At 63.7% G+C, this 56,269-nt stretch carries 53 protein-coding genes (2 of these 53 running past the window's edge); 33 read left to right on the forward strand and 20 right to left on the reverse strand.

Annotation, left to right across the window (positions count from 1 at the left end):
• Window positions 1–1,757, reverse strand: partial view of an RNA polymerase-associated protein RapA gene (gene rapA, locus A9971_RS09045; protein ID WP_015634418.1) — the 5' portion only. The gene continues 1,093 nt to the left of window position 1, outside the view; only the first 1,757 of its 2,850 coding nucleotides appear in the window; it begins with the start codon at window positions 1,755–1,757; its stop codon lies beyond the left edge, outside the window.
• A 218-nt stretch (window positions 1,758–1,975) separates the two neighbouring features.
• On the opposite strand from rapA, the gene A9971_RS09050 reads away from it, so the two are divergent.
• Entirely contained in the window at window positions 1,976–2,317 is a 342-nt protein-coding gene (locus tag A9971_RS09050; protein ID WP_011059650.1) for a hypothetical protein, read from the forward strand.
• Here the strand turns inward: A9971_RS09050 and A9971_RS09055 are convergent.
• The 3 genes from A9971_RS09055 to gcvA all read right to left on the reverse strand — a co-directional run bounded on the left by A9971_RS09055 (window position 2,314) and on the right by gcvA (window position 4,944).
• Window positions 2,314–3,516: an aminotransferase class V-fold PLP-dependent enzyme gene (locus A9971_RS09055; protein ID WP_183001424.1), complete on the reverse strand. Its 1,203-nt coding sequence runs from the start codon at window positions 3,514–3,516 to the stop codon at window positions 2,314–2,316. The genes A9971_RS09050 and A9971_RS09055 overlap by 4 nt on opposite strands.
• A complete protein-coding gene (locus A9971_RS09060) occupies window positions 3,516–3,986 on the reverse strand; it encodes a RidA family protein (RefSeq protein ID WP_011059652.1) in 471 nt (156 codons plus the stop codon). The genes A9971_RS09055 and A9971_RS09060 overlap by 1 nt, the downstream gene beginning before the upstream one ends.
• 88 nt (window positions 3,987–4,074) lie before the next feature.
• A complete protein-coding gene (gene gcvA, locus A9971_RS09065; RefSeq protein WP_220803138.1) occupies window positions 4,075–4,944 on the reverse strand; it encodes a transcriptional regulator GcvA in 870 nt (289 codons plus the stop codon).
• A gap of 199 nt (window positions 4,945–5,143) precedes the next feature.
• On the opposite strand from gcvA, the gene A9971_RS09070 reads away from it, so the two are divergent.
• Both A9971_RS09070 and ccoM read left to right on the forward strand, forming a co-directional pair.
• Complete coding sequence (locus A9971_RS09070; RefSeq protein WP_015634422.1) at window positions 5,144–5,305, forward strand: hypothetical protein; 162 nt, start codon at window positions 5,144–5,146, stop codon at window positions 5,303–5,305.
• A gap of 144 nt (window positions 5,306–5,449) precedes the next feature.
• A complete protein-coding gene (ccoM, locus tag A9971_RS33025; RefSeq protein WP_015634423.1) occupies window positions 5,450–5,566 on the forward strand; it encodes a cytochrome c oxidase subunit CcoM in 117 nt (38 codons plus the stop codon).
• A 134-nt stretch (window positions 5,567–5,700) separates the two neighbouring features.
• On the opposite strand, the gene A9971_RS09075 is transcribed toward ccoM, so the two are convergent.
• Complete coding sequence (locus tag A9971_RS09075; protein ID WP_011059655.1) at window positions 5,701–7,176, reverse strand: inorganic phosphate transporter; 1,476 nt, start codon at window positions 7,174–7,176, stop codon at window positions 5,701–5,703.
• A gap of 377 nt (window positions 7,177–7,553) precedes the next feature.
• Complete coding sequence (locus tag A9971_RS09080; protein ID WP_011059656.1) at window positions 7,554–7,754, reverse strand: hypothetical protein; 201 nt, start codon at window positions 7,752–7,754, stop codon at window positions 7,554–7,556.
• A gap of 686 nt (window positions 7,755–8,440) precedes the next feature.
• Between A9971_RS09080 and pcaR the strand changes: the two genes are divergently transcribed.
• The 11 genes from pcaR to pcaC all read left to right on the forward strand — a co-directional run bounded on the left by pcaR (window position 8,441) and on the right by pcaC (window position 19,558).
• Window positions 8,441–9,283, forward strand: a complete 843-nt coding sequence (gene pcaR / locus A9971_RS09085) for a pca regulon transcriptional regulator PcaR (RefSeq protein WP_011059657.1) — start codon at window positions 8,441–8,443, stop codon at window positions 9,281–9,283.
• A gap of 287 nt (window positions 9,284–9,570) precedes the next feature.
• Window positions 9,571–10,917, forward strand: coding sequence for an MFS transporter (locus A9971_RS09090; protein ID WP_011059658.1), 1,347 nt, complete (start codon window positions 9,571–9,573; stop codon window positions 10,915–10,917).
• A 307-nt stretch (window positions 10,918–11,224) separates the two neighbouring features.
• Window positions 11,225–12,082, forward strand: coding sequence for a CoA transferase subunit A (locus A9971_RS09095; RefSeq protein ID WP_011059659.1), 858 nt, complete (start codon window positions 11,225–11,227; stop codon window positions 12,080–12,082).
• Window positions 12,082–12,861, forward strand: a complete 780-nt coding sequence (locus A9971_RS09100; RefSeq protein WP_011059660.1) for a CoA-transferase subunit beta — start codon at window positions 12,082–12,084, stop codon at window positions 12,859–12,861. The genes A9971_RS09095 and A9971_RS09100 overlap by 1 nt, the downstream gene beginning before the upstream one ends.
• The gene (gene pcaF, locus A9971_RS09105) at window positions 12,858–14,063 is read left to right on the forward strand and encodes a 3-oxoadipyl-CoA thiolase (RefSeq protein WP_170866331.1); all 1,206 of its coding nucleotides are present in this window, start codon (window positions 12,858–12,860) and stop codon (window positions 14,061–14,063) included. Before A9971_RS09100 ends, pcaF begins: the two co-directional genes overlap by 4 nt.
• A gap of 37 nt (window positions 14,064–14,100) precedes the next feature.
• Window positions 14,101–14,805, forward strand: coding sequence for a protocatechuate 3,4-dioxygenase subunit beta (gene pcaH, locus A9971_RS09110; RefSeq protein ID WP_041116326.1), 705 nt, complete (start codon window positions 14,101–14,103; stop codon window positions 14,803–14,805).
• A gap of 1 nt (window position 14,806) precedes the next feature.
• Complete coding sequence (pcaG, locus tag A9971_RS09115; RefSeq protein WP_047335869.1) at window positions 14,807–15,373, forward strand: protocatechuate 3,4-dioxygenase subunit alpha; 567 nt, start codon at window positions 14,807–14,809, stop codon at window positions 15,371–15,373.
• A gap of 246 nt (window positions 15,374–15,619) precedes the next feature.
• Window positions 15,620–16,930 (forward strand): MFS family transporter, encoded by a 1,311-nt coding sequence (locus A9971_RS09120; RefSeq protein ID WP_258611541.1) that lies wholly within the window; start codon window positions 15,620–15,622, stop codon window positions 16,928–16,930.
• Window positions 16,931–16,978: 48 nt separating this feature from the next.
• Window positions 16,979–18,343: a 3-carboxy-cis,cis-muconate cycloisomerase gene (locus tag A9971_RS09125; protein ID WP_183001417.1), complete on the forward strand. Its 1,365-nt coding sequence runs from the start codon at window positions 16,979–16,981 to the stop codon at window positions 18,341–18,343.
• Window positions 18,344–18,354: 11 nt separating this feature from the next.
• Window positions 18,355–19,143, forward strand: a complete 789-nt coding sequence (pcaD, locus tag A9971_RS09130; RefSeq protein WP_161467144.1) for a 3-oxoadipate enol-lactonase — start codon at window positions 18,355–18,357, stop codon at window positions 19,141–19,143.
• A 22-nt stretch (window positions 19,144–19,165) separates the two neighbouring features.
• Window positions 19,166–19,558 (forward strand): 4-carboxymuconolactone decarboxylase, encoded by a 393-nt coding sequence (gene pcaC, locus A9971_RS09135; RefSeq protein WP_011059667.1) that lies wholly within the window; start codon window positions 19,166–19,168, stop codon window positions 19,556–19,558.
• Between the two features lie 25 nt (window positions 19,559–19,583).
• On the opposite strand, the gene A9971_RS09140 is transcribed toward pcaC, so the two are convergent.
• The 7 genes from A9971_RS09140 to emhA all read right to left on the reverse strand — a co-directional run bounded on the left by A9971_RS09140 (window position 19,584) and on the right by emhA (window position 29,598).
• Window positions 19,584–20,408, reverse strand: coding sequence for a methyltransferase domain-containing protein (locus tag A9971_RS09140; protein ID WP_015634429.1), 825 nt, complete (start codon window positions 20,406–20,408; stop codon window positions 19,584–19,586).
• A 13-nt stretch (window positions 20,409–20,421) separates the two neighbouring features.
• On the reverse strand, window positions 20,422–20,811 hold the full coding sequence (locus tag A9971_RS09145; RefSeq protein ID WP_041116334.1) for a DUF1641 domain-containing protein: 390 nt from the start codon (window positions 20,809–20,811) through the stop codon (window positions 20,422–20,424).
• A gap of 25 nt (window positions 20,812–20,836) precedes the next feature.
• A complete protein-coding gene (locus A9971_RS09150) occupies window positions 20,837–22,027 on the reverse strand; it encodes an FAD/NAD(P)-binding oxidoreductase (protein WP_053156689.1) in 1,191 nt (396 codons plus the stop codon).
• A 244-nt stretch (window positions 22,028–22,271) separates the two neighbouring features.
• Window positions 22,272–23,534 (reverse strand): OprD family porin, encoded by a 1,263-nt coding sequence (locus tag A9971_RS09155; RefSeq protein WP_041116337.1) that lies wholly within the window; start codon window positions 23,532–23,534, stop codon window positions 22,272–22,274.
• Window positions 23,535–23,833: 299 nt separating this feature from the next.
• On the reverse strand, window positions 23,834–25,294 hold the full coding sequence (gene adeC / locus A9971_RS09160; protein ID WP_077933460.1) for an AdeC/AdeK/OprM family multidrug efflux complex outer membrane factor: 1,461 nt from the start codon (window positions 25,292–25,294) through the stop codon (window positions 23,834–23,836).
• Window positions 25,291–28,437: an efflux RND transporter permease subunit gene (locus tag A9971_RS09165; protein WP_041751993.1), complete on the reverse strand. Its 3,147-nt coding sequence runs from the start codon at window positions 28,435–28,437 to the stop codon at window positions 25,291–25,293. Before A9971_RS09165 ends, adeC begins: the two co-directional genes overlap by 4 nt.
• Before the next feature lie 3 nt (window positions 28,438–28,440).
• Window positions 28,441–29,598 (reverse strand): efflux RND transporter periplasmic adaptor subunit EmhA, encoded by a 1,158-nt coding sequence (gene emhA, locus A9971_RS09170; protein ID WP_183001418.1) that lies wholly within the window; start codon window positions 29,596–29,598, stop codon window positions 28,441–28,443.
• A gap of 265 nt (window positions 29,599–29,863) precedes the next feature.
• Here emhA and emhR point away from each other — a divergent pair, with 265 nt between their 5' ends.
• Together emhR and A9971_RS09180 are read left to right on the forward strand one after the other, a co-directional pair.
• Window positions 29,864–30,496 carry an efflux system transcriptional repressor EmhR gene (gene emhR / locus A9971_RS09175; RefSeq protein WP_011059675.1) on the forward strand — a complete coding sequence of 211 codons (633 nt, stop codon included), beginning with the start codon at window positions 29,864–29,866 and terminating at the stop codon, window positions 30,494–30,496.
• A gap of 161 nt (window positions 30,497–30,657) precedes the next feature.
• Window positions 30,658–31,542 carry a DMT family transporter gene (locus tag A9971_RS09180; protein ID WP_011059676.1) on the forward strand — a complete coding sequence of 295 codons (885 nt, stop codon included), beginning with the start codon at window positions 30,658–30,660 and terminating at the stop codon, window positions 31,540–31,542.
• 193 nt (window positions 31,543–31,735) lie between these two features.
• On the opposite strand, the gene A9971_RS09185 is transcribed toward A9971_RS09180, so the two are convergent.
• Genes A9971_RS09185 through A9971_RS09195 form a run of 3 tightly spaced genes read right to left on the reverse strand, consistent with a single transcriptional unit; the run spans window position 31,736 to window position 34,307 of the window.
• Entirely contained in the window at window positions 31,736–32,785 is a 1,050-nt protein-coding gene (locus tag A9971_RS09185; RefSeq protein WP_011059677.1) for an alkene reductase, read from the reverse strand.
• 34 nt (window positions 32,786–32,819) lie between these two features.
• Window positions 32,820–33,986, reverse strand: coding sequence for an MFS transporter (locus tag A9971_RS09190; protein WP_015634436.1), 1,167 nt, complete (start codon window positions 33,984–33,986; stop codon window positions 32,820–32,822).
• Between the two features lie 18 nt (window positions 33,987–34,004).
• Complete coding sequence (locus tag A9971_RS09195; protein WP_011059679.1) at window positions 34,005–34,307, reverse strand: helix-turn-helix transcriptional regulator; 303 nt, start codon at window positions 34,305–34,307, stop codon at window positions 34,005–34,007.
• 153 nt (window positions 34,308–34,460) lie between these two features.
• Here A9971_RS09195 and A9971_RS09200 point away from each other — a divergent pair, with 153 nt between their 5' ends.
• Window positions 34,461–35,042, forward strand: coding sequence for an ACP phosphodiesterase (locus A9971_RS09200; protein WP_053156698.1), 582 nt, complete (start codon window positions 34,461–34,463; stop codon window positions 35,040–35,042).
• 105 nt (window positions 35,043–35,147) lie between these two features.
• On the opposite strand, the gene A9971_RS09205 is transcribed toward A9971_RS09200, so the two are convergent.
• Complete coding sequence (locus A9971_RS09205) at window positions 35,148–35,942, reverse strand: lysophospholipid acyltransferase family protein (RefSeq protein WP_011059681.1); 795 nt, start codon at window positions 35,940–35,942, stop codon at window positions 35,148–35,150.
• A complete protein-coding gene (gene olsB, locus A9971_RS09210; RefSeq protein ID WP_011059682.1) occupies window positions 35,942–36,697 on the reverse strand; it encodes an L-ornithine N(alpha)-acyltransferase in 756 nt (251 codons plus the stop codon). The genes A9971_RS09205 and olsB overlap by 1 nt, the downstream gene beginning before the upstream one ends.
• Window positions 36,698–36,837: 140 nt before the next feature.
• Between olsB and A9971_RS09215 the strand changes: the two genes are divergently transcribed.
• From A9971_RS09215 to A9971_RS09260, 10 genes are all read left to right on the forward strand, one after another.
• Window positions 36,838–37,716 (forward strand): acyl-CoA dehydrogenase, encoded by an 879-nt coding sequence (locus A9971_RS09215; RefSeq protein WP_053156700.1) that lies wholly within the window; start codon window positions 36,838–36,840, stop codon window positions 37,714–37,716.
• 195 nt (window positions 37,717–37,911) lie between these two features.
• Complete coding sequence (locus A9971_RS09220) at window positions 37,912–39,009, forward strand: serine hydrolase (RefSeq protein WP_183001419.1); 1,098 nt, start codon at window positions 37,912–37,914, stop codon at window positions 39,007–39,009.
• Window positions 39,006–39,335, forward strand: coding sequence for a hypothetical protein (locus tag A9971_RS09225; RefSeq protein WP_011059685.1), 330 nt, complete (start codon window positions 39,006–39,008; stop codon window positions 39,333–39,335). Before A9971_RS09220 ends, A9971_RS09225 begins: the two co-directional genes overlap by 4 nt.
• Before the next feature lie 171 nt (window positions 39,336–39,506).
• Window positions 39,507–40,682 carry a M20 aminoacylase family protein gene (locus tag A9971_RS09230; RefSeq protein WP_011059686.1) on the forward strand — a complete coding sequence of 392 codons (1,176 nt, stop codon included), beginning with the start codon at window positions 39,507–39,509 and terminating at the stop codon, window positions 40,680–40,682.
• 101 nt (window positions 40,683–40,783) lie between these two features.
• Complete coding sequence (locus A9971_RS09235) at window positions 40,784–42,094, forward strand: MFS transporter (RefSeq protein WP_011059687.1); 1,311 nt, start codon at window positions 40,784–40,786, stop codon at window positions 42,092–42,094.
• On the forward strand, window positions 42,091–43,554 hold the full coding sequence (locus A9971_RS09240) for an amidase (RefSeq protein WP_053149446.1): 1,464 nt from the start codon (window positions 42,091–42,093) through the stop codon (window positions 43,552–43,554). Before A9971_RS09235 ends, A9971_RS09240 begins: the two co-directional genes overlap by 4 nt.
• Window positions 43,555–43,634: 80 nt before the next feature.
• Window positions 43,635–44,402: an IclR family transcriptional regulator gene (locus A9971_RS09245; RefSeq protein ID WP_053149449.1), complete on the forward strand. Its 768-nt coding sequence runs from the start codon at window positions 43,635–43,637 to the stop codon at window positions 44,400–44,402.
• A gap of 183 nt (window positions 44,403–44,585) precedes the next feature.
• Window positions 44,586–45,893, forward strand: a complete 1,308-nt coding sequence (locus tag A9971_RS09250) for an OprD family outer membrane porin (RefSeq protein WP_183001420.1) — start codon at window positions 44,586–44,588, stop codon at window positions 45,891–45,893.
• Between the two features lie 81 nt (window positions 45,894–45,974).
• Window positions 45,975–46,556, forward strand: a complete 582-nt coding sequence (locus A9971_RS09255) for a YceI family protein (protein WP_011059691.1) — start codon at window positions 45,975–45,977, stop codon at window positions 46,554–46,556.
• A gap of 1 nt (window position 46,557) precedes the next feature.
• Window positions 46,558–47,715: a phosphatidylserine/phosphatidylglycerophosphate/cardiolipin synthase family protein gene (locus tag A9971_RS09260; protein WP_015634449.1), complete on the forward strand. Its 1,158-nt coding sequence runs from the start codon at window positions 46,558–46,560 to the stop codon at window positions 47,713–47,715.
• Window positions 47,716–47,945: 230 nt separating this feature from the next.
• Here A9971_RS09260 and bglX read toward each other — a convergent pair whose 3' ends face one another.
• Entirely contained in the window at window positions 47,946–50,237 is a 2,292-nt protein-coding gene (bglX, locus tag A9971_RS09265) for a beta-glucosidase BglX (protein WP_183001421.1), read from the reverse strand.
• Window positions 50,238–50,619: 382 nt separating this feature from the next.
• Between bglX and A9971_RS09270 the strand changes: the two genes are divergently transcribed.
• From A9971_RS09270 to A9971_RS09290, 5 genes are all read left to right on the forward strand, one after another.
• Window positions 50,620–51,228, forward strand: a complete 609-nt coding sequence (locus tag A9971_RS09270; RefSeq protein ID WP_011059694.1) for a LemA family protein — start codon at window positions 50,620–50,622, stop codon at window positions 51,226–51,228.
• Window positions 51,228–52,148 carry a YgcG family protein gene (locus A9971_RS33030; protein WP_123397661.1) on the forward strand — a complete coding sequence of 307 codons (921 nt, stop codon included), beginning with the start codon at window positions 51,228–51,230 and terminating at the stop codon, window positions 52,146–52,148. Before A9971_RS09270 ends, A9971_RS33030 begins: the two co-directional genes overlap by 1 nt.
• Window positions 52,149–52,181: 33 nt before the next feature.
• Window positions 52,182–52,940: a YgcG family protein gene (locus A9971_RS09280; RefSeq protein ID WP_183001970.1), complete on the forward strand. Its 759-nt coding sequence runs from the start codon at window positions 52,182–52,184 to the stop codon at window positions 52,938–52,940.
• A gap of 29 nt (window positions 52,941–52,969) precedes the next feature.
• Window positions 52,970–53,587 carry a TPM domain-containing protein gene (locus tag A9971_RS09285; protein WP_183000516.1) on the forward strand — a complete coding sequence of 206 codons (618 nt, stop codon included), beginning with the start codon at window positions 52,970–52,972 and terminating at the stop codon, window positions 53,585–53,587.
• A gap of 306 nt (window positions 53,588–53,893) precedes the next feature.
• The gene (locus A9971_RS09290) at window positions 53,894–55,111 is read left to right on the forward strand and encodes an SAM-dependent methyltransferase (RefSeq protein WP_183000517.1); all 1,218 of its coding nucleotides are present in this window, start codon (window positions 53,894–53,896) and stop codon (window positions 55,109–55,111) included.
• On the opposite strand, the gene A9971_RS09295 is transcribed toward A9971_RS09290, so the two are convergent.
• Window positions 55,099–56,013, reverse strand: a complete 915-nt coding sequence (locus A9971_RS09295) for a DMT family transporter (protein ID WP_072443213.1) — start codon at window positions 56,011–56,013, stop codon at window positions 55,099–55,101. The two genes, A9971_RS09290 and A9971_RS09295, sit on opposite strands and share 13 nt — an antisense overlap.
• 196 nt (window positions 56,014–56,209) lie before the next feature.
• Between A9971_RS09295 and A9971_RS09300 the strand changes: the two genes are divergently transcribed.
• Window positions 56,210–56,269 carry the 5' portion of a DJ-1/PfpI family protein gene (locus A9971_RS09300; RefSeq protein WP_011059700.1) on the forward strand. Its footprint extends 522 nt past the window's final position, so only the first 60 of its 582 coding nucleotides appear in the window; the start codon lies at window positions 56,210–56,212; the stop codon falls past the right edge of the window.

Genomic DNA, 56,269 nt, shown 5'->3' on the forward strand with positions numbered 1-56,269 from the left:
TGGCCGATCCGGTCGAGACGGCCGATCCGCTGCTCCAGCAGGTCCGGGTGCGACGGCAGGTCGAACAGCACCAGGTGGTGGGCGAACTGGAAGTTGCGGCCTTCACTGCCGATTTCCGAGCAGATCAGCACCTGGGCGCCGAACTCTTCATCGGCGAAGTAGGCGGCGGCACGGTCACGTTCGAGGATGTTCATGCCCTCGTGGAATACGGTGGCCGGGATGCCGGAGCGCACGCGCAGGGCGTCCTCCAGGTCCATGGCGGTTTCCGCGTGGGCGCAGATCACCAGCACCTTGGTGCGCTTGAGCATTTTCAGTTGGTCGATCAGCCACTCGACCCGCGGGTCGAACTTCCACCAGCGCTGTTCGTCATCGCTGACGTCGGGCTGGGCCTGGAAGCTGACTTCCGGGTACAGCTCGGCGTGTTCGCCCAGGGGCAGTTCCAGGTATTCGTCCGGGCATGGCAGCGGGTAGGCGTGCAGCTTGCGCTCGGGGAAACCCTGCACCGCGGCGCGGGTGTTGCGAAACAGCACGCGGCCGGTGCCGTGGCGGTCCAGCAGTTCACGCACCAGGCGTGCGCTGGCTTCGCTGTCGCCGTCGTTGACCGCGGCCAGCAGGGCTTCGCCTTCGTTGCCGAGGAAACCGTGGATGGTCTTGTGCGCCTCGGGAGACAGGCGGCCTTTATCCATCAGTTCCTGCACGGCTTCGGCCACCGGGCGGTAGTTCTCGCTCTCGGCGCGGAAGGCCGCGAGGTCGTGGAAACGGTTCGGGTCCAGCAGGCGCAGGCGGGCGAAGTGGCTGTCCTGGCCCAGTTGTTCCGGGGTTGCGGTCAACAGCAGCACGCCAGGAATGGTCTCTGCCAGCTGTTCCACCAGGGCGTATTCCGGGCTGACCTGGTCTTCGTGCCACACCAGGTGGTGGGCTTCGTCCACCACCATCAGGTCCCAGCCGGCGGCGAACAGCGCGTCCTGGGCCTTCTCGTCGTCCACCAGCCACTCCAGGGCCACCAGGGCCAGCTGGGTGTCTTCGAACGGGTTGCTGGCATCGCTTTCGATAAAGCGTTCTTCATCGAACAGTGCCACTTGCAGGTTGAAGCGCCGGCGCATCTCTACCAGCCACTGGTGCTGGAGGTTTTCCGGTACCAGGATCAGCACCCGGCTGGCGCGACCCGAGAGCAGTTGGCGATGGATCACCAGGCCGGCCTCGATGGTCTTGCCCAGGCCCACTTCGTCCGCCAGCAGGACCCGCGGCGCGATGCGGTCGGCGACTTCACGGGCAATGTGCAACTGGTGGGCGATGGGTTGGGCGCGCACGCCACCCAGGCCCCAGAGCGAGGACTGCAGCTGGCGGCTGGTGTGTTCCAGGGTGTGGTAGCGCAGGGAGAACCAGGCCAGCGGGTCGATCTGCCCGGCGAACAGACGGTCGCTGGCCAGACGGAACTGGATGAAGTTCGAGAGTTGGGTTTCCGGCAGGGTGACGGCTTCGTTCTGCCCGTTGAGGCCGTGGTAGACCAGCAGGCCGTCGACATCATCGACTTCCTGTACGGTCATTTTCCAGCCTTCGAAGTGGGTGATGCTGTCACCCGGAGAGAACCTCACGCGAGTGAGGGGCGCATTCCGTAGCGCATACTGGCGGGTGTCGCCAGTGGCCGGATAGAGCACGGTCAGCAAGCGACCGTCCTGTGCCAGAACGGTGCCTAAACCCAGCTCGGCTTCGCTGTCACTAATCCAGCGTTGCCCCGGTTGATACTGCTGCGCCATGCTGCCTGACTCCCGCTTTGAAAAAGCCGACTATCTTAACGGAACGACGCTTCCAGTCCAAAGAACTCTGATCAATCCCCTGGATTAAAAGGTAGCGTACGGCGTGTATTCGTCGGGTGGCGGGGCACTATCGGCTGACGACTGGGTCACAGTTTTGCGACCGATGGCTCAAGTCGCCCATGCCGCAGCCGACAGCCTGCCGACAGGAGACCAATAATATGCTGCCACCGATGCTCCCCTTGAGTGCCGTGCCGATCACCGCCCAGCAGGATCCGATCCGCCAGCGACCGGACATCCCGCCTGTGGTACCGGTGCAGGAAAGCTCCAACGAAAGCACCATCGACCTGCAAAAGCGCGACCCCGAGGAGTCCGCCCTGCTGCTGCGCGAGGAACAGCGGCGCCAGCAACAGAAGCAGCGCCGTGAGCGTGAGGCCGAGGACGACCCCGAAGAGCACCTGGCAGTGCCCGGCGATGAACTGAACGCCGACAACACCGTGCCGGTGGTGCCGTTGATCGAAGATGCTCCGCGCCAGGGCCTGTGGGTGGATGTCGAGGTCTAGGAGCGCTTGTTCCCCGCCAGTTCCCCGAGGGCCTGCAACAGGCGCTCGATTTCCTCTTGTGTATTGAAGTAACTCAAGGCGATCCGGGCAATGTTGCCCAGGCCTCGGGCCTGCATATCCAGTGGTGTGTAGTTGACGCCATTGGCGCCGATATTGATGCCGCGCCGCGCCAGTTCCTCCTTGAGTGCCAGCCCGTCCCAACCTTCGAGAGTGAAGGCGATCAGGCCCGATTGCTGCCCCGGGCTGCCCAGGTCCTGGAGTTGCAGGCCGGGCAAGCGCTGCAGCTTCTTGCGCAGCGGCTCGCTCAAGGCATTGATCCTTTGCGCAATGGCGGCCACGCCGATGCTTTCGAACTCCTGCAGGGCATTGGCCAGGCCAGCCAGCAGTACCATCGACACTTCACTGGTTTCAAAGCGCCGGGCATCGTTGCGCAGAGCGAAGCCCTGGCCGTCCCAGGGCGCCGACAGCACGTCCCGCGGCAGCGGATTCAACTGCTCGAGGAAGCCGGGCCTTATATAGAGCAGGGCCGTGCCTCGCGGGCCGCGCAGGTACTTGCGCCCCGCGCCCTTGAGCACATCGCAGTTGAGCGCCAGCACGTCGCAGGGCACCTGGCCCAGAGCCTGGCCGGCATCGATGAAGTAGGGGATGTGCCATTGGCGCGCCAGTTGGCCGATGGCTGCGGCCGGGTTGATCAGCCCGCCATTGGCCGGTAGCCAGGTCAAGGCGATGAGGCGCACCCGGGAGTCGAGCATGGACTCCAGCGCCGGGACTGAAACCGCACCGTGGCTGTCACAGGGAATGACTTCCAGCTGCGCGCCGGCGGCCACGGCCGGGGCCATGCAGGCCAGGTTGCCGGCCCATTCCTGGCGCCCCACCAGGATCCGGTCGCCCGGCTGCCAGGCGGGCAGGGCGTTGAAGGCCATGCCCCAGGCCGCCGAACCACTGCTGGTAAAGGCGATGGCTTGCGGGCAGGTGTTGAGCACTCGGGCGGCGGTCTGTCGCGCCTGCTCCTGCAACTGGGCGCCGGCGCCGGCCGCTTCCATCGGCCCGCTGTGGGCCTCCCGCTGCAGTTGCCCGGACATGGCGTCCAGGGTGCCCTGGCTGGGCAGGGACCCCCCGGCATGGTTGAAGTGACAGACCCGGGTGCAACCCGGTGTGGCCGCCCGCAGCCGGGCGATGTGGTCCGGGCTCAGGGGCATCACGGCTTGAGCTCGAAAATCCCGTCGACCTCCACGGCGACGCCGGCAGGCAGGCTGGCGACGCCCACCGAAGTGCGGGCATGCCGGCCTTTCTCGCCCAGGGCGTTGACCAGCAGGTTGGAGGCGCCATTGGCGACCTGGCCATGGCCCTTGAAGTCGGCGCTGGCGGCAATGAACACCCCCAGCCGGCTGATGCGTTGCAGCCTCGACAAGTCGTCCCCCAGGGCCGCCGAGAGTTGCGCCAGCAGGGCCAGGGCCGCCAGTTCCGCGGCCTGGGCACCCTGCTCGATGCTGAGGTTGTCACCGAGCCGGCCCAGCAGATGGGGATGCTGCTCTGCTTGCGGTGTTTGCCCGGAGATGAACAGCAGGTTCTGGCTCTGGGCATGGTTGACGTAGTTGGCGATCGGCTGGCCGGGGATCGGCAGTTCAAGACCCAGTTGTTGCACTCGTTGCTGCAGAGAGTCGCGCATGGCAAGTCCTCGAATGGAAGGCTTGCAGCATCGGTGTTCAGGCTGGGGGCGACAAACGGATAGATCTAATCCGACGTATCTGAATTTTTCATGGGTCGCACCCTTGCTCCAGCAGCCATTGGGCGAAGCACTGCGCCGCCGGATTCGCCGGACCTTCGGCGGTCACCAGCCAGTAGCCGATCTGATCGTTGTGCAGAGCCGGCAGGTCGAAGGCATCCACCAGGCTGCCCTGGGCAAGGTGGCGCCGGATCAACTGGCGGCGGCCCATGGCGATGCCCTGGCCGGCCACCGCCGCTTCCACCACGATGTTGTAGTCGTGGAGCATGACGCTGGGGTGAGGGCTGAGGTCGACGGTGTTCTGCCTGCTCCAGTCGTCCCATTCAAAGGGCCGGTGGGAGCGGGCCATCAGCAAGGTGCCGTTGGCCAGGGCCCCGGCCTTGAACGCGGGGCTGCACACCGGTGACAGTTGCTCGGCGAGAAAGCGCGTGGCCTGGACGTTGGGCCAGTGGCCCTTGCCATAGCGAATGGCCAGGTCGACCTCGGCACCGGCCACATCTGCGAGGTTGATGGCTGGTTGCAGCTCCAGCTGGATCTGAGGGTGGCGGCGGCTGAAGTCCGCCAGGCGCGGCGCCAGCCACAAGGTGGCGAAGGAGGCCAGCAGGCCAATGCGCAGAACCTGCGATGGCTCTGCTGCCAACAGCGTCCGGGTGGCTTCGGCGATCTGCTCCAGGGCCGGCTGGATCTGTTGGTAATAGCTGGCGCCGGCGGTGGTCAGATCGATGGCCCGGGTGCGTCGTACAAACAGCGGCTGGCCCAGGTGCTGTTCGAGTTTGTGCACTTGATGGCTGACCGCGCTCTGGCTGACGCACAGTTCCTGGGCCGCCTTGCTGAAACTCAGGTGCCTGGCCACGGCCTCGAAGGCGCGCAGGGCCAGCAGCGGGGGCAGGTGCTTGGGCATTTCCACATGCGGTTTCCTGTGGGGAGGGGCGGCCATTGTGCGGATAAAAAGTCTTCCCGGCAGCGACTTTATTGCAGTCGCCTTGGTCTGATCACTGGTCAGGTGCGGCGCCACGTCGCATTATTGGCACATTCGCCAGGGCCGCCCGCTGCTTCAAGGCGTGCGGCCGATATTGACCACGAGTGATGCAAGCCAAGCCATGAATCAAGACGACAAGCTGATCGACCTGAACGCCGAGCGTGCCAAGCGTGTGCATGATCTCAATGAAAAGCGCCTGAACGAAGTACGCCAGGCATTCGAACACGCCATGCCCTTGGGCAAGGCCAAGAAAAAACCGAAAAACAAACCGAAAAAGCGCTGATCAGGGCGCTTTCTGTTGATGCAAGTCACTTATTCCCCCTTCCTCGCGCCCAGTCATGGGCGACATTGACCCCGGTCAATTTCCCCCGCCTCCCGTTTGGTTAACTTAGCCCCATCGCAACAGGGCAAGAGCAGGAGGCCAGTCATGTTTTTCGACAATGTGGTGATCGCCGGAGTGCTGACTGTCGGCCTCATGGTTCTGTTTTTCGCAGGGTTTGGATTCTTTATCTGGAAAGACGCGAATAAGCGCAAGAAGCCTTAAGTCTTTCCAGGGCAACGAGCACGCAAGGCATTTTGGGCAACTTCGGTTGCCCTTTTTTTTGCCTGCAAGAAAGCTCAAGGCATAAAAAAAGGTGCGTCCCCAGGGACGCACCTTTTTTGTTGCCGGCTGGGGTATCAGGTACCCAGGATCTTGGAGGCTGCCCAGAACAGGCCGGCGGACAGGGCCACGGTCGCCGGCAGGGTCAGGACCCAGGCCAGGAGGATGGTCCGTACCGTTCCGCTCTGCAGGCCGCTCTTGTTGGCGACCATGGTCCCGGCCACGCCGGAGGAAAGTACGTGGGTGGTGGAAACCGGCAGGCTGAAGATGTTCGCCAGGCCGATCAGGCCGGCGGCGGTGATCTGTGCCGACATGCCCTGGGCGTAGGTCATGCCCTGCTTGCCGATCTTCTCGCCAATGGTCTGCACTACGCGCTTCCAGCCGATCATGGTGCCCAGGCCCAGAGCCAGGGCGACAGCCAGGATGACCCAGAACGGTGCGTATTCGGTGGTGGCGGTCAGGTCTTTGCGCAGCTTGTCCAGGTCGGCCTTTTCACGGGCCGAGATGCCTGGCAGCTTGCCGACCTTTTTCGCGGTGTCATCCAGGCAAAGCAGGTAGCGACGCACTTCGATGCGGCTTTCCGGCGACAACGAATGGTAGTCGGAAACGCCCTTGAGGCTGCTCAGGAGCGCGGCGATGGTCGGTTCGGTTTGCTGCGGATTGCAGCGGAACTTGCCCGGCAGGTCGTCTTTCACGCTTTTGCCCAGGGCCAGGAACTCACCCAGGGACTCGTGATTGCGCTCGTAGAACTGGCTCAGGTGCAGGGTGGCGTCGCGGGTGCGCTCGATCTGGTAGGTGGTGCTGTTGAGGTCCATCACGAACTGGGCAGGCACGATACCAATCAGTACCAGCATGATCAGCCCGATGCCTTTCTGGCCGTCGTTGGAGCCGTGCACGAAGCTCACGGCCATGGCCGAGATCACCAGTACCAGGCGGTTCCAGAACGGCGGGTGCTTCTTGTCATCGACCTTGCGGCGCTGTTCCGGAGTCTTGTGCATCTTCGAGATCGGCCGCCACCATTTCAGGCCGATCAGTACCAGCGCTGCAATAATGAAGCCCGCCATCGGCGAGAACACCAGGGAAGCGCCGATGTCGATTGCCTTCTGCCAGTTCACGCCATCCCCCAGGGGGATGTCGCTGAGCAGGGCATTGGCCAGGCCGACACCGAGGATGGAGCCGATCAGGGTATGGGAACTGGAGGCCGGAATGCCGAAATACCAGGTGCCCAGGTTCCAGGTAATGGCCGCGGCGAGCAACGAGAAGACCATGGCCAGGCCGTGGCCGGTGTTGACGTTGATCAGCAGCTCGACCGGCAGCAGGTGGACGATGGCATAGGCCACGCCAACCCCGCCTAGCAGCACACCGAGGAAATTGAACACACCGGAGAAGAACACGGCCAGGTGCGGCGGCATGGCCTTGGTGTAGATAACAGTGGCAACCGCATTTGCGGTGTCATGAAAGCCGTTGATGAACTCGTAGGCGAGGACAAAAGCCAGGGCGAGCAAGAGGCTCACAAGCACCCAAGCATCCAGTCCGCTGAATAAATCGATCATGAAGGTTTTCTGACCCGGTCATAAGGGGGCGCGATTATGCCAGAAAACCCCGCTAATCAATGCACAAGGTGCTCGCCGGTAACATTCTTCAACGAAAAAACTGACCGGGAGCAGAGTTTTCGCACATACCCCTCAAGCACGGCAAGCCATTGAGTTTATTGGGCACGAGCGGTCAATCCGATGGCCTGGGCGCGGAAATCAGAGGGTTAAAACGCGTGTATGAAATTTCAACCAAAGGGCTTGCCCGGTAGCCTCTCTCGCTGTGGATGGGCGAGATGGCCATGGGCCCGGGGTAACGAGCATCAATGGTCTGCCTGGCCGCCGGGATGATCGGGCGGGCAAGTAGAGCAAGCCCTGAATGAGTCAGGCTGCCAGCATTACGGCTGTTCGGCCTTGAGCTCTTTTTCCATCTTTTGCAGTTCTTGGGTGAAGGCCTGATCGAGAATACTGGCGCGTTTGCGCCAAGGTTTGCGTTCAGGTTCCGGCTGGGCGGCATAACGGGTGATCTCGCCGCCGTAAACTTCCTTGTAACGTTGCTCCTGGCGCTCAAGTTCCGCGCGCAGTTCATCTTTCGTCACAGTGTTACCTAATTGAGTGAAGGTCCAGTCCGGTGCGACGCATTGCTTGCGGGCATCTACGCGGAGCTGAAGTCAGTGCCAGTCTGGCCTTGACTTCGAGTCTCTCAAGCGTGCCGTTAATTGCATGCGGCCACGTCACCGGATGAAAACAACTGTCGTAGCAACAGTGTTGTTGGTTGCAAGCGGGCTGGCCGAATCTGGTTAGGGGTCAAGCGCTTGCGGCAGGTGACCGATTACCGTCTCAAGTCACCCGAGAGAGGAGCATGGGGCAACTGACTCCACATTCCTCACTCCGGCAGTATAGCTTCGGCGAAGAATAACTCTATGGGTGGCAAGTTTAAAATGACCAACTTTATTGTGAGCGTTTTGTGACACAAAAGTTCTAATCATTTCCTACAGGAGGAAAGCCTGATTCTTACTCCGCTGGTACAAGTCTATATGGGGAGTCTGCATCTTGATGCAAGTGGTCGGTTGCAAAAGACTCGGGATAACCGGGTATTCCACTGGTGATTATTACTATGGTTTTTTGCAATAAACCCACGGGCTCACTGCCGCGGATGCCAGGTTTGGTGGATTGCGATTATCGGTCGATGGTTCGATAATCGCCCAATGTTGCCGGCCCCAGCTTGTGCTTCTTCGCCAATACGGCTTGTAATACCGAAGAATTTCGTCGCAGAGAGCCTGAAATGAACGATCAGATGCGTAATTCCTTTACCTCAGTGGCCCCGCCGATCGTGGCGTCTGCGGCAAAGAGGATTCAGGCGTTGACCGGTGACCCGGATTTCATGACCTCTCTGGCCCGGGGCCTGGCGGTGGTGCAGGCGTTCCAGGAGCGCAAGCGGCACTTGACCATCGCCCAGATCAGCCATCGCACGGAAATCCCCCGGGCTGCGGTGCGCCGTTGCCTGCACACCCTGATCAAGCTGGGTTACGCCACCACCGACGGGCGTACCTATTCGTTGCTGCCCAAGGTGCTGACCCTGGGCCACGCCTATCTTTCGTCGACGCCTCTGGCGGTCTCCGCCCAGCCCTACCTGGACCGCATGAGCGAGCAACTGCACGAGGCGTGCAATATGGCCACCCTGGAAGGCGACGACATTCTCTACATCGCCCGTTCCGCCACGACCCAGCGGCTGATCTCGGTCGACCTGTCTGTCGGCGGCCGCTTGCCAGCCTATTGCACCTCCATGGGGCGCATCCTACTCGCGGCCCTGGACGATTCGTCGCTGCACGAATACCTCGACCATGCGGACCTGCAAGCCAAGACCAGCCGCACCCTGCACACCCCGGAAGCCTTGCTGGAGTGCCTGCAGCAAGTGCGCCAGCAGGGCTGGTGCATCGTTGATCAGGAACTGGAGCAGGGCCTGCGCTCCATTGCGGTACCGGTGTATGACGCTTCCGGCCAGGTGCTGGCGGCGCTGAACGTCAGTACCCACGCCGGGCGGGTCAGCCGTGCCGAGCTGGAGCAGCGCTTTCTCCCCGGTTTGCTGAGCGCCAGCCGCGATCTGAGCGCGCAGTTGTTTGCTTAAGCTGTTCGATAAACGCACAGATACGCCTTTGGCGAATTGACGCTGTTTCCCCTGGCTCATTAATGTCGCGGCAGCGTCATCGGCGGCAAGCTGGCATCTTCGCCCGCCGCTGGTGGCCCGCCCAATAATAAAGAAGAGGCCAACACTCATGAGCACGCTTTCCCTGCGTCGTTGCCGCGACCGTTCCTGCCGTCCCGCTCGCATCGCCTGATATCGCCACCCCTTTAGTGACCTGATCAGCCCTGGCGGCCTGTGCTCGCCTGCGTTTTAGCGTGGAAATAACAACAATGAACCAACCCCAATCCGCTGTAGGGAACTGCCTTGATGTGCAGTCCTTCATCAATGCCCAGCCGCTGTCCCGTTACCAGTGGCGCGTGGTGATCCTGTGTTTCCTGATTGTCTTCCTCGATGGCCTGGACACCGCGGCCATGGGCTTCATCGCCCCGGCGCTGTCCCAGGACTGGGGCATCGACCGCGCCAGCCTCGGCCCGGTCATGAGCGCTGCATTGATCGGCATGGTCTTCGGCGCCCTGGGCTCCGGCCCCCTGGCCGACCGTTTCGGCCGCAAGGTGGTGCTGGTGGGGGCGGTGTTGCTGTTTGGTGCCTTCAGCCTGGCTTCGGCCTACAGCACCAACGTCGACCAGTTGCTGGTCCTGCGTTTCCTTACTGGCCTGGGCCTGGGGGCGGGCATGCCCAACGCCACTACGCTGCTTTCGGAATACACCCCCGAACGCCACAAGTCGTTGCTGGTGACCAGCATGTTCTGCGGTTTCAACCTGGGCATGGCCGGCGGCGGTTTCATTTCCGCCAAGCTGATCCCGGCCTTCGGCTGGCACAGCCTGCTGCTGATCGGCGGGGTCCTGCCGCTGATCCTGGCCCTGGTGCTGGTGCTCTGGCTGCCGGAGTCCGCGCGTTACCTGGTGGTGCGCAATCGTGGCACCGACAAGGTGCGCAAGACGCTGGCGCCGATTGCCCCGGCCATAGTCGGCGAGGCTGGCAGCTTCAGCGTGCCGGAACAGAAGACCGTGAAGGCGCGCAACGTGTTCGCGGTGATCTTCTCCGGCACCTATAGCGTCGGCACCCTGTTGCTGTGGCTGACCTATTTCATGGGGCTGGTGATTGTCTACCTGCTCACCAGCTGGCTGCCGACCCTGATGCGCGACAGCGGGGCGAGCATGGAACAGGCGGCCTTTATCGGCGCCCTGTTCCAGTTTGGCGGCGTCCTTAGCGCGGTGGCCGTGGGCTGGGCCATGGACCGTTTCAACCCGCACAAGGTGATCGGCTGTTTCTACCTGCTGGCTGGGGTCTTTGCCTACGCCGTCGGGCAGAGCCTGGGCAACATCACCCTGTTGGCCACCCTGGTGCTGATCGCCGGCATGTGCGTCAACGGTGCGCAATCGGCAATGCCGTCGTTGGCCGCGCGCTTCTACCCGACCCAGGGGCGTGCCACCGGGGTCTCCTGGATGCTTGGCATTGGCCGTTTCGGCGCCATTCTCGGCGCGTGGATGGGGGCGACCCTGCTGGGCCTGGGCTGGAACTTCGAACAAGTGCTGACTGCCCTGGTGATTCCGGCGGCCCTGGCCACCACCGCGGTGGTGATCAAGGGCATGGTCAGTCACGCAGACGCGACCTGAGCGCGGACTACCCTGTAGCCGCTGCCGCAGGCTGCGACCGGGCTCGAAGGGCCCGCTGCTCCTGAAGGGCGCAGAGGGTTCTTCGAACGTTATCCTCGCCCGCGGCAGCGGCCCCAGAAGGCCGGCAGGGCTGTTGTGGGGTTGAAGAGAAGCAATCGATAGCCCTGCAACAATCTGTTCGATAATCGAACGCTCAGTCGATTATCGGATTGTTTGGGGTTTGGCCCCGGCTTAATCTTCAGTCACTGCGGCGCGCCCAGAGCGCCTTTTTCTCCAGTCGCTGAATAACAATCGGGAGACCCCATCCATGGCTGAAATCCTTTCGCTGCACGACGCGGTGAAGCAATTCGTCAACGACGGCGACACCGTCGCGCTCGAAGGCTTCACCCACCTGATTCCTACGGCCGCAGGTCATGAAATCATCCGCCAGGGCAAGAAAGACCTGACCCTGGTGCGCATGACCCCTGACCTGATCTACGACCAGTTGATCGGTGCCGGTTGCGCTCGCAAGCTGATTTTCTCCTGGGGGGGCAACCCGGGCGTGGGCTCCCTGCACCGCCTGCGCGACGCCGTGGAAAAGCAATGGCCACAGCCCCTGGAGATCGAGGAACACAGCCACGCCGACCTGGCCAACGCCTATGTCGCCGGCGCCTCGGGCCTGCCCTTTGCCGTCCTGCGGGCCTACGCTGGTTCCGACCTGCCCAAGGTCAACCCCCTGATCAAGACCGTGACCTGCCCGTTTACCGGTGAAGTGCTGGCGGCGGTGCCTTCGGTGCGCCCGGACGTCACGGTAATCCACGCGCAGAAGGCCGACCGCAAGGGCAACGTGCTGCTGTGGGGCATTCTCGGGGTACAGAAAGAGGCCGCCCTGGCCGCCAAGCGCTGCATCGTCACCGTCGAGGAAATCGTCGACGACCTGAACGCGCCGATGAACGCCTGCGTACTGCCGACCTGGGCGCTGAGCGCGGTCTGCCATGTGCCTGGTGGCGCCCATCCGTCCTACGCCCACGGCTACTCCGAGCGCGACAACCGCTTCTACCAGGCCTGGGACCCGATCGCCCGCGACCGTGAGGCGTTCACCGCCTGGATCAACGAATACATCCACGGCAGTGCCGATTTCAGCGAATTCCAGGCCAAGCTGGCCGCAGCTTCGGAGGCCCAGTAATGACCTACTCCACCAATGAAATGATGACCGTGGCCGCGGCCCGTCGCCTGCAGAACGGCTCGGTGTGCTTCGTCGGCATCGGCCTGCCGTCCAAGGCCGCCAACCTGGCACGCCTGACCTCATCACCGGACGTGGTGCTGATCTACGAGTCCGGCCCGATCGGCGCCAAGCCCAGCGTCCTGCCACTCTCTATCGGTGACGGCGAGCTGGCGGAAACCGCCGACACCGTGGTGCCTACCGGCGAGATCTTCCGCTACTGGCTGCAGGGCGGGCGCATCGACGTGGGTTTCCTCGGCGCGGCCCAGGTCGACCGTTTCGGCAATATCAACACCACCGTGGTCGGCGACTACCACCGGCCCAAGGTGCGCCTGCCGGGCGCCGGCGGTGCTCCGGAGATCGCCGGTTCGGCCAAGAGCGTGCTGATCATCCTCAAGCAATCCTCGCGCTCCTTCGTCGACAAGCTCGACTTCGTGACTTCGGTCGGCCACGGCGAAGGCGGCGATTCGCGCAAGCGCCTGGGCCTGCCAGGGGCGGGGCCGGTGGGGATCATCACCGACCTGTGCATCATGGAGCCGGAAGCCGGTACCCACGAATTCATCGTCACTTCGCTGCACCCGGGCGTGACCCGCGAGCAGGTGGTGGCCGCCACTGGCTGGGCGATCCGCTTCGCCGACCAGGTGGCCGAGACCGCAGCACCCACCGAGGTTGAACTGACCGCCCTGCGTGACCTGGAAGCGCGCACCGCCGCGGCCCATGGCCAAGCCCCTGGAGAAGCCTGATGCGCGACGTATTCATCTGCGATGCCATTCGCACCCCCATCGGCCGTTTTGGTGGCGGCCTCTCGACAGTGCGCGCTGACGACCTGGCGGCGCTGCCGATCAAGGCCTTGATGGAGCGCAACCCCAGCGTGGACTGGAGCTCCGTGGACGAGGTGTTCCTCGGCTGCGCCAACCAGGCCGGCGAGGACAACCGCAACGTGGCGCGCATGGCTCTGCTGCTGGCCGGCCTGCCGGACAGCGTGCCCGGCGTCACCCTCAACCGTCTCTGCGCCTCGGGCATGGACGCCATCGGCACGGCCTTCCGCGCCATTGCCAGCGGCGAGATGGAGCTGGCGATTGCCGGTGGCGTCGAGTCCATGTCCCGCGCGCCCTTTGTCATGGGCAAGGCCGATACCGCCTTTTCGCGCAACATGAAGCTGGAAGACACCACCATCGGCTGGCGTTTCATCAACCCGCTGATGAAGGCCCAGTACGGTGTGGATGCCATGCCGCAGACCGCCGACAACGTGGCGGATGACTACAAAGTGTCCCGCGCTGACCAGGACGCCTTCGCCCTGCGCAGCCAGCAGCGTGCCGCGGCGGCCCAGGCCGCCGGTTTCTTCGCTGAGGAAATCGTTGCGGTGCGCATCGCCCACAAGAAGGGCGAGACAGTGGTGGAGCAGGACGAGCATCCCCGTGCCGACACCACCCTGGAAGCCTTGGCCAAGCTCAAGCCGGTCAACGGCCCGGACAAGACCGTCACCGCCGGCAATGCCTCCGGGGTCAACGACGGTGCGGCGGCGCTGATCCTGGCCTCGGCCGAAGCCGTCAAGAAACACGGCCTGACCCCACGTGCGCGAGTACTGGGCATGGCCAGCGCCGGGGTTGCGCCGCGGGTCATGGGCATCGGCCCGGTGCCGGCAGTGCGCAAGCTGATCGAGCGCCTGGGCGTGGCGGTCAGCGACTTCGACGTGATCGAACTCAACGAAGCCTTCGCCAGCCAGGGCCTGGCGGTGCTGCGCGAGCTGGGCCTGGCGGACGATGCGCCCCAGGTCAATCCCAACGGCGGCGCGATTGCCCTGGGCCATCCCCTGGGCATGAGCGGCGCGCGGTTGGTGCTGACGGCTTTGCATCAGCTGGAAAAGAGCGGCGGTAAAAAAGGCCTGGCGACCATGTGCGTCGGCGTCGGCCAAGGGCTGGCGCTGGCTATCGAGCGCGTTTGACTGCCTGCCTTATATAAGAAGAGAACGAGGAACCACCATGAGTGACAAGCCCGGTTACCGGCGCCCGCAAGCGGGCACTCAGCCTGATTACCTGCACCCGGCCTACCAGTCGACCAACACCCGCTCGCCGTCCAAGCCGCTGGTGTTCATTCCCCACTCGCTCTCGGAAATCACCGGCCCGAGCATCGGCGCCGAGTCGATCCAGGAACGGGACAACGACCTGACGGCCCAGCACGAAGGGCAGCCCCAGGGCGAGCGCATCATCATCCACGGCCGGGTTCTGGACGAGAACGGCCTGCCGGTGCCGGGCATCCTGGTGGAGATCTGGCAGGCCAACGCGGCCGGTCGCTACAACCACGACCGCGACTTGCACGATGCGCCCCTGGACCCGAACTTCACCGGCACCGGGCGCACCGTTACCGACGCCGACGGCTGGTACCAGTTCCAGACCATCAAGCCCGGGGCCTACCCCTGGGGCAACCACCACAATGCCTGGCGCCCGGCGCATATCCATTTTTCGCTGTTCGGGCCGAGCATTCTTACCCGCCTGGTGACCCAGATGTATTTCCCTGGCGACCCGCTGCTGGCTTATGACCCGATCTACAACTGCGTGCCGGACACCCGCGCCAAGGAACGACTGATCGCCAGCTTCGACCTGGAGAAAACCATTCCTTCCTACGCCCTCGGTTACCGTTGGGACATTGTCCTGCGCGGCCGCGACGCCACGCCGATGGAGAAATAACGTGACCCTGACCGCGACTACATCCCACACCGTCGGCCCCTACTACCACATCGGCCTGACCTGGCTGAACCGCGAAGACCTGACCGAGGAAGGCACCCTGGGCGAGCGGGTGGCGATCACCGGCCAGGTGGTGGACGGCAACGGCAACGTCGTCAACGACGCGATGCTGGAAGTCTGGCAAGCCAACGCCGCCGGCAAGTACCGCCACCCTGAAGACGATCAGGCCAAACCCCTGGACCCGAACTTCCAGGGGTTTGGCCGGGTGCCGGTGGACGCCGAAGGGCGCTTTCGCTTCACCACCATCAAGCCGGGCACGGTGCCGGGCCTGAAAGGCACGACCCAGGCCCCGCATCTGGTGGTGCTGGTGTTCGCCCGCGGTTTGGTCAAGCACCTGCTGACCCGCATCTACTTCGAGGGGGAGCCGGCCAACGCCAGCGATCCGCTGCTGGCCTGCGTGCCCGAGGAGCGCCGAGGCACCTTGCTGGCCAAGGCCGATGCTGACGGTCACTACCAGTGGAACGTGATCCTCCAGGGTACTGACGCCGAAACCGTGTTCTTCGACTACTGACCCGGCCTTGTGTGGCCACTGCCGCGGGTTGCGTAGCAGGCGCGGCGGGCTTGAGACCGGCAGAGGTTCGGCTTGAGACCGCCAAGCAAGGCCCTTCGGGCCTTTTCGCAGCCTCGCCGTGGCTTGGCAGCGGCTACAGTCGCTACAGGTTGACAGGGTCGATTGACCTCTGCCCGGGAGCGGGCAGGGCGCTATCCGCAGGGAACGGGAATGTTGCCAAGTGTGTCTAGACTCACACTGTCCCCCATGAGTGAAAAAACCATGACAACAACGACAAGTCACTACACCGGAGAGGAACGCAGCAAAAGGATCTTTGCCATTGTCGGCGCCTCCTCCGGCAACCTGGTGGAATGGTTCGACTTCTATGTCTATGCCTTTTGCGCCATCTATTTCGCCCCGGCCTTCTTTCCCTCCGACGATCCGACGGTGCAGTTGCTCAACACCGCCGGGGTGTTCGCCGCCGGCTTTCTGATGCGGCCCATCGGCGGCTGGCTGTTCGGCCGGGTCGCCGACCGTCATGGGCGCAAGAACTCGATGATGATCTCGGTGCTGATGATGTGCGCCGGTTCCCTGGTGATCGCCTTCTTGCCCACCTACGCCAGCATCGGTGCCTGGGCGCCGTTCCTGCTGCTGGTGGCGCGCCTGTTCCAGGGCCTGTCGGTGGGCGGCGAGTACGGCACCACCGCCACCTACATGAGTGAAGTGGCGCTCAAGGGCCAGCGCGGCTTCTTTGCCTCCTTCCAGTACGTGACCCTGATCGGCGGGCAACTGCTGGCGGTGCTGGTGGTGGTGATCCTCCAGCAGTTTCTCGATGAGGCCGAGCTCAAGGCCTGGGGCTGGCGCATTCCCTTCGTGATCGGTGCCATCGCCGCGGTGATCTCGCTGCTGCTGCGCCGTTCGCTGAAGGAAACCACCAGCAAGGAAATCCGTGAGGACAAGGACGCCGGCAGCATCGCTGCGCTGTTCAAGAACCACTCGGCGGCGTTTATCACCGTGCTCGGCTACACCGCCGGTGGCTCGCTGATTTTCTACACCTTCACCACCTACATGCAGAAGTACCTGGTGAACACCGCGGGCATGCACGCCAAGACCGCCAGCTACATCATGACCGGCGCGCTGTTTCTCTACATGTGCATGCAGCCGCTGTTCGGCATGCTGGCGGACAAGATCGGCCGGCGTAACTCGATGCTCTGGTTCGGTGCCCTGGGTACGCTGTTCACAGTGCCGATCCTGCTGACCTTGAAGACCGTCACCAGCCCGTTCCTGGCCTTTGTGCTGATCACCCTGGCCCTGGCCATCGTCAGTTTCTACACCTCCATCAGCGGCCTGGTGAAGGCCGAGATGTTCCCGCCGCAAGTGCGCGCACTCGGGGTGGGCTTGGCTTATGCGGTGGCCAATGCGATCTTCGGTGGCTCGGCGGAATGGGTGGCCCTGAACTTCAAGAACATGGGCATGGAAAACACCTTTTACTGGTATGTCACGGTGATGATGGCGATTGCCTTCCTGTTCAGCCTGCGCCTGCCGAAACAGGCCGCCTACCTGCACCACGACCTTTGACCTGTGTACCTGCGCCCGGCTCGGGCGCAGGTTTGCCAAGGACTGTTTATGACCCTGACTGCGAGCAATCAGTTGTTCGATGCCTACTTTACTGCCCGGGAAATGCGCGGGGTGTTCTGCGATCAGGGGCGGGTCCAGGCCATGCTCGATTTCGAAGCCGCCCTGGCCCGGGCCCAGGCCCGCGTCGGGGTGATCCCGGCCAGTGCAGTAGCGCCCATCGAGGCCGCCTGCCATGCCGGGCTGTATGACTTCCAGATGCTGGGCGAGGCGATTGCCACGGCCGGCAACTCGGCCATTCCCCTGGTCAAGGCCCTGGGCCGGCAGATCGCCCGCAGCGATGGCGAGGCCGAGCGCTTTGTGCACCTGGGGGCCACCAGCCAGGACGTGATGGACAGCGGGCTGGTGCTGCAACTGCGCCGCGCCATGCTCCTGCTGGAGCAGGACCTGGAGCGCCTGGGGGACATCCTTGTTGCCCAGGCCCAACGTTACGCCACGACCCCGATGGCCGGCCGCACCTGGCTGCAACATGCCACGCCGGTGACCCTGGGGATGAAGATCGGCGGCTGGCTGGGGGCATTGACCCGCAGCCGCGAGCGCCTGCAGCAGCTCAAGCCGCGTTTGCTGGTGCTGCAGTTCGGCGGCGCTTCCGGAACCCTGGCGGCTTTGGGCGAGCAGGCCTTGCCGATTGCCCAGGCCCTGGCCGACGAGCTGCAATTGGCCCTGCCGGAGCAGCCCTGGCACACCCAGCGCGACCGCCTGGTGGAGTTCGCTTCGGTGCTGGGCCTGTTGGCCGGCAGCCTGGGCAAGCTGGGGCGGGATATCAGCCTGCTGATGCAGACCGAGGCGGCGGAGGTCTTCGAGCCCTCGGCGCCGGGCAAGGGCGGGTCGTCCACCATGCCGCACAAGCGCAACCCGGTGGGCGCGGCGGTGCTGATCAGCGCTGCGACCCGGGTTCCCGGCCTGCTGGCGACGATGTTTGCCGCCATGCCCCAGGAGCACGAGCGCAGCCTGGGCCTGTGGCACGCCGAATGGGAAACCCTGCCGGAGATCTGCTGCCTGGTGTCTGGCGCGTTGCACCAAGCATTGCTGGTGGCCGAAGGCCTGGAGGTCGACAGCGCGCGCATGGCGCACAACCTCGACCTGACCCAGGGCCTGGTACTGGCCGAAGCGGTGAGCATTGCCCTGGCCCAGCGCCTGGGGCGGGAAACCGCCCACCATCTGCTGGAACAATGCTGCAAGCGCGCAGTGGCCGAGAAACGCCATCTGCGTGGGGTATTGGGGGAGGATTCCCAGGTTACCGCCGAGCTGTCGGCGGCGGACCTGGATCGTCTATTGGACCCGGCGCACTACCTGGGCCAGGCGCAGGCCTGGGTCGAGCGCGCCGTGGCTGAACATTTTGCCTTGAAGGCCTGAAGGAGACTGCTGTGGGATTCGTGAAACTCGCCGAGGGCGAACTGCACTATCAACTCGAAGGGCCCGAGGGCGCGCCGGTACTGGTGCTGTCCAACTCCCTGGGCACCGACCTGCACATGTGGGACAAGCAGATGGAGGCCTTCACCCGGCACTTCCAGGTGCTGCGCATGGACACCCGTGGCCACGGCCGTTCCCTGGTCACCGAAGGTCCCTATAGCATCGAGCAACTGGGCCGCGACGTGGTGGCGCTGCTGGATGCGCTGGATATCCAGCGTGCGCATTTCTGTGGCCTGTCCATGGGCGGGCTGATCGGCCAGTGGCTGGGGATCAATGCCAGCGAGCGTCTGCACAAGCTGGTGGTGTGCAACACCGCGGCGAAGATCGGCGACCCGTCCGTATGGAACCCGCGGATCGAGACCGTGCTACGTGACGGCCAGGCAGCCATGGTGGCACTGCGCGATGCCTCCATCGCCCGCTGGTTCACCAGCGACTTTGCCGAAGCTCACCCTGACCAGGCCAAGCTGATCACCGACATGCTCGCGGCCACCTCGCCGCAAGGCTATGCGGCCAACTGCGCGGCGGTGCGGGACGCGGATTTCCGTGAACAGCTGGGGGCGATCAAGGTGCCCACCCTGGTGATTGCCGGCACTGAAGACGCCGTGACACCACCGTCCGGCGGGCATTTCATCCAGCAGCATGTGGCGGGCGCGGAGTATGCCGAGTTCTATGCTGCGCATTTGTCCAACGTCCAGGCCGGCGACGCTTTCAGCGCCCGGGTCGTGGATTTTCTGCTGGCCTGAGAGTCGATTCAAGGAGCCCTTTGTGGACGAGAAACAGCGTTATGACGAAGGCATGCAGGTTCGCCGCGCGGTGTTGGGCGATGCCCATGTAGACCGCAGCCTCAATGCCCTGACCGAGTTCAACTCGGAGTTCCAGGAAATGATCACCCGCCATGCCTGGGGCGACATCTGGACCCGCCCGGGCCTGCCGCGACACACCCGCAGCCTGATCACCATCGCCATGCTGATCGGCATGAACCGCAACGAGGAGCTCAAGCTGCACCTGCGGGCCGCCGCCAACAATGGGGTGAGCCGCAGCGAGATCAAGGAAGTGATCATGCAGAGCGCGATCTACTGCGGAATCCCGGCGGCCAACGCCACCTTCCACCTGGCGGAATCGGTGTGGGACGAACTGGGCATCGAATCCCGCAGTTGAGGCGCCGGGGCTGCACCGCGCGATTTCAGACGGTGGCCAGAATGAACACCCGCTTGAACGGGAACAGCGTCCGGCCATCGCCTTCGGGCGGATAGTAGCGATGTACCCGTGCCAGGTAATGGTTGAGGAAGCATTGTCGTTGCCGCTCGTCCAGGCTCAGGAGTACGGGGCGCAAGGCCGAGACCTTGACCCAGTCGAAGATCGGCGACTGGCCTTCCACGACCTGCAGGTGTTCGGTTTCCCAGATGTCCAGTTCCCGAGTCAGGGGCGCCAGCAAACGGTAGTAGCTATCCAGCGACAGTACCCGGCGCTCGGCCATGAACGCCCGCAGCTCCGGGGTGCCCAGCGGCTTGCCGTCCGGTCCTGCCTGTTCCAGGCTTTCGAGTATCAACTGATACCACAGGGCGTCGCGCCAATTGGGCATATGCGCCGCCAGGCAGCCGCCGGGGTTGAGCTGGTTCAACAGGCGCGGCAGCAGGTGTTCGTGGTCACTCATGAAGTGCAGCACTGCGGCAGCGAACAACAGGTCTGCAGGCTGTTCGGCTTTCCATTGCAGCAGGTCGCACCTGCGCCACAGCGCCTTGATCGGCAGGCAGCTGGCTTCGGCAAGCATTTCCGAGGAGCTGTCCACGCCTGTCAGCTCCGCGTAGGGCCAGCGCTGCGCCAGCAGTTGAGTGGCGATACCTGTTCCGCAACCCAGGTCGTAGATGTGATGGGGTTGCTGCAGGGCGACATGATCCAGTAGCTCGACCGCCGGTCGTTCTCGCAGGCGCACGAACTGCTGGTAGGCCTGGGGATCCCATTGGGTGCTGAGGTTCCTGGCCGTGGTCGGCTGAGGCTTGGTACTCATGTAAACATCCTTTTTAAAGTTGTCGTCCAATGACATTCAGGGTTCTGAGGAGCAGGGCTGCGCCACGTCGCGTGTCCTCCTCACGCAGCAGCGAGAGCAGCCCGTACAGGCTGGGAGCGGTACCTTGCGCTGAGGTTTCGGCCTTGGCCATGCGTAGTGCATTGCCCAGCATCCAGGTGGCAGCGGTGGCTTCTTCAAACTGTTGCGCAAGTTTTTCGATCATCGCCTGATCGAGCATGTCGATCAGATCGCAAAGCAGGGACAACAGGTCGACCATGTTGTCCAGGCGAGCGCTGTCCAGCAGCGGCTGGAGCTTTTTCATCAGGGCTTCCAGGCCTGGTGTGCCGGCGACTTCAGGCTGGGTCGCCCTTGGACCAGGCATGCTTGGATCAAAGCTGTCCATGGCGTTGTCTCCTCCCTGTGCAGGGTCAAAGCATTCCGCGGGCTACGGCCCAGTACAGGCCGCGATTGAATCCGGTGCGCAGCAGGCCACCCAACTTGCTCGACGGGGTGGGCAGAACGTCGTGGGCATAGTCGTACCAAAGGGGCATGCCGGCATTGAGGCCCATCTGCGCGACCGCCTGGACCCTACCGTCATAAACCGCCTCGGGAGAGCCCAGGCGGATTTCTCCGGCAATGTTGTTGGCAATCACCGGGGCCTGGTTGTGGCAGGCGCCGCCGGCCTTGCTGATCGGCAGGTCGACGGTATCGCCAATCACATAGACCCGCTCCAGGCCATAGACTTGCAGGGTTTCGTGATGGGTCGGCAGCCAGCCCTCCTGGCCCTGTGCCTGAGACGCGCCGGATTCGAGCACGGCGTCCACGGCCCGGATTGGCGGGGTGGCCATGAGAATGTCGAAAGGCTGCTCAGCGCCTTCCTCCGAGTAGGCGATGCGCCGGTCCGGGTCGACCCTGGCCAGGGTGAAGCCGCGCTGGAAGCGGATGTTCCTCTGTTCGAAGATATCCGGCAGCACCTCGCCGACCGGGCGTTGCAGGAACAGGCAATTGCGCAGTAGCTGCGCGGTGCTGGGGTAGGTGTAGATGATCTCGACCCGATCCCGTACTCCGCGCCGCCGCAGGAAGTCATCGAGCATCAGGGTCGTTTCTACCGGCGCGATGCCGCATTGATGAGGAACATTGGGTGTTTGCGGAAACGACACGGTGATGAACACCCGGCCCTTTTCGATCCGGCTCAGGCGCTGCGCCAGTTGCCGGGCAGGCTGGTATTGGTAGAAGTGGTCGCCGGCTTCCTTGAGCCCCTCGATCCGTTCCGGTGCCGGTACGCAGCCGGTGGCGATCACCAGGAAATCGTAGCCAAGACGTTTGCCGCTGCGAGTGTGCAGGCTCTGGCCGGCAAAATCGAAGCGGGTGACGGGGTCGACCCGGAAGGTTATTTCGGGGCGTAGCAGGGAGCGTTCGGGTCGCTTGAGTTCTTCTTGGAAGAACAGGTTGAACGCCACATACATGAAGGCGGGCTTGTAGAAATGATCCGGCGATTCGGACAGCAGGGTGATTTTGACCTCGTCCCTGAGTATCTCCGGGTAGAGCTTGCTGACCAGTTGATTGGCCAGGATGGTACCGCCTACACCTCCTCCGACAATGACGATGTGCTTGCTCATAACGCAGACCCTCCAAGGCTACGTCAGCTTCACGTACGACATCCGATGGATAACGGAACTGAATCGATAGGTTTCCTTTCCTGGAAGCGAGCACTGCCCGCCTGAAGTGAATACCCCTTTACTTTATCTGTGTATTGGATTTTTTTTACTAAGCCCGACCAGCGGACCTTTCCTTGGGCGCCACGGTTCAAGGCCGACAGCTGCAGGGGCCGGCCTTTTGGCTCGGCCCCGTGTTGGAAGGGGCTTACAGCAGGCTGAGGGGATAGCTGATGATTAGGCGGTTCTCGTCGAACTCGTTGTTGCTGAAGTCCCGGCGCATGGTGGAGTTGCGCCACTTCAGGTTGAGGTTCTTCAGTGTGCCGCTCTGGACCGTGTAGGCCACTTCGCTTTCCCGGCCCCATTCCTTGCCGTCGCTGACGGTGGCGGTGTGCACGTTGCTGCCGCTGATGTAGCGGTTCATCAGGGTCAGGCCGGGAACGCCCAGCGCGGCGAAATTGTAGTCATGGCGCACCTGCCAGGACTTCTCCTTGGCGTTGTCGTAGCTGGCGTTGTAGCTGTCGTTGGCCAGGGTGCCGCCGCTGGTGCCATTGACCCGCATCCAGGCGCTGTCGCCAGTGAGCTTCTGCAGGCCTACATAGAAGGTGTTGCCGCCATATTTGGCCGAGAACAGGCCGGACCAGGTGCGGTTCTCCATGTCGCCGGCGCGGGCGCTGCCGTCTTCCTTGCCATAGAAGAAGCCCAGGTTGGCGCCCAGGGTCCAGTCGCCCAGGGGTTGGCTGTGGATCAGGTTGACGAACTGCTGGCTGTAGATGTCCTTGAGCTGGGCATTCCACAGGGCGATCTGGGTGCGCTTGTCGTTGAAGGCATATTCGGCGCCCTGGAAGTTGAAACGGTCGGAGGTGAAGGCCGCTTTGCCGAACATGCTCATGTCACTCATGCTGCTGTCGTCACGCGGGCTGTTGGCGCGGAACTGGCCGCCATAGAGAGTCAGGCCGGCAATTTCCTTCGAGGTGATCTGGCCGCCGCGAAAGGTCTGTGGCAGCGAGCGGCCGTCGTCGGAGCGCAGGATCGGCAGCACTGGCATCCATTCGCCGACCTTGACCTCGGTCTGAGACAGTCGCGCCTTGAAAGCTACTCCCAGGCGTCCGAAGTTGTCCGCCGGGCGGCCGTCGTGATCCAGGGGCAGCAGTTGGGTGCCGCCGGTGCCCTTGCCGCCGTCGAGTTTCAGCGAGTAGAGGCCCAGCACGTCCATGCCGAAACCGACGGTGCCCTGGGTGAAGCCGGACTTTGCATCGAGGATGAAGCTCTGGGTCCATTCCTCGGCCTTGCCCTGGGCCTTGGTCGGGTTGGTGAAGTTGCGGTTGAAATAGAAGTTGCGCAGGGTCAGGTTGGCCTGGGCATCTTCGAGAAAGCCCGACTCTGCGGCCAGGGCCGGCAGGGCGGTGCTGCTCAGCGCCAGGGCCAGGAGGCTGGGCAGAAGGTAGGACGGCGGGGTGCTTGGCTTCATTCGTCGGTCTCTCTAATTGTTAGGGGTGCAGCTGGCCAGTGCCGCGCAAAGGGTCTGGGCACAGGTTTCAGGGGAGCAGGGTGGAACCAGAGGTATCAGCCGTAGCGGGCAGGGCGTGGGGGCATGGCATCGGACCTGTTGTTATTGGTGTGTCCAGGTGCCGGGAATGGTGCGTCGCGGATCAGGGCCAATCAATTGGACGAAACACTTTTTGGGCGGTAATCGAACACAAATGTTCCAGTTGGTACATATAAAAAAACCCACCGTCAGGTGGGTTTTTCATATGGCCAGGTGACGCTTCAGAACAGGTGCAGCGCCGGGGCTTTTTCCGCCAGTGGCTCGTTCTTCGCTGTCTGTTCGCTCCAGCCACCGCCGAGGGCCTTGTACAGGTTGACCTCGCTGGTGAGCTGCGACAGGCGATCGGTGATCAGTGCCTGCTGGGCGCTGAACAGCGACCGCTGGGCATCGAGGAAGGTCAGGTTGCTGTCGACCCCGATACGGTAGCGGCGCTCGGCCAGACGATAGTAGTCCTGGTTGGCGTTGACGAAATCACGCTGGGCCTGCAACTGCTGGTTGTAGGTCTGGCGTGCCGCCAGGCCATCGGAGACTTCCTGGAAGGCGGTCTGGATGGATTTCTCGTACTGCGCGACGGTGATGTCTTTCTGGATTTTCGAGTAGTCCAGGCTGGCGCGCAGGCTGCCGGCGTTGAAGATCGGCAGGTTGATCTGCGGCTGGAACAGCCAGGTGCCCGAGCCCCCCTTGAACAGGCCCGAGAGATCCGGGCTCAAGGTACCGGCATTGGCGGTCAGGCTGATGCTCGGGAAGAACGCTGCCCGCGCCGCGCCGATATTGGCGTTGGCCGCTTTCAGCTTGTACTCGGCTTCGAGGATGTCCGGACGCCGTTGTAGCAGCTCCGACGGCAAGCCTGCCGGCAGGTCGCTCAGCAGGTCGGCCGACAGCGGCTGGGCCTTCGGCAGATTGGCCGGAATCGCCGTACCCAGCAGCAGGGTCAGGCTGTTTTCATCCTGGGCCACCTGGCGGGTGTAGCGCGCCAGCTGGACCCGGGCGTTTTCCACCGAAGTCCGCGACTGGCTCAGGTCCAGGGCCGAGGCCACGCCCACTTCGTTGCTGCGCGAGGTCAGCCGGTAGCTTTCCTCGTAGGCACCGAGGGTGTCCTGGGTCAGTTTCAGCAGCTCCTTGTCGGCCTGCCAGGTCATGTAGGCATTGGCCACGCTGGCCACCAGGCTGATCTGGGTGCTGCGCCGGGCCTCTTCGCTGGAGAAGTAGGTCTGCAGGGCTTGCTCGCTCAGGCTGCGAACCCGGCCGAACAGGTCCAGTTCGTAGGCGCTGACGCCCACGGTGGCCGAGTACTGGCTGGTGATCCCGGCTTCGCCGGTCTGCGACATGCGTGCCGGAGTGCGCTGGCGGCTGCCGCTGGCGTTGGCCGAAACCGCAGGGAACAGGTCAGCCCGCTGGATCTGGTACTGCGCGGCATAGGCATCGATGTTCAGCGCCGCGACCTTGAGGTCGCGGTTGTTTTCCAGGGACGTCTGGATCAGTTGCTGCAGCGCCGGGTCATGGAAGAACTGCCGCCAGCCCTGTTCGGCGGCCGCCACGTTGGCGGCCTCCTTTGGCGAGTAGGCAGGGCCTTGGGGGAACTGCGCCGCCACCGGCGCTTCCGGGCGCTGGTAATCCGGGATCAGCGAGCAACCACTTAGCGCGATGGCGGTGATTGCCAGGGAGAGTAGCGACTTGCTCATTGGCCAGCCTCATTAGGGGTTGCAGTAGTTTCTGACAGGTCCGCTTTCCTGCGGCCCATGGACGATACGGTGACGAAGAACAATGGCACCCAGAAGATCGCCAGGATAGTCGCGGTGAGCATACCGCCGATCACGCCGGTACCGATCGCATGCTGGCTACCCGAGCCGGCGCCCGTGGAGATGGCCAGTGGCACGACCCCGAGGACGAAGGCCAGGGAGGTCATGATGATCGGCCGCAGACGCATCCGGCAGGCTTCCACCGCGGCGTCTACCAGGCTGCGGCCCTGCTCGTGCAGTTCCTTGGCGAACTCGACGATCAGAATGGCGTTTTTCGCCGCCAGACCAATGGTCACCAACAGACCCACCTGGAAGTACACGTCGTTGGACAGGCCGCGCATGCTGGTTGCCATCAGTGCACCGATGATCCCCAGGGGCACAACCAGCATCACTGCGATCGGAATCGACCAGCTTTCATACAGCGCTGCCAGACACAGGAACACCATCAGCAGGGACAAGGCGTACAGCGCAGGTGCCTGGGAGCCCGACAGACGTTCCTCGTAGGACAGGCCAGTCCAGGAGATACCGACACCCGCCGGCAGCTTCGCGGCAATGGCCTCGACTTCGGCCATGGCTTCACCGGTACTGTAGCCAGGGGCCGGGGCACCGAGCACTTCCATGGCTTCCACGCCGTTGTAACGGGCCAGCTTGGGCGAGCCGTAGATCCACTCGCCCTTGGCGAAGGAGGAGAACGGCACCATGGTTCCGGCGCTGTTGCGTACGTACCACTTCTTCAGGTCTTCGGGGCTCATGCGGGCACCGGCCTGACCCTGGATGTACACCTTCTTCACCCGACCACGGTCGATGAAGTCGTTGACGTAGCTACTGCCCAGGGCAATCGACAGGGTGTTGTTGATGTCGGTGAGGGTCACGCCCAGGGCACTGGCGCGCTCGTCGTCGATGGTCAACTGGTACTGCGGTTCATCGTTCAGGCCGTTCGGACGTACCTGGGACAGCACCTTGCTTTGGGCTGCCATGCCGAGGAACTGGTTGCGTGCAGCCATCAGTTTCTCATGGCCGATACCGGCGCGGTCCTGGAGGAACACGTCGAAACCGGTGGCGTTACCCAGCTCCAGTACCGCCGGAGGGGCGAAGGCGAACACCATCGCGTCACGGAAACTGAAGAAGTGCTGCTGGGCGCGGGCTGCCAGGTTGAACACGTTGTTTTCCGCGGAACGCTCGCCCCACGGCTTGAGCATGATGAAGGCCATGCCCGAGCTCTGGCCGCGACCGGCGAAGTTGAAGCCGTTCACGGTGAACACCGAAGCCACGGTGTCCTTTTCCTTGTCCAGCAGGTAGGCGCGCATTTCGTCCACTACCACCTGGGTCCGCTCGGCACTGGAGCCTGCCGGCGTCTGTACCTGGGCGAACAGAACGCCCTGGTCTTCTTCCGGCAGGAACGCGGTCGGGATGCGGGTGAACAGCCAGATCATGCCCAGGACGATCAGCACGTAGGCCAGCAGGTACGGAACCTTGTGGCGCAGCATGTTGCCCACGCCGCGTTCGTAGCTCTTCACGCTGCGATCGAAGGTGCGGTTGAACCAGCCGAAGAAGCCGCGCTTCTCGGTGGCGTGTTCGCCTTGCGGTACGGCCTTGAGCATGGTGGCGCACAGGGCCGGAGTGAAGATCAGGGCAACCAGCACCGACAGGGCCATGGCCGAGACCACGGTGATCGAGAACTGCTTGTAGATCACCCCGGTGGAGCCGCTGAAGAAGGCCATTGGCAGCAGTACCGCGGACAGCACCAGGGCGATACCCACCAGGGCTCCCTGGATCTGGCCCATGGACTTTTTCGTCGCCTCCTTGGGCGACAGCCCTTCCTCGTGCATCACCCGCTCGACGTTCTCCACCACGACGATGGCGTCGTCCACCAGCAAGCCGATGGCCAGCACCATGCCGAACATGGTCAGGGTGTTGATGCTGAAGCCGGCCGCCGCAAGGATGCCGAAGGTACCCAGCAGTACCACCGGCACCGTCATGGTGGTGATCACCGTGGCGCGGAAGTTCTGCAGGAACAGGAACATCACCAGGAACACCAGGACGATCGCTTCCACCAGGGTTTCAACCACACCCTTGATGGATTCGGTCACCACCGGGGTGGTGTCATACGGGAACACCACCTTCATCCCTTGCGGGAAGAAGGGTTCCAGGTCCTTGATGGTGTTGCGCAGGGCCTTGGCGGTGTCCAGGGCGTTGGCGCCGTTGGCCAGTTTCACTGCCAGGCCGGACGCCGGCTTGCCGTTGAACTGGGCGCTGATGGCGTAGTTCTCGCCACCCAGGCCGACGTCCGCGACATCGCCCAGACGCACTTGCGAGCCGTCCTTGTTGACCTTCAGCAGGATCGCCTTGAACTGCTCGGCAGTCTGCAGGCGGGTCTTGCCGATGATGGTGGCGTTGAGTTGCTGGCCGGGCAGGGCAGGCAGGCCGCCGAGCTGGCCGGACGATACCTGGACGTTCTGCGCGGCAACCGCGGTCTTCACGTCCACCGGGGTCAGGTTGTAGTTGTTCAGCTTGGCCGGGTCGAGCCAGATCCGCATCGCGTACTGGGCACCGAATACCTGGAAGTCACCGACGCCCGCGGTCCGCGAGATCGGGTCCTGCATGTTCGACACGATGTAGTTCGACAGGTCGTCCTTGGACATGCTGCCGTCCTCGGAAACCACGCCGATCACCAGCAGGAAGTTCTTCACTGCCTTGGTCACGCGGATACCCTGCTGCTGCACTTCTTGAGGCAGCAGCGGAGTGGCCAGGTTGAGCTTGTTCTGTACCTGAACCTGCGCGGTGTCCGAGTTGGTGCCCTGTTCGAAGGTCGCGGTGATGGTCATGCTGCCGTCGGAGTTACTTTCCGAGGACACATAACGCAGGTTGTCGATACCGTTGAGCTGCTGCTCGATCACCTGAACCACGGTGTCCTGCACGGTCTGTGCGGAAGCGCCTGGGTAGGTCACGGAGATGGCGATCGCTGGCGGCGCGATGCTCGGGTACTGGTTGATCGGCAATTTGAGGATCGATAGAGCTCCGACCAACATGATCACCAGGGCGATTACCCAGGCGAAGATCGGACGGTCGATAAAAAATTTCGACATGGTTTACTCCCCTTTGCCGCCTGCAGCTTTGTCAGTTGCCTGTGCAGGGGCCGGGTACTTCGCTGGAACGTTGGTTGCTTCGCTGGCCTTGACTTCAATGCCCGGCTTGACGAACTGCAGGCCTTCGGTGATCAGGCGATCGCCGGCTTTCAGCCCATCTTCCACCAACCACTGGCTGCCGACCGTGCGGCTGGCCTTGAGTTGACGCAGCTCGACCTTGTTATCCGGGCCAACCACCAGCGCGGTCGGGGTGCCTTTCAGGTCGCGCGTCACGCCTTGCTGGGGAGCCAGGATCGCCGCGCTGTTCACCCCGGCTTGCAGTTGGGCGTGGACGAACATGCCAGGCAGCAGAGTGTGCTCAGGGTTCGGGAACACTGCGCGCAGGGTCACCGAGCCGGTGGTTTCGTCCACCGAGACTTCGGAGAATTCCAGCTTGCCGTCGAGCTTGTACTGGCTGCCGTCTTCCAGGGTCAGTTTGACCTTGGCGGCATTGTCGCCGACTTTCTGCAGGCGACCGCTTTCCAGTTCGCGACGCAGTTCCAGCAGTTCTACCGAGGACTGGGTAACGTCGACGTAGATTGGGTCCAGCTGCTGGATCACGGCCATGGCATCGGCCTGGCCATTGCTCACCAGGGCGCCTTCGGTCACCGAGGAACGGCCGATTCGGCCGGTCAGTGGCGACAGCACTTTGGTGTAGCGCAGGTTGATCTGGGCGCTTTGCAGCGAGGCTTCCGACTGCAGGCGGTTGGCCACGGCAGTGTCGTATTCCTGGCGGCTTACGGCCTGCTCGTTGACCAGTTGCTTGTAGCGATCAGAAATCGACTTGGTCGATTGCAGATTAGCCTCGGCACTTTTCAGCGTTGCCTCATAGACCGATGGATCGATCTGATAAAGCTGCTGACCTTCCTTGACGTCTCCACCTTCTTTGAACAGACGCTTGAGAATAATCCCGTTTACCTGTGGGCGAACTTCGGCGATGCGGAACGCAGTGGTCCGGCCCGGGAGTTCGGAAGTCAAGGTAAAGGCTTGTGGTTGCAGGGTAACGACGCCGACCTGAGGGGCTTGAGGGGCAGGCGCCGCCTCTTCCTTTTTACATCCGCTGAGCAGCGATGCCAGGGCGACGGCAGTGACCAGAGCGGTAACAGCTGGCTTGAGTTGCATGAAAATCCTCGGGTCAGGCACGCAAGATGCGCACAAGAAAAGTGGAAGGGTAAAAATGCTTGGCTGAGTGGATAAGTAGCTTGCTAAGGAATATACTTACGTTCATGGTTGTTTGTAAATACCCCTGCGGCGTACCCATCCGGTTACAAAAGCCCCTGTAGGTGTTGAATTGTAGGCTGGGCAAACGGCACTCGAGATGCCGTTCCATATTTATTCAGAAGGTCTTCACGCATCGCTGAAAGATCCTGATCGAGGTTTTACTGCCATGGTCCGTCGTACCAAAGAGGAAGCTCAAGAAACTCGCAGCCAGATACTCGAGGCCGCCGAAAAGGCCTTTTACGAGCGTGGCGTGGCGCGTACCACCCTGGCCGACATCGCGGCGCTGGCGGGAGTCACGCGAGGTGCCATCTATTGGCACTTCAGCAACAAGGCCGATCTGGTGCAGGCCATGCTCGACAGCCTGCGTGAACCTTTGGATGAAATGGCCGCGGCCAGTGAGAATGTAGATGAAATGGACCCGTTGGGCTGCATGCGCAAGCTGCTCATTCATTTGTTTCATCAAGTTGCCCTGGACCCGAAAACCCGACGCATCAATGAAATCCTGTTTCACAAGTGCGAGTTCACCGACGAAATGTGCGACCTGCGCCGACAGCGTCGCGCTGCCAGCCTGGACTGCAACGTACACATCGAGCTGGCGTTGCGTAATGCAGTGAATCGTGGGCAATTGCCCGAGAACCTCGATGCGGCGCGGGCAGCTATTACGCTGCATGCGTTCATCGATGGCATTCTCTACCAGTGGTTGCTGGCCCCGGACAGCTTCGCCCTGCACACCGAAGCAGAGCGCTGGATCGACATCGGGCTGGATATGCTGCGCTTGAGCCCCAACCTCCGTCATTAAGACAAAATGCGTAATTGAGTCCGGTTGTGTCAACATTTAAGGCGAGGGACGTTCATACCCGGGGTCGCACTTCACAATGGGGTGCTTTTATATACGGGCTTGCTGCAGGTTGATAGATAGCGAGCTACGTATTTTGTAGGGATTTTGTTGCGGGTGTGTGAATGAGTGTGAGCCCTTCACCGTTCAACGGCGCGGAACACCCCATCAAGGGGATCGCCCTGATCTGCCTGGCGGTCCTGTTGTTTGCCAGCCACGACACGTTATCCAAATACCTGTCGGCTTTTTATCCCATCGTCATGGTGGTCTGGGCCCGCTATGTGGTGCACACCCTGTTGATGCTGGTGGTCTTCGTGCCGCGCAGTGGTTTCTCTGCGGTGGTGCGCACCAAGCGCCCCGGGTTGCAATTGCTGCGGGCCCTGTGCCTGATCGGCACCAGCCTGCTGTTCACCACCGGCCTGCGCTATATACCCCTGGCAGAAGCGACCGCGGTCAACTTCCTGGCGCCCTTGCTGGTGACTGCCCTGTCGGTGCCGTTTCTGGGGGAGCGGGTCAGTCGCGCCCAGTGGCTGGCAGTGCTGGCGGGGTTCGTCGGGGTGCTGATTGTGGTGCGTCCCGGTGGCGCGTTGTTCACGCCGGCAATCCTTCTGCCGCTGGGGTCGGCGCTGTGCTTCGGCTTCTACCAGTTGCTGACCCGCAAGCTCAGTGGTGTCGACAGCCCGACCACTAGCAACTTTCTCACCGGGATCCTCAACAGCCTGATCATGAGCGCGCTGCTGCCGTTCTTCTGGAGCACGCCGACGCTGGTTCATGGGCTGTTCATGATCGGCCTGGGCACCTGCGGCATGCTCGGCCACATGTTGCTGACCCAGGCGTTCCGCCATGCCGCGCCGGCGATGCTGGCGCCTTTCAGCTATGGGCAGATTCTTTTCGCCGGGCTCTTTGGCTACCTGATCTTCGACCATACCCCGGACCAGTACGCCCTGGTCGGTATCGCGGTCATCTGCCTCAGCGGCCTGGCGGTGGCCTGGGCCCAGCGCAAACGCTGAATGGCTTTCTGTAGCCCCTGCCGCAGTCCGCGACAAGGTCCGCAGGACCTTCATCGAACTTGAGATGGTCGCGCCCCTTCGGGGCGACCGTGCGTACGCGGCCCGAGCCTGCGGCAGCGGCTACAACGAATGTGCAGGCCATGAAAAAGCCCCGGCTCGCGAGAGTCGGGGCTTTTTATCGAGCGATGCAGGCTTACAGAGTCGGGTAGTCGATATAGCCGACCGGGCCCTTGCCGTAGAAGGTTTCCGGGTGCGCTTCGTTCAACGGCGCATCGGCCTTCAGGCGGGCTGGCAGGTCCGGGTTGGCGATGAAGGGCACACCAAAGGCCACGGCGTCAGCCTTGCCAGCGGCCAGCCAGGCGTTGGCGCTGTCCTTGGTGAAGCGTTCGTTGGCGATGTAGGGGCCGCCGAAGGCTTCTTTGAGTTGCGGGCCCAGGCTGTCGGCGCCTTCTTTCTCCCGGGAGCAGATAAAGGCGATACCGCGTTTGCCCAGCTCCCGAGCGACGTAGGTGAAGGTCTCCGCCAGGTTGGCATCACCCATGTCATGGGAGTCGGCACGTGGTGCCAGGTGCACGCCTACCCGGCCGGCACCCCAGATCTCGATGGCCGCGTCGGTGACTTCCAGCAGCAGGCGGGCACGGTTTTCCAGGGAGCCGCCGTACTGGTCGGTACGCTGGTTGGTGCTGCTTTGCAGGAACTGGTCCAGCAGGTAGCCGTTGGCGCCGTGGATTTCCACGCCGTCGAAACCGGCGGCCTTGGCGTTTTCCGCGCCGACCCGGTAGGCGTCGACGATGTCGGCGATCTCAGCGGTTTCCAGGGCCCGCGGAGTTGGGAAGTCGGCCAGTGGGCGCACCAGGCTGACGTGCCCCTTGGGCTGGAGGGCGCTGGGTGCCACCGGGGTTTCGCCGTTCAGATAGGACGGGTGGGAGATGCGTCCGACGTGCCACAGCTGCAGGAAGATCTTGCCACCGGCGCCGTGTACTGCCTTGGTCACATTGGCCCAGCCACGCACCTGGTCGTTGGACCAGATGCCGGGGGTGTCCGGGTAGCCCACGCCCATGGGGGTCACCGAGGTGGCCTCGCTGAGGATCAGGCCGGCGGAAGCCCGCTGTACGTAGTACTCGGCCATCAGCGCGTTGGGTACGCGGCCGGCATCGGCGCGGCAGCGGGTCAGCGGCGCCATGATGATGCGGTTGGACAGTTCGAGATCGCCGAGTTTGATCGGATCAAAGAGAGTCGTCATGGAATGCAGCCTTCTTTAAGGGATAGGGAGAGGATCAGTGGGTTGCAGGAGCCAGTTCGGCGTTGCCGCCCTGGCGAAAGGTAATCAGCGTCACCAGCAGGGCCAGGATCGCCAGGGCCGCAGCCGCCAACGGCACGCTGGTCAGGCCGAAGCCGTGGGCGATGACGCTGCCGCCGACCCAGGCACCCAGGGCATTGCCGATGTTGAAGGCGCCGATGTTCAGGGTCGAAACCAGGTTCGGTGCGGCCTTGCCGAAGGTCACTACGTTGACCTGCAACGCCGGCACTGCGGCAAACGAAGCGGTGGCCCAGAGGAACAGGGTGATCTCGGTGGGGATCAGCGCCACGCTGGTCCAGGTCAGTACGGTGGAGACCACGGCCATGGCCGCGAACACGCCGATCAGGGTGGCGCCCAGGCGCTTGTCCGCCAGTTTGCCGCCGATGATGTTGCCCAGGGTCAGGCCCAGGCCGATCAGCAGCAGGGTCCAGGTCACGCCCTTGGGCGAGACACCGGTGACATCACCGAGCAGCGGTGCAACGTAGGTGAAGAGGGTGAACATCGATGCGGCGAACAGCGCGGTCATGCTCAGGGACAGCCAGATACCCGCGCCCTTGAGGGCCGCCAGCTCCGCACGCATGTCGAGTTTTTCCTCGTCGCGCTTGGCCGGCAGGAAGCGCAGCAGGCCGATCAGCGCCAGTACGCCGATCACCGTCACCACCCAGAAGGTCGAGCGCCAGCCCGCTGCCTGGCCCAGGGCGGTGCCCAGGGGCACGCCAAGGACGTTGGCCAGGGTCAGGCCGGTGAACATCAGGGCCACGGCCGAAGCGCGCTTGTTGGCAGGCACCAGGCCGGCGGCCACCACTGAACCGATACCAAAGAAGGCACCGTGGCACAGCGCGGTGATCACCCGGGCAAACATCAGCACGTTGTAATCACTGGCCAGTGCACACAGCAGGTTGCCGACAATGAAGATTCCCATCAGCGCCACCAGGGCTGCCTTGCGGGGCAGGCGGGCGGTGGCCAGGGCCATGAAGGGCGCGCCGATGGCCACCCCAAGGGCGTAGCCGGTGACCAGCCAGCCGGCGCCGGGAATCGACACCCCGAGGTCCGCCGCCACATCGGGCAGCAGGCCCATGATGACGAACTCGGTGGTACCGATGGCGAAGGCACTCAAGGCCAGGATGAGAAGCGAAAGGGGCATTGTCGGGTCCTTGTCAGGTCAGAGCTGTTGGCTCATTTGCGTGAGGAACTGCTGGATGGTTTCCTCGTTGCGTTTGAAAAAATGCCATTGGCCGACTTTCCGGCTGCTGATCAGGCCTGCGCGTTGCAAGGTGGCGAGGTGGGCGGACACGGTCGACTGCGACAGGCCGCAGCGTTGGTCGATCTGCCCGGCGCAGACGCCGTGCTCATTGCTGTGAGCCTGATCGGGAAATTCGACAGTCGGATCTTTCAGCCAGTGCAGGATTTCCCTGCGAACCGGATGTGCCAGGGCTTTTATTATTTCGTCGAGGTCGAGGGACATGGCGGTGCTCGTTTTTTGTGAAACGTTGTATCGCGATGAAGCGAAATTTAAATCGTTATTTCGCGATATACCAATATGATTTTGGTCTTAAATCATTACTTATCGGTATATCGGGTTATAACGATATGTCGGTCGCAGTGCTAAGCTGCGTCCATGAATTATCTCGCACATCTGCACCTTGGCGGCCAGCGCCCGGGTCAATTACTCGGCAGCCTGTATGGCGATTTCGTCAAGGGACGCCTGCAAGGGCAGTTTTCGCCCGAGGTCGAGGCGGCGATCCAGCTGCATCGGCGCATCGATACCTACACCGACAGTCACCCGCTGGTGGCGGCGGCGCTGTCGCGTTTCTCCCTGACGCGAAGGCGTTACGCCGGCATCGTCATCGACGTGTTCTTCGACCATTGCCTGGCCCGGGATTGGCAGCATTACGCCGACCGGCCCCTGCCGCTGTTCACCGCCGAGGTGTACCGGGTGCTGGCGGCCGAGCCGCAGTTGCCGGCGCGGCTGGCGCAGATTGCGCCTTACATGGCGGCGGATGACTGGCTGGGTTCCTATCGCGAGTTCGCGGTGCTGGAGCCGGTGTTGCGGGGGATTGCCCGGCGCCTGTCACGGCCAGAGGAGCTGACCGCGGCGATGGTCGAGCTGGAACGGCTGTATGAACCGTTGAGCGAAGACTTCCGTGCTTTCTACCCGCAATTGCAGGCATTCGCCGCGCAGCACATCCAATTGCCCTGACTCACGATGGCTGTTTTAGGAGCTGGCTTGCCAGCGAAGGTGCTCTCATGACCGACGCAGGTTTCAAGGGCCTTTTCGCCGGCAAGCCGGCTCCTGCAGAGAGTTTCAGGCCGCGACCAGTTCGCCGTTGCGGCGTGGTTCGGCGGGCAGCATGACATCACCGAACAGCGCCTTCTGCACGGCTTGCTGGGCCTGGAAGGCCAGCGCCGCACGTTCCTGGCCCTGGCAGGCAATCGGCTTGAGCAGGTGGATCTCCACCTGGCCCCGGTCATTGGCGAACAGGCGCATCAGGTGCGAGAGCAGATCGTCGTCGCCGATGAAGGGCGCCAGGGTATCGATCTGGCCGTCGCGCAGGTAACGGATCGCCACCGGTTGCAGGCAGACGTCGGCATCGATGGCGCTGGCCAGCAAGCGCCCGTGGAAGGTGCGCAGGCCACGGCCATCGGTGGTGGTGCCTTCGGGGAACAGCAGCAGTGGGTGCTGCTCCTGCAAATGCCGGGTCATCTGCTTGCGGATCAACTGGCTGTCACCGGCGCCGCGGCGGATGAACAGGCTGCCGGCCTTGGCGGCCAGCCAACCGGCCACCGGCCAGGTGCGCACTTCGGCCTTGGACAGGAAGGACAGCGGCGTCAGCATGCCCAGCAGCGGGATATCGGTCCAGGACACATGGTTGCTGATCCAGAGCATCGGTTGGCGGGGCAGCTCGCCATGCACCGAGACCTGAAAGGGCAGGGCATTGCTCAAGCGTGCCATGAAGAAGCGCGACCAGCGCTGGCGCCGGACCATGGAGTTGGCGACCCCCAAGCGTTCCAGCAAACCGAAGATACTGGCCATGCTCAGGCCCAGCGCCACCACCAGCAGTACTCGGGCGATGCGCCCGTAGACCCGCAGCCGGCGCATCAGACCGCCGCCTTGAAGTGCCGGGCGTAGCGCGGGCACAGCTCGTCGCGCTTGAGCAGGATGAACACATCGGCGACCTGGAAATCCTCGTCCCAGCACGGCTCGCCGCAGATCTTCGCGCCCAGGCGCATGTAGGCCTTGAGCAGGGGCGGCATCTCGGCGATCACATTGGACGGAATGTCCAGGCTCGGCAGCGGGTTCTTCGGCTCGGCCCGCAGGTGCTCGGTGCACAGGTAGCGCTCGCGCAGGCGCTGCATGATCGCCTGGGCCTGCACGCCGCCGTCCTGCATGGGGATGCTGGCGCAACCCATCAGGTAGCTGTAGCCACCCTGATTGAGCACTTCCGCCAGTTCGCCCCAGAGCACGGCGATGGTGCCGCCGTTGCGGTAGGCCGGGTCGACGCAGGTGCGGCCGATCTCCAGGATCGGCCCCTTAAGCTGCACCAGGCCGTGCAGGCTGAACTCTTCTTCGCTGTAGAAACGCCCCAGGCTGTTGGCGGCCTGGTGGTCCAGCAGGCGGGTGGTGGCCACCAGGCGCCCGGTGTTCAGGTCGCGCACACCGATGTGGCTGCAATGAACGTCATAGTCATCCATGTCCAGACCCAGTTCCGCGCCCTTGAGCTTGGCGTTGAACTCGCCACTGAAGACGTTGAAACGCAGGGCCTGGGCTTCTTGCAGAGCCTTCGCGCCGATCAGGCGTTCGGCTTGCAGGCGGCGTTCAGTGCCGGTGTCGCTGATGCGGGCGATCTGAGTCATCGTGAATCTCCGTGCGGGCTACTGACCCGCCTTGGGTTGCAGCCAATCGACTTTGTTGTGCAAAGTCAGGCTATGTAGCCCCGGTGTCATCGCCATGAAGCTTTGGTGATGCTTATATGACAGCCCCTGAGGACCTTCGAATGCCCTGGCAAGCCCTGCTCGAGAGCCGTGAACGATTGCCCGCCAACCCCGACCTGGCCGAGGGCTACGGGGCTTTGCTGGCGCACCTGGGCAACGTCACGCCCTTCGAACTGGCGGTGCTCGGCGGGCGCTTGATGGCCACCCCGGGGCTGGCGTTCCTGGTGGGCTACCAGGCGGCATTGCGCATGTTGTGGCCCAGCGCGCCGTCCAGTCTGGGGGCTTTATGCGCGACCGAACGCCGCAGCCTGCGCCCGGCGGACATGCAGACCCGCCTGGAGGATCTGCGCCTGCACGGGCGCAAGGATTTCGTCACCGCCGGCGATGCCGCCGACTGGCTGCTGGTGGCGGCTCGCTGCGAAGCCCCGGGGGAGCGCGCAGCCCTGCGCCTGACGGTGGTCTATCCCGGCGAGCCCGGGGTCAAGGTCCAGACCCTGCCCGCCATTGCCCTGATGCCGGAGATCAGCCACGGCTGCCTGGAGCTGGACAACGCCGCCTGCGAGTTGCTGGCCGGCGACGGCTGGGATGCCTACGTCAAGCCGTTCCGCACCCTGGAAGACATCTATGTCCTGAGCGCCATGCTGGCCTGGCTGTATGGCGTGGGGCAGGACAGCGGCTGGCCGCAGCCCTTGCAGTTGCAACTGCTGGGCTTGCTGGCCGGCTGTGCCGAAGCCAGCCGGCAGAACCCGGCGCTGAGCAGCGGGCACATTCTGCTGGCGGGCCTGTTCGTGCAGTTCGAGGCGCTGAAACCCGAGATCGGCATTGCCTTCGCCCAGGGGCCACAGCTCTGGCGCGAGCAATGGACCCGCGACCAGGCCCTGCTGGACCTCGCCGCCAGCGCTCGCGCACAGCGCCTGGCCAAGGCCCTGGCCTCCCTGTAGGAGCCGGCTTGCCGCGAGGAATGCGCAGTCTCCGAAACCGCATTCGCTGGCAAGCCAGCTCCTACAAGAAGCGGTTCTCGCGCCCTATCGAATATTCGCCCAACCCTGTAGGAGCCGGCTTGCCGGCGAAGGTTGTCGCGAAACGGTCATGTGCCCGCAATAGGCTCGGCCCCAGACGGCTCTCGAGTGTCCTTCATGCCCAAAGCTTGGTTGCTGCTGGCCCTGCTTCTATTACTCAGCCTGCCGGCCCGGGCCGAGGAGTGGCCGGCGCTGCAATGGAGCCAGGGCACGCCAGCCAGCGGCCCGGCGTTGCAGGCCCTGGAGGATTACGCCTTTGTGCCCCGGGACGATGAGTCCCGCCAGGGCGTTCGCACCGACGCCTTGCTGGTGATCCGCGACGGTCGACTGCTCTACGAGCGCTACGCCGGGGCAACCGGGCCACAGACGCCCCATCTCGCCTGGTCCGCCAGCAAGAGCCTGCTGGCGGTGCTGCTGGGGGTGGCCTTTGGCGAGGGGCGCTTCCAGTTGCAGGACCCGGCGGCGAAGTTCTACCCGCCGCTCGAGGCCCATCCCGACATCACCCTGGCGGACCTGCTGCACTGGGCCTCGGGCCTGGATTGGCAGGAAGACTATGAATACGCCCCTCTCAACTCTTCGGTGGTGGCCATGCTCTACACCCGCGGGCACCGGGACATGGCCGCCTTCACCGCGCAACAGGCCGCCTCCGGCCCGCCGGGCCAGGTGTTTCGCTATTCCAGCGGCGACAGCAACCTGCTGGCGGCCAGCCTGCGGGGCATGGTGGGGGAGGGGCAGTATGCGGACTATCCCTGGCGTGCCCTGTTCGAACCCCTGGGCATCACCCAGGCGGTGTGGGAGCGGGATGCTGCTGGCACTTTCGTCGCTTCCTCGTACCTCTACCTGACGGCCCGCGATCTGGCTCGCATTGGCCTGCTGATGCAGCGCGATGGCCGTTGGCGCGACCGGCAATTGCTGCCCAAGGCCTGGGTCGAATTCTGCCGCACGCCCTTTCGTGGCTATCGGGCCAACCAGGACGTGGCCGTGGCGGGCGGGCACTGGTGGCTCAACCGCGAGGTGGACGGGGCGCCAAGGCCCTGGCCGGATGCCCCCGCCGATACCTACGCTGCGCTGGGACACTGGGGCCAGGCGCTGTATGTGCTGCCGGCGCAGCGCCTGGTGATCGTGCGCTATGGCGACGACCGTGACGGCAGCTACCAGCACAATGAACTGCTCAAGCGGGTGCTGGCCGCCTTCGCCACGCCGGAGCAGCCATGAAGCCCTGGCCCTTGATCCGTCGGCGTCCGCTGCTCAGCCTGCTGGCGCTCGGGCTGCTCCTGCTGCTGGGCTGGGGCTGGCAGCAGCGGGTGGCGTTGCAGGCCTTCCCGGACATCCTCGGGGCCTACACCGCCAAGGAGTACTGCTCCTGCCGTTACGTCATGCAACAACCTGCCGACTACTGCCGCGCCTACGTGCGCCAGTACCTGCCTACCAGCGCTTTTCTCGATGAGCCGCAGCCCCGTCGTGTCACCGCCAGCGCGCTGGGGCGCACCCATAGCGCGGTCTGGCGCAGTGCCCGTGAAGGTTGCCGCCTGGACCCCTGACCGGGGTCGAAACGATGGCGGCAGCTTTGTGTTCCATCCAGTGGAACCACATTTGATTGTCCTGTGCCCCGGCTCGCGGTTATCTGACGCAGAGCTTCGAGCACGCCCTGGCCCTCGTGCAGCGCTCCGAAAAAAAGAACGGGAACCCACCCGGCCCAGAGGAGATACGCCATGACCCGACACCAGCACATTCTTGCCTGGCTCAACGATGTCGCCAGCGACCTGCGGGCCATCCGCCAGGACATTCACGCCCACCCCGAGCTGGGTTTCGAGGAAAACCGCACCGCGGCGCTGGTGGCCCGCAGCCTTGAAGAGTGGGGTTATGAAGTGCACACCGGCGTGGGCCGGACCGGCGTCGTAGGGGTGCTGCGCAACGGCAGCAGCCCCCGCACCCTGGGCCTGCGGGCCGACATGGACGCCCTGCCGATCATCGAGAACACCGGGGTGCCCTACAGCAGCCGCTACAGCGGTTGCATGCACGCCTGCGGGCATGACGGCCACACCACCCTACTTCTCGGGGCGGCCCGTTACCTGGCGGCCACCCGGCAGTTCGACGGCACCCTGAACCTGATCTTCCAGCCGGCGGAGGAGGGCCAGGGTGGCGCCGAGGCCATGCTTGCCGACGGCCTGCTGGAGCGTTTCCCCTGTGATGCCCTGTTTGGCCTGCACAACATGCCAGGGCTGCCGGCCGGGCACCTGGGCTTTCGCGAGGGGCCGATGATGGCCTCCCAGGACCTGCTCAACGTGATAGTCGAAGGCGTCGGCGGCCATGGCTCCATGCCGCACCTGACGGTAGACCCGCTGGTGGCAGCGGCGAGCATGGTCATGGCCTTGCAGACAGTGGTAGCGCGCAACATCGATGCCCAGGAAGCCGCGGTGGTCACCGTCGGGGCCCTGCAAGCGGGCGAGGCGGCCAACGTCATTCCCCAGCAGGCCCTGCTGCGCCTGAGCCTGCGGGCCCTCAACGCACCCGTGCGCGAGCAGATGCTGGAGCGGGTCAAGGCCATTATCCGCACCCAGGCCGAGAGTTTCGGTTGCTCGGTCAGCATCGAGCATCGCCCGGCCTATCCGGTGCTGGTCAACAGCCCGGAGGAAACCGAGTTCGCCCGCAAGATCGGTGTCGAGCTGGTGGGGGCCGAGGCGGTCAACGGCAATACGCCGAAGCTGATGGGCAGCGAAGACTTCGGCTGGATGCTGCAGCGCTGCCCGGGCAGCTACCTGTTCATCGGCAACGGCGTGGCCCAGCCGATGGTGCATAACCCGGGTTACGACTTCAACGACGACATCCTCCTCACCGGCGCGGCCTATTGGGGCGCCCTGGCGGAAAGCTGGCTCAAACCGTCCTGACCCTTCCTGTTCCTGTGTCCCTGACTGCCCCGGGCGTGTTGTAGGCGCCCGGCACTTTAGCGAGCCCGCCAGAAGGCTCAAAAGTCTCCAAGGAACATCCCATGAGCGTCTCGACTCCCTCTGTTTCCAGGACCCGGCAGGTGGTTGCCGCCGTGGTCGGCAACGCCCTGGAATGGTACGACTTCATCGTCTACGGCTTTCTCGCCAGCTTCATCGCTCGCCAGTTCTTTCCCGCGGAAGATGAATACACCTCGCTGCTGATGGCCCTGGCCACCTTCGGCGTGGGTTTCTTCATGCGCCCGGTGGGCGGTGTGCTGCTGGGGATCTATTCCGATCGCAGGGGCCGCAAGGCGGCGATGCTGGTGATCATCCAACTGATGACCCTGGCCATCGCGATGATCGTGTTCGCCCCCAACTATGCGGCCATCGGTATCGGAGCGCCGCTGCTGATCGTGGTGGCACGCATGCTCCAGGGCTTTGCCACCGGTGGTGAGTACGCCAGCGCCACGGCCTACCTGGTGGAGAGTGCGCCGCCCCACCGCAAGGGCCTTTACGGCTCCTGGCAGTTGGTGGGGCAGTGCCTGGCGGTATTCAGCGGGGCGGCGATGGTGGCGGCGGTGACCCATTTCTTCTCGCCCCAGACCCTGGAACTCTGGGGCTGGCGCCTGCCATTCGTGATCGGCCTGTTGATCGGTCCGGTGGGGCTGTGGATCCGCAAGTACATGGAAGAGCCGCAAGCCTTTGTCGAGGCACGCAAGCAGGTGCGTGGCAAAGGGCCCGGGTTGTGGCAGGTGGTATCGGCCTATCGCCGAGCGATCCTGGTGTCCATGTGCATGTGCTGCGGGGGCACCGTGTCCTTTTATGTGGTGCTGGTGAACATGCCGACCTTTGCCCACACCAACCTCGGCCTGCCCCTGGATCAGGTGCTGTTGGTGCAGATGTTCGCCGTGGCCCTGATGACCCTGGTGATTCCCTTTGCCGGGGCCTTGTCGGATCGCATTGGGCGACGTCCAGTGCTGATGGCGTTCACCCTGGCGTTTTTTGTCATGGTCTATCCCTTGTATGTGTGGGTCGCTGCGGCGCCATCCATCGAGCGCCTGCTGGTGATGCAGATGCTGCTTTGCGGGGCCATCGGCGGTTTCTTCGGCCCCGGCCCCACGGCCCTGGCCGAGCAGTTTCCCATCGAGGTGCGTTCCACCGGAGTGTCGGTGGCGTATAACGTCACGGTCATGCTGTTCGGTGGCTTTGCGCCCTTGATCGTGACCTGGCTGAGCAAGGTCATGGCCACGCCGGTGGCGCCAGCCTTCTATGTCCTGCTGACCTCGGTCCTCAGCCTGCTGGGTACCTACTGCATGTATGACGCGGTCAGAGACGAAAAACCCGATGCCGTGAGCCTGGGAGGTGAGTCTTGATCAACCCCGCAGAACCATCGATCAATGCGTCGATTGTCGACCTGGATGCCCTGGTGCTGTCCCGGGCCATCCATGCCCGCGAGCTGTCCTGCCGCGAAGTGATGCAGGCCTACCTGGCGCAGATCGAGCGCTGCAATCCACTGGTCAATGCCCTGGTCTCGCTGGGGGACCCCGAGGCCCTGCTGGAGCAGGCTGACGAGCGAGACCGGCAGTTGGCCCAGGGCCAGTCCATGGGCTGGATGCACGGCATGCCCCAGGCGATCAAGGACCTGGCGGCCACCGCCGGGATGACCACCAGCATGGGTTCGCCGCTGTTTGCCGAGCATGTGCCCCAGGGGGATGCCATCAGCGTGGCGCGGGTCCGGGCCAGTGGCGCGATCATCGTCGGCAAGAGCAACGTGCCCGAGTTCGGCCTGGGCTCCCATACCTACAACCAGCTGTTCGGCACCACGGGCAACGCCTACGACAGCACCCTGTGTGCCGGCGGCAGCAGCGGCGGCGCCGCGGTGGCTCTGGCCCTGCGCATGCTGCCGGTGGCCGACGGCAGCGACATGATGGGCTCGTTGCGCAACCCCGCAGCCTTCAACAACGTGTTCGGCATGCGCCCCTCCCAGGGCCGGGTGCCGTTCGGCCCGACTCCGGAACTGTTCGTGCAGCAGTTGGCCACCGAAGGTCCCATGGGGCGCACGGTGGCCGACGTGGCGCGGCTGTTGGGTACCCAGGCCGGGTTTGACGCCCGGGCGCCTCTGTCGCTGAAGGACCCATCGGCGCTGCCGGAGGCGGCGCTGCAACGAAATGTGAAGGGCCTGCGCCTGGGCTGGCTGGGGGACTACAACGGCTACCTGGCCATGGAGCAGGGCGTACTGGGCCTGTGCGAAAAGGCCCTCGGGGATTTCGCCAGCCTGGGCTGCGAGGTGGAAAGCTGCCAGCCGGACTTTTCCCTGGCCCAGCTCTGGGATTGCTGGCTGGTACACCGCCACTGGCTGGTCCAGGGCTCCCTGGGGGCGCTGTACGACGACCCGGACAAGCGCCGCTGGCTCAAGCCGGAAGCGTGCTGGGAAGTGGAGGGCGCGGCGAAGCTGAGCGCGGCGGATGTGTATCGCGCTTCCCAGAGCCGCAGCGACTGGTATCGCGCGTTGCAGCGCCTGTTCGAGCGTTACGATTTCCTGCTGCTGCCCACCGCCCAAGTGTTCCCTTTCGATGCACGGCAAGCCTGGCCGCGGCAGATCGATGGGCAGGAAATGGACACTTACCACCGCTGGATGGAAGTGGTGATCGGCCCGACCCTGGCCGGCTTGCCCAGTATCAGCATTCCGGTGGGTTTCAACCTGGCCGGTTTGCCCATGGGGCTGCAGATCATCGGTCCGGCCCAGGCCGACCACGCCGTGCTGCAATTGGCTTACGCCCATGAGCAGCTGACGCAGTGGGTGCGGCAGCGGCCGCCGGGCAACCTGCGGTAATCAAAGGGGTGTGGTCGCCAAGGTCCGCAGGCCCGCATCTTGCTGGGTAAAACCTTTTCCTCAGTCAGGGAGCTCGGACTATGGCCAGCAAGGTAGAAACCGGCAGCGTGCGCTCAGTGGAGCGGGCCCTGGCCATTGTCGAGCTGATCGGCCAGCACCAGGCCCTGGGCCTGGAGGAGCTGCACTACCTGACGGGCCTGGCCAAGGCCACGGTATCGCGCATGCTGCTGACCCTGCAGGAACAGGGCTGGATCTATCGAGGCCTGAGTGACCGGCGCTACCGCCTGAGCGCCCGGAGCCTGTTCGGTGACAGCCGGCAGCGCTTCAAGCGCCAGATGGTGGAGCAGGCGGCGCCCTGGTTGCTGGAATTGAGTGCACGTACCGGATTGGTCACCGACCTGTCGAGCTTCGACGGCGAGAGCCTGGAGGTCCTGGAAAGTGCGGTGCCCGAGGTATTGCGCAAGCGCTACCCGAGCAACAGCCGGATTGTCGGCCAGCATGCCAGCCTGTTTCATTCGGCCATGGGCAAGGCCTGCCTGGGGGCCCTGGCCAGTGCAGAAGTCGAGCGTCTGGCCGAGCAGGAGCAGGTGCCGGCCGAAGCCCGGCAACAGTGCCTGGAATCCCAGCACCTGGGGTTCGGCCAGCGCACCGAAGGGCACTGGGAATACCCGGTGCGCCTGCCGTTCCTGATCCGCGCCGTGGCCTTGCCGCTGCAGACCGAAGGCCGGGTGATCGGCAGTATCGCCCTGCACTGGCCGCGGGACCTGGCCTGTGTCGAACAGGTGCGCAACCGCCACCTGTGGCTACTGGCGGAAACCGTCGAGCAGGTGCAGAAAGACATCGCCTGAAACCTCCCGCTCGGGCCTTCCGGCTGCCCTGATCGTGCTGCGCGGACAACGCTCTCCTCAGACACCGGGTTCCATTCTGCGGAACCAGTGCCCATTGCCCTTTGCCCCGCTGCTCCGAGAATGAAGCCTGGTCCGCCTTCGGCGGCCATGACGCCAATTCCAATAATAAGAACAGGTGATCTCATGCGGGCTGAGCAACGTTATCTGAGCGGGCTGTTGTGTTGTCTGGTGGCCGGTGGGGCCTTGGCCGAGGGCTTTTTCGAGGACAGCCGCAGGTCCTTGCGTTACAGCCAGTCCTACTGGAAGGAAAACGACGGGGGAGGGTTCGGTCCGACCCGGGATGAATGGGTACAGGCCACCCAGTTCAGCTTCAGTTCCGGCTGGTACCGCGAGGTGCTGGGGCTCGACTACAGCTATGGCCTGGCCGATGCCTTGCACGTAGGGCGAGACGCCAACAACATCAGCAACCTGCGAGCCGACCGCAGCGTGCAGCAGCCCCATGGCATCGCCAAGCCCCTCGAACTGTACCTGCGTGGGCGCTGGGTGGATGAAGCCGGAACCTTCAGCGCCGGAGTGGGGAAAAAAAGCCGGCAATACCAGCTTTACCGCGACGATCGCTATTCGCGCATCCTGCCGGCGGCCACCCTGGGCCAGGACCTGAGCTACGAGCGTGGCGCGCTGAGCCTGAACTTCAGCCGCATCGACGGTTTCAGCCCGCGCAACGACTCGGGCTGGAGCCAGGACCTGCGCACCTATCGAGGGCAGAGGATCGATGACCTGCGGCTCTATGCCCTGGGTCATGTGTTGCCTGGTGGCAGCAACCTGCAGCTTGAACACGGCGTGGCCCGGGACTACCTGCGCGCGTCCTCGGTGAAACTGACCCACAGTTTCGAACTGGCCCCCGAGCGCGGCATCGATGTGTATGCCATCTGGGGGCGCCAACAGGATGCCGGCAAGCGCTTCGAGTATTCCGGCGTGCGCGGGCTGTATGAGGCGGAGCGCTCTCACGATGCTCGGCATCTGGATCTGCAGTTCAAGTACCGGTTCAGCCGCTACTACTCCGGGCTGACCTGGAACAAGGTCTGGGGTGACGACTATGACCGCACCTTCTTCGCCCAGGACAACGGCACCTGGAACAGCAGCGGCAAGCTGTTCTACTACTTTGGCCTGCAGGACGAGGAGATGTTCAAGCTGCTGGGAGGCATGGATTTCGCCGACTTCGGCTTGCCGCGGCTGAAGTTGGATATGCACTACGCTGCCTCCAATCACGCCAAAGGCTACGCAGGTTTTTCCCGCCGGGAATTTCAGAGCGTGCTGCGCTATGCCTTCGACGGCTGGTTCGATGGGCTCGATGTCGCCTGGCTGCACGGGCGCTTTCGTACCCACGGGGAGCCCGACGGCATCCAGCGCCAGAGCCTCTCCAGAGGACCGGCAGGCATCATCAGCCATAGCGCCGAACGCTTCTACCTGAACTATACCTACCGCTTCTAGCTCTACTGCGCCGCCTGCCGTGACGTTTGCCAGCCTTCTGGCGGGCGGTTAAGGTGGCGCCTTCTGTACATGGGAGCTTGCATGCGTACGCCGATCCGCCTTCTTTTCAGCCTGCTCGGGGTACTGGCCCTGCCGGCCCAGGCCAACTGGTACCTGGACAACGAATCTTCCCGCGTGTCCTTCGTCACCACCAAGAACGCCAGTGTTTCCGAGGTCCAGCGCTTTCTGGTGCTGCATGGCAAGGTCGATGGCAAGGGCCAGGCGCAGTTGCAGATCGAACTGGAGTCGGTGAGCAGCGGGATTCCCTTGCGCGATGAGCGCATGCGCCAGGAACTGTTCCAGATCGCCCAGTTTCCCGAGGCGCGGATCAGTGCACAGATCAACCTGCGACCGATCAACGACCTGGCCCCCGGCGCACAGATCGAATTGCTGCTGCCGGTCACCGTCGCCCTGCACGGCGAGGAACACACCTACAACGCCGAATTGCTGGCCACCCGCCTGGATGACCGGCGCTTCCAGGTGGTGACCCTGGAACCTCTGGTGCTCAACGCCGAGGACTTCAACCTGGCCCCCGGCCTCGACAGCCTGCGCAAGATGGCCGGGTTGTCGGCCATCAGTTTCTCGGTGCCGGTGGGTGCGGTGCTGATCTTCACGGCGCGCTGACATGCGCGCAGCGGTGTTCCCCTGGCGCGAAGGCAACCGCTTCGAGTTGCTGATCGACGGCCCGCAGTTCTTCCCGCGGATGCTGGTGGCCATTGCCCGCGCCCAGCACCAGGTGGAACTGGAGCTGTACCTGGTGGAAGCCGGGACCTGCGCCGAGGCCATGGTCCAGGCCCTGGTGCAGGCAGCGCAGCGCGGGGTGCGGGTGCGCTGCCTGTTCGACGACTACGGCAGCCTGGCCTTTACCCAGGCCCTGCGCCGCAGCCTGACCGAGGCCGGTGTCGAGCTGCGCTTCTACAACAGGCTGAAATGGCGCCAGGGCTTTCTCAACCTGTACCGCGATCATCGCAAGCTGCTGCTGGTGGACCAGGCCCTGGCGGTGGTGGGCGGCACCGGGGTCACCGATGAGTTCTGGAAGCCCGAGGACAACAGCTGCGACTGGCATGAGGTGATGGTGGAGATTGCTGGCCCCATGGTCAGCGACTGGCAGCAGCTGTTCGACCGGCAATGGAGCGCCAACCTGTATCGCGGGGCCTGGAAGCCCGGTGCCGATTTCGGCCTGCCACGCCTGCCGCGCCTGCCCGATACCGGCGAGGGCATGGGCCGGGTGGCCTACGCCGACGCCCGCCAGCACCGCGACATCCTGCATTCGCTGATCCGGGCCTTGAGCAGCGGGCAGCGGCGCATCTGGCTGGCGACCCCGTATTTTCTGCCCACCTGGTCGGTGCGCCGTTCGTTGCGCAAGGCGGCGGCCCGAGGCCTCGACGTACGCCTGCTGCTGACCGGGCCGCGCACCGACCACCCGGCGGTGCGCTATGCCGGGCACCGCTACTATCCGCGCCTGCTCAAGGCCGGGGTGCGGATTTTCGAGTACCAGCCGCGTTTCCTGCACCTGAAGATGGCACTGGTGGACGACTGGGTGAGCGTGGGCTCGTGCAACTTCGACCACTGGAACCTGCGCTTCAACCTGGAAGCCAATCTGGAAGCCCTGGACCCTGCGTTGACCCAGGCAGTGGTGGCGAGTTTTGACGCCGACTTTGCCCAGAGCGAGGAAGTCAGCCTGGCGGTGTGGCGCAAGCGACCGCTGTGGCGGCGGATCAAGCAGCGGATCTGGGGTTGGGTCGACCGTCTGGTGGTCAACCTGCTGGATCGGCGCGGCTGACTCACGTGGCTGACACGGCTGGCTGTAGCCGCTGCCGCAGGCTGCGAACGAGCGCGAAGCGGTCGCGGCGGTCGTGAGTCCGATGGAGGTTTGGCGGGAGATCGACAAGCACGGTCCTGCGGACCTTTGCGCAGCCTCGCAGGCTCGGCAGCGGCGACAGATATTGCAGCGATTGTGGGGGTTACAGAAGGAGTCGGCCGGCGCAGGTCATGCGCCGGCCGCTGGCAGGCTCAGAGCAGTTCGAAGCTCTGTTGCTTGACGTCCTGGGAATCCAGGCCGATCTGCACATTGAAGTCGCCCGGCTCTGCGGCGTACTTGAGCTGCGCGTTGTAGAACTTCAGGTCGTCCTCGGTGATGGTGAAGTGAATGGCTTTCTCTTCACCGGCCTTGAGCATGACTTTCTGGAAGTTCTTCAATTCCTTGATCGGGCGGATCATCGAGCCGGCCACGTCCTGGATGTACAGCTGCACCACGGTTTCGCCGTCACGCTTGCCGGTGTTCTTCACCGTCACGCTGGCGTCGAGCTTGCCGCTCTTGTTCAGGGTGGTGGAGGACAGGGCCATGTCCGACAGGCTGAAGCTGGTGTAGCTCAGGCCATAGCCGAACGGGAACAGCGGGCCGGTGGTGTCGTCGAAGTACTGCGAGGTGTAGTTGCCCGGCTTGCCCGGGGTGAACGGCCGGCCGATGGTCAGGTGGTTGTAGTAGGTGGGGATCTGCCCCACGGAGCGGGGGAAGGTGATCGGCAGCTTGCCCGACGGGTTGTAGTCGCCGAACAGCACGTCGGCGATGGCGTTGCCACCTTCGGTGCCGCTGAACCAGGTTTCCAGGATCGCATCGGCCTGCTGGTTTTCTTCCAGCAGCGACAGCGGCCGGCCATTCATCAGCACCAGCACCAGTGGCTTGCCGGTGGCCTTGAGGGCCTTGATCAGGTCGCGCTGGCTGGCAGGAATGTGCAGGTCGGTGCGGCTCGAGGATTCGTGGGACATGCCCCGGGATTCACCCACCGCGGCCACGATCACATCCGATTGCCGGGCGGCCTTGACCGCTTCGTCGATCATCTGCTGCGCCGTGCGCGGGTCGTCCACCACTTCCGGGGCATCGAAGTTGAGGAAGTTCAGGTAGTCCACCACCTTCTTGTCGGCGGTGATGTTGGAACCCCGGGCGTACACCAGTTGGGCCTTGTCTCCCAGTACATTGCGCATGCCGTCGTACAGGGTCACCGATTGCGCCGGCACCCCGGCGGCGGCCCAACTGCCCATCATGTCGATCGGCGCCTTGGCCAGCGGGCCCACCAGGGCGATCTTGGCGGTTTTCTGCAGTGGCAGGGTGTCGTTCTGGTTCTTCAGCAGCACCAGGCTGCGTCGCGCGATATCCCGGGCGTCGCTGCGGTGCAGGCGGCTTTCGGCGTTGGTGTCGGCGGGGTCGTCCTCGGCCTTGCCGATGCGCACGTACGGGTCCTTGAACAGGCCCATGTCGTACTTGGCGGCCAGCACTTCACGCACGGCGTTGTCGATGTCCTTCTGTTCGATCTCGCCGGACTTGAGCAGCCCCGGCAGCTCCTTGCCGTACAGCGAATCGTTCATGCTCATGTCGATGCCGGCCTTGATCGCCAGTTTGGCCGCTTCACGTCCGTCCTTGGCGACGCCATGGCGGATCAGTTCGATGATCGCCCCGTGGTCGCTCACCGCCAGGCCCTTGAAGCCCCATTCCTTGCGCAGCAGGTCGTTCATCAGCCAGGTGTTGGAGGTGGCGGGCACGCCGTTGATCGAGTTCAGGGCCACCATCACCCCGCCGGCACCGGAGTCGATCGCCGCGCGGTAGGGCGGCAGGTAGTCCTGGTACATCTTCACCGGGCTCATGTCGACGATGTTGTAGTCGCGACCACCTTCCACCGCGCCATACAGGGCGAAGTGCTTGACGCTGGCCATGATGCTGTCCGGCAGGGCCGGGCTCTGGCCCTGGTAGGCCTTGACCATGACCTTGGCGATGCGCGAGACCAGGTAGGTGTCTTCGCCAAAGCCTTCGGAGGTACGGCCCCAGCGCGGATCGCGGGAGATATCGACCATCGGCGCAAAAGTGATGTCCAGGCTGTCGGCGCTGGCTTCCTTGGCGGCAATGCGCCCGGAGCGGCCGATGGCATCCATGTCCCAGCTGGAGGCCAGGGCCAGGCTGATGGGGAAGATGGTCCGGTGGCCGTGGATCACGTCGTAGGCGAAGAACATCGGGATCTTCAGCCGGCTGCGCATGGCCGCGTCCTGCATCGGCCGGTTTTCCGGGCGGGTGATGGAGTTGAAGGTGCCGCCGATATTGCCCGCGGCAATTTCCTTGCGGATCAGCTCGCGGGGCATTTCCGGGCCGATGCTGATCAGCCGCAGCTGGCCGATCTTCTCTTCCAGGGTCATGCGCTTGAGCAGGTCGCTGATAAAGGCTTCTTTGTTTTCCAGGGGGACCGGGGCAGTTTCGGCCAATACAGGGTGACTGGCCAGGCTGACCAGCAGGCCCAGCAAACACAGCTTCTTCATGAATATTGTTCTCAAGGGCTCAAGACCGACGCATGAGTGACGCGTCGAACAGCCAAAATTTAGGGAGCGACTATTGTTGTTCAGATAATTCCCGCACACTTCAGGCGGTGTGAAAACTGCTGCGTTCGGCAATACGGCGTTAAAAACAGGCTCGGAATGCTCATGTAGCCTCCTACACTCCGCTTCCTCGCCTGTTTTTGCCTTGTCTTGCCTTCACTCGCGACGTTTTCACACCGCCTTATTTCTGAACTCTTTTTCGCGCTGGGCATCTTTTAGCCCATCAGCCCGATGCATTCCAGTGGCGCAGGCAGATTTTGCCCACAGGATGTGTGAAAGCGGGCAAAAGCTTCATTTCAATCAGGTTGTGCAAGGAGCCTCACCCATGAACATCACTCAAAGCCTGCGTTCGAGCTGGCCCATCGCTGCCTTGTTGCTGCTTACCAGCCTGCTCAGCGGCTGCGGCATCAACAACATTCCGACCCTGGACGAGCAGGTCAAGGCCGACTGGGGCCAGGTGCAGAACCAGTACCAGCGCCGCGCCGACCTGATCCCCAACCTGGTGGAAACCGTCAAGGGCTACGCCAAGCACGAAGAGCAGACCCTCACTGCGGTGATCGAGGCGCGGGCCAAGGCCACCTCGATCCAGGTGGACGCCAGCACCCTGGACAACCCGGAAAAACTCAAGCAGTTCCAGCAGGCCCAGGACCAGTTGAGCGGTGCCCTGAGCCGCCTGATGGTGGTCTCCGAGCGCTACCCGGACCTCAAGGCCAACCAGAACTTCCTGGCCCTGCAATCCCAGCTTGAAGGCACCGAGAACCGCATCGCCGTGGCCCGTCGCGACTTCATCCTGGCGGTGCAGAAGTACAACACCGAGATTCGTACCTTCCCCGGCCGCCTGTGGCACAGCCTGATGTACAGCGACATGCCGGTGCGTGAATCCTTCGAGGCCACCAGCCCCGACGCCGACAAAGCGCCGCAAGTCAAATTCTGATGAGCCATGGGCGGCGCGTGCTGCAAGGCGCGCTGCTGTGGCTTTGGCTGGTGGGTGGCGCCGTACTGGCGCAAACACCCGGGCCCACACCCACGGATGGGGTGCCGTTGCGTTCGTCGCAACCCGCTGTCCAGGTCGAGCCCGCACCGACCACTGCGACAGCGGCACCGATTGAACGCCTGTTTCCCAAGCTGACCGGGCGGGTGGTGGACACCGCGCAGTTGCTCACGCCATCAGCGCAGGTCTACCTGGCGCAGATGCTGGAGCGGCTCGAGCAGACCACCACCGACCAGGTCGTGGTGGCCACGGTGCCGAGCCTGGGTGGCCATAGCATCGAGGAGTTCGGCCTGCAGTTGGGCCGGCACTGGGGGATCGGCCGGAAGGACAAGAACAACGGCGTCCTGCTGCTGGTGGCCAAGGACGATCGCAAGGTGCGGATCGAGGTCGGTTACGGCCTGGAGGGGCGGCTCAACGACATGGTGGCCCACTTCATCATCGATGGTTCGATCATTCCGTACTTCAAGGACGACCTGTATTCCTCGGGGATCATTGCCGGGGCCACGTCCATCGTGAGCGTATTGTCGTCCACCGACCGGCCGATGCTGGTGTACCGCTCGGTGGAGAAAAGCTGGTACCAGGACATCGAGTGGATGTGGTGGTTCGAGAGGTTGTTCTACCTGGTGTTCGTCGGTGTACCGTTGTTCGGGTTCCTGACCCAATGGCGCAGCGGCGATGACTCGCCGGTTGTTGCCAGCGGCGATTCGGCCAGGCGCGAAACCAGGGCCGAGCGCGACACCGGTTCGAGCAGCAGTGCGTTCGACTGGTTCGACTCCAGCAGCTCCAGCTCCAGTTCAAGCTCGGACAGTTTCAGTGGGGGCGGCGGCAGTTTTGGCGGTGGCGGGGCGTCCGGCAGTTGGTAGCACACGCGGACAAACATTAAGGATGAGGTGCTGATGCGACTCTATAAAATTGGCCTGGTGCTGTTGCTCTGGGTCTTTGCGGTCTCGGCCCAGGCCGAGCTGAGGTTTCCGGCCCTGAGCGGGCGGGTGGTGGACGACGCGCAGATGATCGAGCCGACCATCAGCGCCCTGCTGACTCGGCAACTGCAAGCCCACGAACAGGCCACCGGCGAACAGTTGGTGGTGGTGACCCTGCCGAACCTGCAAGGCGTCAGCATCGAGGAATTCGGCTACCAGTTGGGGCGCCACTGGGGCATCGGCCAGAAGGACAAGAACAACGGCGCGCTGCTGATCGTCGCCCGGGACGAGCGCAAGCTGCGCATCGAAGTGGGCTACGGCCTGGAGGATCGCCTGACCGACGCCCAGGCCTCGGTGATCATCAACCAGGTGATCACCCCGGCGTTCAAGACCGGGCAGTTCAGCAAGGGCATCAGCGACGGGGTTTCGGCCATGCTCCTGGTGCTCGGCGGCACGCCGCTGGACGAGCCGGCCACGGCCTATGACAGCGGCGGCCAGAGCAGCGACCAGGACGATTTTGTCCAGCGTCACCCGTGGCTGTTCATCTTCATGGTGCTGCTGTTCATCCTGGTGGTGATGGTGGCGCAGGCGCTCGGGTTCATCACCACCACCAGCGGGCGCGGCGGTGACGGAGGCGGTGGCTTCGGCGGTTTTGGTGGCGGCTCCGGCGGCGGGGGCGGCTTCAGTGGGGGCGGCGGCAGCTTTGGCGGCGGCGGTTCCTCCGGCGGCTGGTAACTGACAATAAAAAGCGGAAATCCAACGACATGGCATTACTCAGTGAATTCGAACAACGGCAGGTGGCCGAAGCCATCGCCCGGGTGGAACAGCAGACCGACGCCGAACTGGTGACGGTACTGGCGGCCCGGGCCGACGACTACGCCTATATCCCGCTGCTCTGGGCCAGCCTGCTGGCGCTGGTGGTGCCGGGGCTGGTGCACTACGCCACCGGCTGGCTGAACATGCACCTGTTGCTGCTGGCGCAGTGGGCGACCTTTATCGTCTTGTGCCTGGTGTTCCGCCTGCCGCGGGTCACCACCCGGCTGATTCCGCGATCGGTGCGTCACTGGCGCGCTTCCAACCTGGCCCGGCGCCAGTTCCTCGAACAGAACCTGCACCACACCGTGGGCGGCACCGGGGTGCTGATCTTTGTCAGCGAAGCCGAGCGCTATGTGGAGATCCTGGTGGACGAGGGCATCTCCAGGCGCCTGGACAACAAGAACTGGAACGCGATTGTCCAGGCCTTTACCCAGCAGGTCCGGCAAGGCCAGACCCTGCAGGGCTTCCTTGATTGCATTGAAGCCAGCGGCGAGTTGCTCAAGAACCATGTGCCCCTGACCCAGGTACGTAACGAATTGCCCAACCGCCTGGTGGTGCTCAACTGACCCACCCAGCTGGGGACTATGGCGTGCTACCTGTGTAGGAGCCGGCTTGCCGGCGAAGAGGCCCGTGAGCCTTGCACCGCCCTTGGGGACGCCTTCGCTGGCAAGCCAGCTCCTACAGCGGTGCGATACCGGTGTTGTTCTTGTAGGAGCCGGCTCGCCGGCGAACAGCTCCTTGAGCCTTGCACCGCCCTCGGGCGAGGATTTTTTACCGTCGGGTGAATAACTTCGTGCCCCGGCGGGGCTTGCTCCCTAAAATACCCGCCATTCCCTGATCGACACCGCGCATCGCCCGAGGCTCCTGCCCCCATGTCTGTTACCGCATCTTCCGCCCGCCCCGCGCCGGATCATCACGCCCAGTTCCTGCAACTGCTCGACACCAGCCTCACGCAGAACGCCTTTATCAAGCTGGTACTGGCCAAGCACGTGGGGCCGGAGGCGGACCTGCAACGCCTGATCATCAAGCAACTGACGGTCAAGGAGCAGCCGTGCCTGTCCTTCGTCTATCGCTACAAGACCCGGGACATCACCAAGAACTTCTCCCTGGACGAAGGCATCGCCGCCATCGCCGAGCTGCTGCCGGCTGCGTTCAAGAACGCCCACCTGCTGACCCTCACCGACGAGGTACAGCTCGAATACAGCAAGAAGGGCAAGAGTTCGCTGTTCAAGGGCAAGCCGCAAACCCAGCGCGATGCGCCGTCCGCCGAGCACAACCGGGAGAAGAACCGCTTCCTCGACCTCAGCCGGCCGTTTCTCGCCGACCTGGGGGTGACCAACAAGCAGCATGAGCTGATTCCGGCGATGTCACGCAAGTGGAAGCAGATCAACAAGTTCATCGAGGTCTTCAGCCACGCCCTGGGCAGCTCGCCGATCACGCTCGACCAGCCGGTGCGGGTGGCGGACTTCGGCTCCGGCAAGGGCTACCTGACCTTCGCCATCCACGACTACCTGCGCAATACCCTCAAGGCCGAGGGCGAAGTCACCGGCGTCGAGTTGCGTGAGGACATGGTGACCCTGTGCAACGCCGCCGCGCAGCGCCTGGAGCACCCGGGCCTGGTGTTCAAGTGCGGTGACGTGCGCAGCGTGGCCCCCAGCCAGCTGGAAGTGATGATCGCCCTGCACGCCTGCGACATCGCCACCGACTACGCGATCCACACCGGTATCCGCTCCGGCGCGGCGATCATCATGTGCTCGCCGTGCTGCCACAAGCAGATCCGCCAGCAGATCCAGAGCCCGCTGCTGCTCAAGCCGATGCTGCAATACGGCCTGCACCTGGGGCAGCAAGCGGAAATGGTCACCGACAGCCTGCGGGCGCTGTTCCTCGAAGCCTGCGGTTATGAAACCAAGGTCTTTGAATTCATCTCCCTGGAGCACACCAACAAGAACAAGATGATTCTGGCGGTCAAGCGCGCCGAACCGCAGGATCCCAGCCAGCTGCTGGCCAGGATCGAAGAGCTCAAGGCCTTCTACCAGATCAGCGAACATTGCCTGGAAACCCTGCTCAAGGCCGACGGTTACCTCGGCTGAGGGCTGGCCGGCGGCGTGGGCAGCGGTGTGGCCGGGCGCACCGCGGTCTTGCGCCCCAGGACCACGGTAAGGATCACGCCCACCGCGAACACCCAGGTAATGGGCTGCACCTGCTCACCGAAGAACAGGGCGGAAAAGGCGATGGTGAAGAAGATCTGCAGTAGCTGGATCTGGCTCACTCGAGCAATTCCGCCCATGGCCAGCCCGGCATACCAGGCGAAAAAACCCAGGAACTGCGAGAACAGCGCAACGTAGCCGAAGGCCCACCAGGTCCTCATGGAAATCGCCCCCTGGTGCTGCGCCGCCAGGTACCACACCGGCCCGATCAGCAGCGGCGTGGACAGCACCAGAGCCCAGCAGATCACCTGCCAGCCACCCATCTCCCGCGCCAGCCGGCCCCCTTCGGCATAACCCAGGCCGCCCACGGCAATCGCCCCGAGCATCAGCACATCACCGGCCTGGATGCTGCCCGCGCCACTGAGCAGCGCATAACCCAGCACCAGCGCACTGCCCAGGGCGGCGCAAGCCCAGAAGGCCTTCGACGGCCGTTCGTGGGACAGCCACGCCGCATACAGCGCCACGCACAACGGTTGCAGGCCATTGACCAGCGCGCCGTGGGACGCGGGCAGGGTCTGCATGGCCCAGGCCGAAAGCACTGGAAAGCCGAGGATCACCCCGAGAATCACCACGCTCAGGCCCTTGACCTGCTTCCAGGTCGGCCATCTTTCCCGGCGCCAGAGCAGCAGCAAGGCCGCCGGGATCGCCGCGAACAGCGCGCGGCCCAGGCCGTTGAGCAAGGGGTGCATCTGCTCCACCACTATCCGGGTGAAGGGCAGGGTCAGGCTGAAAATGATGACACCCAGCAGGCCGAGGGCCATGCCGGTGTTTTCGCGCGAGGACATGATGGCTACCAGAATTCGTACAGGGACACAGGTGCCTGCATCTAGCCATAAAGCCGCGCGATCCTGGTGCTACAGCTGGGTGCAGAGTTGTCCGTACAGTTGTCGCTGTAGTACCGGGTTATTACCCGGGCCGGTGGATTGGGGCTACCTTGAATACTCCTTGCGCCCCCGTCTTTCACTGAAAGGAGTCCACTCCATGGCCGCGAAAAAGATTCTCATGCTGGTTGGCGATTACGTCGAAGACTACGAAGTGATG

The organism is Pseudomonas sp. UME65 (assembly GCF_014170225.1).
Lineage (GTDB): Bacteria > Pseudomonadota > Gammaproteobacteria > Pseudomonadales > Pseudomonadaceae > Aquipseudomonas > Aquipseudomonas protegens.

Coding starts and splice junctions, on each gene's coding strand:
- A9971_RS09050 (WP_011059650.1), top strand. CDS start 1,976: ATGCTGCCACCGATGCTCCCCTTGAGTGCCGTGCCGATCACCGCCCAG.
- A9971_RS09055 (WP_183001424.1), bottom strand. CDS start 3,516: ATGCCCCTGAGCCCGGACCACATCGCCCGGCTGCGGGCGGCCACACCG.
- A9971_RS09060 (WP_011059652.1), bottom strand. CDS start 3,986: ATGCGCGACTCTCTGCAGCAACGAGTGCAACAACTGGGTCTTGAACTG.
- gcvA (WP_220803138.1), bottom strand. CDS start 4,944: ATGCCCAAGCACCTGCCCCCGCTGCTGGCCCTGCGCGCCTTCGAGGCC.
- A9971_RS09070 (WP_015634422.1), top strand. CDS start 5,144: ATGAATCAAGACGACAAGCTGATCGACCTGAACGCCGAGCGTGCCAAG.
- ccoM (WP_015634423.1), top strand. CDS start 5,450: ATGTTTTTCGACAATGTGGTGATCGCCGGAGTGCTGACTGTCGGCCTC.
- A9971_RS09075 (WP_011059655.1), bottom strand. CDS start 7,176: ATGATCGATTTATTCAGCGGACTGGATGCTTGGGTGCTTGTGAGCCTC.
- pcaR (WP_011059657.1), top strand. CDS start 8,441: ATGAACGATCAGATGCGTAATTCCTTTACCTCAGTGGCCCCGCCGATC.
- A9971_RS09090 (WP_011059658.1), top strand. CDS start 9,571: ATGAACCAACCCCAATCCGCTGTAGGGAACTGCCTTGATGTGCAGTCC.
- A9971_RS09095 (WP_011059659.1), top strand. CDS start 11,225: ATGGCTGAAATCCTTTCGCTGCACGACGCGGTGAAGCAATTCGTCAAC.
- A9971_RS09100 (WP_011059660.1), top strand. CDS start 12,082: ATGACCTACTCCACCAATGAAATGATGACCGTGGCCGCGGCCCGTCGC.
- pcaH (WP_041116326.1), top strand. CDS start 14,101: ATGAGTGACAAGCCCGGTTACCGGCGCCCGCAAGCGGGCACTCAGCCT.
- A9971_RS09120 (WP_258611541.1), top strand. CDS start 15,620: ATGAGTGAAAAAACCATGACAACAACGACAAGTCACTACACCGGAGAG.
- A9971_RS09125 (WP_183001417.1), top strand. CDS start 16,979: ATGACCCTGACTGCGAGCAATCAGTTGTTCGATGCCTACTTTACTGCC.
- A9971_RS09140 (WP_015634429.1), bottom strand. CDS start 20,408: ATGAGTACCAAGCCTCAGCCGACCACGGCCAGGAACCTCAGCACCCAA.
- A9971_RS09145 (WP_041116334.1), bottom strand. CDS start 20,811: ATGGACAGCTTTGATCCAAGCATGCCTGGTCCAAGGGCGACCCAGCCT.
- A9971_RS09150 (WP_053156689.1), bottom strand. CDS start 22,027: ATGAGCAAGCACATCGTCATTGTCGGAGGAGGTGTAGGCGGTACCATC.
- A9971_RS09155 (WP_041116337.1), bottom strand. CDS start 23,534: ATGAAGCCAAGCACCCCGCCGTCCTACCTTCTGCCCAGCCTCCTGGCC.
- adeC (WP_077933460.1), bottom strand. CDS start 25,294: ATGAGCAAGTCGCTACTCTCCCTGGCAATCACCGCCATCGCGCTAAGT.
- A9971_RS09165 (WP_041751993.1), bottom strand. CDS start 28,437: ATGTCGAAATTTTTTATCGACCGTCCGATCTTCGCCTGGGTAATCGCC.
- emhA (WP_183001418.1), bottom strand. CDS start 29,598: ATGCAACTCAAGCCAGCTGTTACCGCTCTGGTCACTGCCGTCGCCCTG.
- emhR (WP_011059675.1), top strand. CDS start 29,864: ATGGTCCGTCGTACCAAAGAGGAAGCTCAAGAAACTCGCAGCCAGATA.
- A9971_RS09180 (WP_011059676.1), top strand. CDS start 30,658: ATGAGTGTGAGCCCTTCACCGTTCAACGGCGCGGAACACCCCATCAAG.
- A9971_RS09185 (WP_011059677.1), bottom strand. CDS start 32,785: ATGACGACTCTCTTTGATCCGATCAAACTCGGCGATCTCGAACTGTCC.
- A9971_RS09190 (WP_015634436.1), bottom strand. CDS start 33,986: ATGCCCCTTTCGCTTCTCATCCTGGCCTTGAGTGCCTTCGCCATCGGT.
- A9971_RS09195 (WP_011059679.1), bottom strand. CDS start 34,307: ATGTCCCTCGACCTCGACGAAATAATAAAAGCCCTGGCACATCCGGTT.
- A9971_RS09200 (WP_053156698.1), top strand. CDS start 34,461: ATGAATTATCTCGCACATCTGCACCTTGGCGGCCAGCGCCCGGGTCAA.
- A9971_RS09205 (WP_011059681.1), bottom strand. CDS start 35,942: ATGCGCCGGCTGCGGGTCTACGGGCGCATCGCCCGAGTACTGCTGGTG.
- olsB (WP_011059682.1), bottom strand. CDS start 36,697: ATGACTCAGATCGCCCGCATCAGCGACACCGGCACTGAACGCCGCCTG.
- A9971_RS09215 (WP_053156700.1), top strand. CDS start 36,838: ATGCCCTGGCAAGCCCTGCTCGAGAGCCGTGAACGATTGCCCGCCAAC.
- A9971_RS09220 (WP_183001419.1), top strand. CDS start 37,912: ATGCCCAAAGCTTGGTTGCTGCTGGCCCTGCTTCTATTACTCAGCCTG.
- A9971_RS09225 (WP_011059685.1), top strand. CDS start 39,006: ATGAAGCCCTGGCCCTTGATCCGTCGGCGTCCGCTGCTCAGCCTGCTG.
- A9971_RS09230 (WP_011059686.1), top strand. CDS start 39,507: ATGACCCGACACCAGCACATTCTTGCCTGGCTCAACGATGTCGCCAGC.
- A9971_RS09235 (WP_011059687.1), top strand. CDS start 40,784: ATGAGCGTCTCGACTCCCTCTGTTTCCAGGACCCGGCAGGTGGTTGCC.
- A9971_RS09245 (WP_053149449.1), top strand. CDS start 43,635: ATGGCCAGCAAGGTAGAAACCGGCAGCGTGCGCTCAGTGGAGCGGGCC.
- A9971_RS09250 (WP_183001420.1), top strand. CDS start 44,586: ATGCGGGCTGAGCAACGTTATCTGAGCGGGCTGTTGTGTTGTCTGGTG.
- A9971_RS09255 (WP_011059691.1), top strand. CDS start 45,975: ATGCGTACGCCGATCCGCCTTCTTTTCAGCCTGCTCGGGGTACTGGCC.
- A9971_RS09260 (WP_015634449.1), top strand. CDS start 46,558: ATGCGCGCAGCGGTGTTCCCCTGGCGCGAAGGCAACCGCTTCGAGTTG.
- bglX (WP_183001421.1), bottom strand. CDS start 50,237: ATGAAGAAGCTGTGTTTGCTGGGCCTGCTGGTCAGCCTGGCCAGTCAC.
- A9971_RS09270 (WP_011059694.1), top strand. CDS start 50,620: ATGAACATCACTCAAAGCCTGCGTTCGAGCTGGCCCATCGCTGCCTTG.
- A9971_RS33030 (WP_123397661.1), top strand. CDS start 51,228: ATGAGCCATGGGCGGCGCGTGCTGCAAGGCGCGCTGCTGTGGCTTTGG.
- A9971_RS09280 (WP_183001970.1), top strand. CDS start 52,182: ATGCGACTCTATAAAATTGGCCTGGTGCTGTTGCTCTGGGTCTTTGCG.
- A9971_RS09285 (WP_183000516.1), top strand. CDS start 52,970: ATGGCATTACTCAGTGAATTCGAACAACGGCAGGTGGCCGAAGCCATC.
- A9971_RS09290 (WP_183000517.1), top strand. CDS start 53,894: ATGTCTGTTACCGCATCTTCCGCCCGCCCCGCGCCGGATCATCACGCC.
- A9971_RS09295 (WP_072443213.1), bottom strand. CDS start 56,013: ATGTCCTCGCGCGAAAACACCGGCATGGCCCTCGGCCTGCTGGGTGTC.